Origin of the sequence: Microvirga aerilata, assembly GCF_016743775.1 — a bacterium.
Taxonomy (GTDB): Bacteria; Pseudomonadota; Alphaproteobacteria; order Rhizobiales; family Beijerinckiaceae; genus Microvirga; species Microvirga aerilata.
Map to the genome: position 1 here is coordinate 1 of NZ_JAEQMY010000018.1, position 56,423 is coordinate 56,423.

The 56,423-nt window shown below is 64.2% G+C and carries 52 protein-coding genes, 1 tRNA gene and 2 pseudogenes (1 of these 55 running past the window's edge); 24 read left to right on the top strand and 31 right to left on the bottom strand.

All coding sequences use genetic code 11. The annotated features are described in order from the left end of the window. Positions 1–303 (top strand): annotated as a pseudogene (locus JKG68_RS34705) (hypothetical protein); the annotation flags it as partial. 244 nt (positions 304–547) lie between these two features. On the opposite strand, the gene JKG68_RS14115 reads toward JKG68_RS34705, so the two are convergent. The 12 genes and pseudogenes from JKG68_RS14115 to JKG68_RS14170 all read right to left on the bottom strand — a co-directional run bounded on the left by JKG68_RS14115 (position 548) and on the right by JKG68_RS14170 (position 12,900). Next, positions 548–1,663, bottom strand: coding sequence for an MFS transporter (locus JKG68_RS14115; RefSeq protein ID WP_202060462.1), 1,116 nt, complete (start codon positions 1,661–1,663; stop codon positions 548–550). Continuing rightward, entirely contained in the window at positions 1,660–1,809 is a 150-nt protein-coding gene (ccoS, locus tag JKG68_RS14120; protein WP_202060464.1) for a cbb3-type cytochrome oxidase assembly protein CcoS, read from the bottom strand. Before ccoS ends, JKG68_RS14115 begins: the two co-directional genes overlap by 4 nt. Positions 1,810–1,812: 3 nt before the next feature. Further along, complete coding sequence (locus JKG68_RS14125) at positions 1,813–4,053, bottom strand: heavy metal translocating P-type ATPase (RefSeq protein ID WP_202060466.1); 2,241 nt, start codon at positions 4,051–4,053, stop codon at positions 1,813–1,815. An 11-nt stretch (positions 4,054–4,064) separates the two neighbouring features. Continuing rightward, positions 4,065–4,562: a FixH family protein gene (locus JKG68_RS14130; RefSeq protein ID WP_202060468.1), complete on the bottom strand. Its 498-nt coding sequence runs from the start codon at positions 4,560–4,562 to the stop codon at positions 4,065–4,067. Between the two features lie 11 nt (positions 4,563–4,573). Next, on the bottom strand, positions 4,574–6,037 hold the full coding sequence (ccoG, locus tag JKG68_RS14135) for a cytochrome c oxidase accessory protein CcoG (protein WP_202060470.1): 1,464 nt from the start codon (positions 6,035–6,037) through the stop codon (positions 4,574–4,576). Between the two features lie 131 nt (positions 6,038–6,168). Then, on the bottom strand, positions 6,169–7,065 hold the full coding sequence (gene ccoP / locus JKG68_RS14140; protein ID WP_202060483.1) for a cytochrome-c oxidase, cbb3-type subunit III: 897 nt from the start codon (positions 7,063–7,065) through the stop codon (positions 6,169–6,171). Positions 7,066–7,069: 4 nt separating this feature from the next. Further along, positions 7,070–7,225, bottom strand: coding sequence for a cbb3-type cytochrome c oxidase subunit 3 (locus JKG68_RS14145; protein ID WP_202060493.1), 156 nt, complete (start codon positions 7,223–7,225; stop codon positions 7,070–7,072). Between the two features lie 12 nt (positions 7,226–7,237). After that, entirely contained in the window at positions 7,238–7,972 is a 735-nt protein-coding gene (gene ccoO / locus JKG68_RS14150; RefSeq protein ID WP_202060504.1) for a cytochrome-c oxidase, cbb3-type subunit II, read from the bottom strand. Positions 7,973–7,983: 11 nt separating this feature from the next. Further along, positions 7,984–9,617 (bottom strand): annotated as a pseudogene (gene ccoN / locus JKG68_RS14155) (cytochrome-c oxidase, cbb3-type subunit I). A gap of 158 nt (positions 9,618–9,775) precedes the next feature. After that, a complete protein-coding gene (gene hemN, locus JKG68_RS14160) occupies positions 9,776–11,125 on the bottom strand; it encodes an oxygen-independent coproporphyrinogen III oxidase (RefSeq protein WP_202060506.1) in 1,350 nt (449 codons plus the stop codon). A gap of 189 nt (positions 11,126–11,314) precedes the next feature. Continuing rightward, positions 11,315–11,995, bottom strand: coding sequence for a GntR family transcriptional regulator (locus tag JKG68_RS14165; RefSeq protein WP_202060508.1), 681 nt, complete (start codon positions 11,993–11,995; stop codon positions 11,315–11,317). A gap of 17 nt (positions 11,996–12,012) precedes the next feature. Next, on the bottom strand, positions 12,013–12,900 hold the full coding sequence (locus tag JKG68_RS14170) for a dihydrodipicolinate synthase family protein (RefSeq protein WP_376773147.1): 888 nt from the start codon (positions 12,898–12,900) through the stop codon (positions 12,013–12,015). A 174-nt stretch (positions 12,901–13,074) separates the two neighbouring features. Between JKG68_RS14170 and JKG68_RS14175 the strand changes: the two genes are divergently transcribed. From JKG68_RS14175 to lpdA, 7 genes are all read left to right on the top strand, one after another. Then, the gene (locus tag JKG68_RS14175) at positions 13,075–14,076 is read left to right on the top strand and encodes a sialic acid TRAP transporter substrate-binding protein SiaP (protein WP_202060517.1); all 1,002 of its coding nucleotides are present in this window, start codon (positions 13,075–13,077) and stop codon (positions 14,074–14,076) included. A gap of 153 nt (positions 14,077–14,229) precedes the next feature. Continuing rightward, positions 14,230–14,733, top strand: coding sequence for a TRAP transporter small permease (locus tag JKG68_RS14180; protein WP_202060525.1), 504 nt, complete (start codon positions 14,230–14,232; stop codon positions 14,731–14,733). After that, the gene (locus JKG68_RS14185; RefSeq protein WP_202060526.1) at positions 14,730–16,025 is read left to right on the top strand and encodes a TRAP transporter large permease; all 1,296 of its coding nucleotides are present in this window, start codon (positions 14,730–14,732) and stop codon (positions 16,023–16,025) included. Before JKG68_RS14180 ends, JKG68_RS14185 begins: the two co-directional genes overlap by 4 nt. A 268-nt stretch (positions 16,026–16,293) precedes the next feature. Then, positions 16,294–17,526 (top strand): 3-methyl-2-oxobutanoate dehydrogenase (2-methylpropanoyl-transferring) subunit alpha, encoded by a 1,233-nt coding sequence (locus tag JKG68_RS14190; protein WP_202060532.1) that lies wholly within the window; start codon positions 16,294–16,296, stop codon positions 17,524–17,526. A 3-nt stretch (positions 17,527–17,529) separates the two neighbouring features. Then, entirely contained in the window at positions 17,530–18,543 is a 1,014-nt protein-coding gene (locus tag JKG68_RS14195; protein WP_202060534.1) for an alpha-ketoacid dehydrogenase subunit beta, read from the top strand. A 1-nt stretch (position 18,544) separates the two neighbouring features. Continuing rightward, the gene (locus JKG68_RS14200; RefSeq protein WP_202060536.1) at positions 18,545–19,879 is read left to right on the top strand and encodes a dihydrolipoamide acetyltransferase family protein; all 1,335 of its coding nucleotides are present in this window, start codon (positions 18,545–18,547) and stop codon (positions 19,877–19,879) included. A 4-nt stretch (positions 19,880–19,883) separates the two neighbouring features. Further along, complete coding sequence (lpdA, locus tag JKG68_RS14205; protein ID WP_202060543.1) at positions 19,884–21,281, top strand: dihydrolipoyl dehydrogenase; 1,398 nt, start codon at positions 19,884–19,886, stop codon at positions 21,279–21,281. 149 nt (positions 21,282–21,430) lie between these two features. On the opposite strand, the gene JKG68_RS14210 is transcribed toward lpdA, so the two are convergent. The 6 genes from JKG68_RS14210 to JKG68_RS14235 form a co-directional block, all read right to left on the bottom strand. Continuing rightward, positions 21,431–21,943: a hypothetical protein gene (locus JKG68_RS14210; protein ID WP_202060548.1), complete on the bottom strand. Its 513-nt coding sequence runs from the start codon at positions 21,941–21,943 to the stop codon at positions 21,431–21,433. Further along, positions 21,934–23,781 (bottom strand): glycoside hydrolase family 15 protein, encoded by a 1,848-nt coding sequence (locus JKG68_RS14215; protein WP_202060550.1) that lies wholly within the window; start codon positions 23,779–23,781, stop codon positions 21,934–21,936. Before JKG68_RS14215 ends, JKG68_RS14210 begins: the two co-directional genes overlap by 10 nt. Positions 23,782–23,786: 5 nt before the next feature. Beyond that, the gene (locus JKG68_RS14220) at positions 23,787–24,263 is read right to left on the bottom strand and encodes a DUF2231 domain-containing protein (RefSeq protein WP_202060552.1); all 477 of its coding nucleotides are present in this window, start codon (positions 24,261–24,263) and stop codon (positions 23,787–23,789) included. A gap of 15 nt (positions 24,264–24,278) precedes the next feature. Beyond that, positions 24,279–25,340: an SDR family oxidoreductase gene (locus tag JKG68_RS14225; protein ID WP_202060557.1), complete on the bottom strand. Its 1,062-nt coding sequence runs from the start codon at positions 25,338–25,340 to the stop codon at positions 24,279–24,281. Positions 25,341–25,342: 2 nt separating this feature from the next. After that, on the bottom strand, positions 25,343–26,053 hold the full coding sequence (locus JKG68_RS14230; protein ID WP_202060559.1) for an RNA polymerase sigma factor: 711 nt from the start codon (positions 26,051–26,053) through the stop codon (positions 25,343–25,345). A 426-nt stretch (positions 26,054–26,479) separates the two neighbouring features. Beyond that, positions 26,480–26,569: transfer RNA gene (locus tag JKG68_RS14235), tRNA-Ser, on the bottom strand. Positions 26,570–26,779: 210 nt separating this feature from the next. Here JKG68_RS14235 and JKG68_RS14240 point away from each other — a divergent pair. Together JKG68_RS14240 and msrA are read left to right on the top strand one after the other, a co-directional pair. Further along, entirely contained in the window at positions 26,780–27,100 is a 321-nt protein-coding gene (locus tag JKG68_RS14240; protein WP_202060561.1) for a PetM family of cytochrome b6f complex subunit 7, read from the top strand. An 82-nt stretch (positions 27,101–27,182) separates the two neighbouring features. Beyond that, positions 27,183–27,842, top strand: a complete 660-nt coding sequence (msrA, locus tag JKG68_RS14245) for a peptide-methionine (S)-S-oxide reductase MsrA (RefSeq protein ID WP_202060566.1) — start codon at positions 27,183–27,185, stop codon at positions 27,840–27,842. 36 nt (positions 27,843–27,878) lie between these two features. Here msrA and mepA read toward each other — a convergent pair whose 3' ends face one another. Further along, positions 27,879–28,790, bottom strand: a complete 912-nt coding sequence (gene mepA, locus JKG68_RS14250) for a penicillin-insensitive murein endopeptidase (protein ID WP_202060571.1) — start codon at positions 28,788–28,790, stop codon at positions 27,879–27,881. Positions 28,791–28,900: 110 nt separating this feature from the next. Continuing rightward, complete coding sequence (locus tag JKG68_RS14255; RefSeq protein WP_202060573.1) at positions 28,901–30,061, bottom strand: SDR family oxidoreductase; 1,161 nt, start codon at positions 30,059–30,061, stop codon at positions 28,901–28,903. A 203-nt stretch (positions 30,062–30,264) separates the two neighbouring features. Between JKG68_RS14255 and JKG68_RS14260 the strand changes: the two genes are divergently transcribed. The 6 genes from JKG68_RS14260 (at position 30,265) to JKG68_RS14285 (ending at position 35,819) form a co-directional block, all read left to right on the top strand. Continuing rightward, positions 30,265–30,675: a PRC-barrel domain-containing protein gene (locus JKG68_RS14260; protein ID WP_202060575.1), complete on the top strand. Its 411-nt coding sequence runs from the start codon at positions 30,265–30,267 to the stop codon at positions 30,673–30,675. Positions 30,676–30,814: 139 nt separating this feature from the next. Then, on the top strand, positions 30,815–31,843 hold the full coding sequence (locus tag JKG68_RS14265) for a hypothetical protein (protein ID WP_202060577.1): 1,029 nt from the start codon (positions 30,815–30,817) through the stop codon (positions 31,841–31,843). A 321-nt stretch (positions 31,844–32,164) separates the two neighbouring features. Continuing rightward, positions 32,165–33,130: a DMT family transporter gene (locus JKG68_RS14270; RefSeq protein WP_246515425.1), complete on the top strand. Its 966-nt coding sequence runs from the start codon at positions 32,165–32,167 to the stop codon at positions 33,128–33,130. Further along, on the top strand, positions 33,127–34,218 hold the full coding sequence (locus JKG68_RS14275) for an ATP-dependent DNA helicase (protein WP_202060579.1): 1,092 nt from the start codon (positions 33,127–33,129) through the stop codon (positions 34,216–34,218). The genes JKG68_RS14270 and JKG68_RS14275 overlap by 4 nt, the downstream gene beginning before the upstream one ends. A gap of 108 nt (positions 34,219–34,326) precedes the next feature. Continuing rightward, entirely contained in the window at positions 34,327–34,500 is a 174-nt protein-coding gene (locus tag JKG68_RS14280) for a DUF1328 domain-containing protein (RefSeq protein WP_202060581.1), read from the top strand. Positions 34,501–34,730: 230 nt separating this feature from the next. Beyond that, positions 34,731–35,819 carry a TRAP transporter substrate-binding protein gene (locus tag JKG68_RS14285; protein ID WP_202060583.1) on the top strand — a complete coding sequence of 363 codons (1,089 nt, stop codon included), beginning with the start codon at positions 34,731–34,733 and terminating at the stop codon, positions 35,817–35,819. Between the two features lie 43 nt (positions 35,820–35,862). On the opposite strand, the gene JKG68_RS14290 is transcribed toward JKG68_RS14285, so the two are convergent. After that, positions 35,863–36,696 (bottom strand): lytic murein transglycosylase, encoded by an 834-nt coding sequence (locus JKG68_RS14290; protein WP_202060585.1) that lies wholly within the window; start codon positions 36,694–36,696, stop codon positions 35,863–35,865. Positions 36,697–36,872: 176 nt separating this feature from the next. Between JKG68_RS14290 and JKG68_RS14295 the strand changes: the two genes are divergently transcribed. The 3 genes from JKG68_RS14295 (at position 36,873) to JKG68_RS14305 (ending at position 38,846) form a co-directional block, all read left to right on the top strand. Next, on the top strand, positions 36,873–37,457 hold the full coding sequence (locus tag JKG68_RS14295; protein WP_210346329.1) for a hypothetical protein: 585 nt from the start codon (positions 36,873–36,875) through the stop codon (positions 37,455–37,457). A gap of 111 nt (positions 37,458–37,568) precedes the next feature. After that, positions 37,569–37,994 (top strand): arsenate reductase (glutaredoxin), encoded by a 426-nt coding sequence (arsC, locus tag JKG68_RS14300; RefSeq protein ID WP_202060589.1) that lies wholly within the window; start codon positions 37,569–37,571, stop codon positions 37,992–37,994. Positions 37,995–38,066: 72 nt separating this feature from the next. After that, positions 38,067–38,846, top strand: coding sequence for an SDR family oxidoreductase (locus tag JKG68_RS14305; protein ID WP_202060591.1), 780 nt, complete (start codon positions 38,067–38,069; stop codon positions 38,844–38,846). A 21-nt stretch (positions 38,847–38,867) separates the two neighbouring features. On the opposite strand, the gene JKG68_RS14310 is transcribed toward JKG68_RS14305, so the two are convergent. The 4 genes from JKG68_RS14310 to JKG68_RS14325 form a co-directional block, all read right to left on the bottom strand. Then, positions 38,868–40,103, bottom strand: a complete 1,236-nt coding sequence (locus JKG68_RS14310; protein WP_202060592.1) for an MFS transporter — start codon at positions 40,101–40,103, stop codon at positions 38,868–38,870. A 270-nt stretch (positions 40,104–40,373) separates the two neighbouring features. Next, positions 40,374–42,179 carry a translation elongation factor 4 gene (gene lepA / locus JKG68_RS14315; RefSeq protein ID WP_202060595.1) on the bottom strand — a complete coding sequence of 602 codons (1,806 nt, stop codon included), beginning with the start codon at positions 42,177–42,179 and terminating at the stop codon, positions 40,374–40,376. A 113-nt stretch (positions 42,180–42,292) separates the two neighbouring features. Continuing rightward, positions 42,293–42,769, bottom strand: a complete 477-nt coding sequence (locus JKG68_RS14320) for a hypothetical protein (RefSeq protein WP_202060597.1) — start codon at positions 42,767–42,769, stop codon at positions 42,293–42,295. A 63-nt stretch (positions 42,770–42,832) separates the two neighbouring features. Then, positions 42,833–44,311, bottom strand: coding sequence for a SulP family inorganic anion transporter (locus JKG68_RS14325; RefSeq protein ID WP_202060599.1), 1,479 nt, complete (start codon positions 44,309–44,311; stop codon positions 42,833–42,835). A 530-nt stretch (positions 44,312–44,841) separates the two neighbouring features. Here JKG68_RS14325 and JKG68_RS14330 point away from each other — a divergent pair. The 3 genes from JKG68_RS14330 to JKG68_RS14340 all read left to right on the top strand — a co-directional run bounded on the left by JKG68_RS14330 (position 44,842) and on the right by JKG68_RS14340 (position 48,431). Beyond that, the gene (locus tag JKG68_RS14330) at positions 44,842–46,533 is read left to right on the top strand and encodes a sensor histidine kinase (RefSeq protein WP_202060601.1); all 1,692 of its coding nucleotides are present in this window, start codon (positions 44,842–44,844) and stop codon (positions 46,531–46,533) included. Between the two features lie 125 nt (positions 46,534–46,658). After that, positions 46,659–46,853: a hypothetical protein gene (locus tag JKG68_RS14335; RefSeq protein ID WP_202060603.1), complete on the top strand. Its 195-nt coding sequence runs from the start codon at positions 46,659–46,661 to the stop codon at positions 46,851–46,853. A gap of 237 nt (positions 46,854–47,090) precedes the next feature. Next, a complete protein-coding gene (locus JKG68_RS14340; RefSeq protein WP_312890802.1) occupies positions 47,091–48,431 on the top strand; it encodes an alpha/beta hydrolase family protein in 1,341 nt (446 codons plus the stop codon). Between the two features lie 263 nt (positions 48,432–48,694). Here JKG68_RS14340 and JKG68_RS34535 read toward each other — a convergent pair whose 3' ends face one another. Together JKG68_RS34535 and hrcA are read right to left on the bottom strand one after the other, a co-directional pair. Beyond that, positions 48,695–50,734, bottom strand: coding sequence for a sensor histidine kinase (locus JKG68_RS34535; RefSeq protein WP_202060605.1), 2,040 nt, complete (start codon positions 50,732–50,734; stop codon positions 48,695–48,697). A 225-nt stretch (positions 50,735–50,959) separates the two neighbouring features. Then, positions 50,960–52,051, bottom strand: a complete 1,092-nt coding sequence (gene hrcA, locus JKG68_RS14350; protein WP_202060607.1) for a heat-inducible transcriptional repressor HrcA — start codon at positions 52,049–52,051, stop codon at positions 50,960–50,962. A gap of 147 nt (positions 52,052–52,198) precedes the next feature. On the opposite strand from hrcA, the gene rph reads away from it, so the two are divergent. Both rph and rdgB read left to right on the top strand, forming a co-directional pair. Further along, a complete protein-coding gene (gene rph, locus JKG68_RS14355; protein ID WP_202060609.1) occupies positions 52,199–52,912 on the top strand; it encodes a ribonuclease PH in 714 nt (237 codons plus the stop codon). Then, the gene (gene rdgB / locus JKG68_RS14360) at positions 52,909–53,550 is read left to right on the top strand and encodes an RdgB/HAM1 family non-canonical purine NTP pyrophosphatase (RefSeq protein ID WP_202060615.1); all 642 of its coding nucleotides are present in this window, start codon (positions 52,909–52,911) and stop codon (positions 53,548–53,550) included. The genes rph and rdgB overlap by 4 nt, the downstream gene beginning before the upstream one ends. A gap of 152 nt (positions 53,551–53,702) precedes the next feature. On the opposite strand, the gene JKG68_RS14365 is transcribed toward rdgB, so the two are convergent. From JKG68_RS14365 to JKG68_RS14380, 4 genes are all read right to left on the bottom strand, one after another. Continuing rightward, entirely contained in the window at positions 53,703–54,179 is a 477-nt protein-coding gene (locus JKG68_RS14365; RefSeq protein ID WP_202060618.1) for a DUF2852 domain-containing protein, read from the bottom strand. A 156-nt stretch (positions 54,180–54,335) separates the two neighbouring features. Next, the gene (locus tag JKG68_RS14370) at positions 54,336–55,004 is read right to left on the bottom strand and encodes a TetR/AcrR family transcriptional regulator (RefSeq protein ID WP_202060620.1); all 669 of its coding nucleotides are present in this window, start codon (positions 55,002–55,004) and stop codon (positions 54,336–54,338) included. A gap of 345 nt (positions 55,005–55,349) precedes the next feature. Next, positions 55,350–56,066 (bottom strand): DUF1013 domain-containing protein, encoded by a 717-nt coding sequence (locus JKG68_RS14375; RefSeq protein WP_202060622.1) that lies wholly within the window; start codon positions 56,064–56,066, stop codon positions 55,350–55,352. 152 nt (positions 56,067–56,218) lie between these two features. Beyond that, positions 56,219–56,423 carry the end of an NAD(P)H-quinone oxidoreductase gene (locus tag JKG68_RS14380; RefSeq protein ID WP_376773150.1) on the bottom strand. Its footprint extends 776 nt past the window's final position, so 205 of the gene's 981 nt are visible here — the last part of the coding sequence; its start codon lies off the right edge, out of view; it ends in the stop codon at positions 56,219–56,221.

Consider the following 56,423-nt stretch of genomic DNA (forward strand, 5'->3'; position numbering starts at 1 on the left):
GAGACCCTGGTGCGGGTCGAGGGCCAGCGCTGGGCGATTGAGGATGCGTTCGAGACAGCGAAGACGGAGTTGGGGCTAACCCACAACGAGACCCGCTCGTGGCACGGTTGGCATCGGCACGTGTCGCTGGTGATGCTGGCGTTTGCCATGATGGCGGTGGTGCGCGAGCGCGCCAACTCTCACCCGTCACCCCAAAAAAGAAGCGACGAAGCCAGGCTGCAGCATTGGTACGCTGGTCTGTCCAGGAAATCCGCCGCGTGGCCACACGCCTCCAGCAACGCCGGATCGAGCCCGCCTTCGTGATCGCCTGGTCCGCCTGGAGACGAGCGCATCAGGCCATGGCGCAAGCCTCACATCGCAAACGAAGGGTGCAACTGTAGTGCTAAGGGATATTCCTGAGTTGAGCCAGGAGGGCATTACGCGGAGGGCGAGAGGGCTCCAAGGATGCCGTCGTCCAGGGTGCTGGCCTCAGGCGGCGTTTCCAGGGCATGCGGGAAGCCCCGAAGCCGGCCCATCGGCTCGTCCCTGTTCATCTCGGCAGGGGCATCTATGAGAAGGCTCCGGCCGTCAGGGCTCCAAGGAGAGCGCCGCTGAGCAGGGCGCCGTCATGAAGGCCCAGCAGCAGGCGGGAGGGTCCGCCATCCCTGTGGATCCATAAGGTGATGCCGAGGGTCACGAGCGACCAGCCGACCCCGAGCATGGCGCCCGAAAGCGAGAACCCTGCCGCCTGCCGGGAGAGAGCAAAGACCAGGCTGCCCACCGCCAGGAGGGCGCTGCCGGCCGACACAAGAGGAACGGGGCGGGCTATTCCCGGAAGGCAGGCAAGTGCCAGGGAGGGGGCATACATCGTCATGACGTGCCAGGCGATGGTTCCTGTGACGGCGGTCGCCAAACCACAGCCCGCCATGGCGATCGGCATCGCACCCATCAGGCTGGTCATGAGGAACCAGGCCGAGGCACCGATGAGGGTAGGGACGACGATCGCGCGCCATCCTTGCAGCCCTCCAGCCCGGCTTGGGATCTCGCGCGCACGGCGATGGGGAAGGGCCGCCGTAGCAGCGAGAGAAGCGACATGAGCCAGGGCCGCGGCGGCGGCTGTACCGGCAAATATCCCCGGTACAGCAACCGCTTCGGCAAGGCCCGAGATGGTGGGCGCCGCCAAGCCTGTCAGGGTCGCCGCCCCGAATACGATGAGGAGCGCAACGCCTCCCCTGCCTCCGGCCGGCACGGCCGCATGACGGTAAAACTGGCTGAAGCCCCCCGCAGTCCCAAGCCAGAACGCGCCGAGCACCAGGCCACCGAAATGCAGAGACACGAGAGCCCAAACGAGCACCAGGCCGCCTGCTGTCCCGAGACTTGCGCCCATCGAGAAGGCTGCACGGCGCCCAAAGGAATCGAGCAGGAACGAAGCGGGAAGGCTGGCGAGGGCTGCGCCGATATAGAAGGCCGCATAGGGCAGCGTTGCCAATCTCTGGCTCGGTGCGAGCGACAAGCCAGCCAGGGGCAGGATGCTGAGGATCAGAACCTGGGCGAGCACCGAGAAGGCAAAGCCGGCGGCAAGCAGCATGGTTCCACGCCCATGGACCGCCATGCTGTCCAGCGTCCCCGGCTCGCAGATGCATTCGAGCTGCCCCGCCCGGGGCATGGCCGTCGCAGAGGTCATGTTCGCACGTCGTCGTCTGACAGGACGCGCACGGCCGCGCCCTGCACGTCGTCATATTGGCCGTTCTTCAGCGACCACATGAACGCCGCCAGGCCGGACAGGCCGAGCAGAAGAGCCATGGGAACGAGATAGATCAGAACTTCCATTGATCAGGCTCCTAGTGCGGCCAGAACTGGCTGGGGTTGCGCTGCCGGCCCGGCACTTGGCGCCGGTGTGCGTCCGCGGGCCCGCAGGGCATTGAGGGTCACGATGGTCGAGGATCCCGACATGGCAAGCGCCGCAACCAAAGGCGTGACGCAGCCAAGGAAGGCGAGGGGAACTGCGATCAGGTTGTAGACGAGGGCAATGCCCAGGTTCTGCAGCATGAGGCCGTGGGCCCGACGGGCAATCTCGATGGTGTCCTGCACGGGCTTCAGCTTGTCGCCGAGAAAGACGGCGTCGGCGTGGGCCTGCGTCAGATCGGCGGCGCTGATCGGCGACAGCGACACATGGGCCGCTGCCAGGGCCGGAGCGTCGTTGAGGCCGTCGCCGACCATCAATACCTTGCGACCCTCGGCTTTGAGCGCCTCGAGCGCTTCGATCTTGTCGGCCGGCTTGCAGCCGCCACGCCACGCGGCGATGCCGAGCGTCGCCGCGATCGGCGCCACGGCCTCCGGCCTGTCGCCGGACAGAATGCGGCAGTCGAAGCCGTGTTCGCGCAGATTCTGCAGGACAAGCCGGGCATCCGGACGCAGGGCTTGGCGCACCAGCAGAACAGCCTGCTTGCCACCCCAGCAGAAGGCGATCACCGACGCAACCGGATCCGTCTGGGTTGTTATGTCCGCAATGCCTTGAGCGCCACAGAAGACGGGACTGCCGAGCCGCATCTCTTGCCCGTTCACAACGGTCCGGACGCCTTGGCCAGGCTCCTCGACCACATCGTCATAGGGCCGGCGGTCCCGCGCCATCCGGGCCACAGCCGATGCCAGCGGGTGACGGCTCGACAGGGCCAGACGGCATGCCGCTTCCAGCAGGTCGGGCTCCAGATCGCCGGCATTGATCACGCTCATGGTCGGCAGGGTCAGGGTTCCGGTCTTGTCGAACACGATGGTATCCACCTTCGCCAGCCTCTCAAAGGCATCGCCCGTGTTCAGAAACACGCCGGCGCGGAAGAGAGAGCCCGAGGCGACGACCTGGACCACAGGGACGGCGAGCGCCAGCGCGCAGGGGCAGGTGATGATGAGGACCGCAATGGCGGTGATCAGGGCATCGTGGATCGAGGCGCCGGTCGCGATCCAGGTCAGGGCTGTGATCGCGGCTGCCGTATGCACCACAGGCGCGTAGACTTTCGCCACCCGGTCGGCCAGCCGCACGTAGCGGGATTTTGCGGCGGCCGCATTTTCCAGAAGCCTTTCCACATCGTCCAGCAGAGTGCCCTTGCCGGCTGCGGTGATCCGAAGGGTCAGGGTGCCGTTGTAGTTCATGCTGCCCGCATAGACCTGGCTCTCGGCCCGGACGGCCCGATGAGCGGTCTCACCTGTCACCAGGCTTTCATCGACCTCCGAATTGCCGGCGAGGACAACCCCGTCGGCCACGATGCGCTCGCCCGGTCGAACGAGGACCCTGTCTCCGCTTTTCAGGGCCGCGGTGGGAACAAGGACGATCTCGCCGTCGTCCTCCATCCTGTGTGCGACTTCGGCCCTGAACGAGGCCAGATTGCTTGCGACCGCGCGAGTCTTGCGCCGCATGGCCTGATCGAGATAACGGCCGCAGAGGAGGAAGAAGAGCAACATGACCACCGAGTCGAAGTAGGTATGCTCGGCAGAGTTGACCGTCTCGACCACCGATACTGTCAGCGCCAGCAGGATGCCGATCACGATCGGCACGTCCATGTTGGTGCGCCCGTTGCGCAGGGCGTTCATGGCGCTCCTGAAGAAGGGCTGGCCGGCATAGGCGACGGCCGGGAGGGCGATGAGGGCCGCGAGCCAGTGGAAAAAGTCGCGGGTTTCGGGTGTGATGTCCGTCACGTTGCCCGACCACACGGACACAGCGAGCAGCATGATGTTCATGGAGGCGAAGCCCGCCACCGCAAGGCATCTCAGAAGCCATTTGGCACGGCGGTCTTCCTCTTCCTCTACCAGCCTCGCCAGAAAGGGGTGGGCTCGATAGCCGAGCCTCTGCAGTTCCTCCACCACCTGGGCCGGTGCGAGTTCCCCATCGCGCCACTCCACCGCCAAGCGGTGATTGGTGTAGTTCAGCCGCGCATCCACGACGCCGGCCAGACGGTGCAGGCCGCTCTCGATCTCATCGATGCAGGCAGCGCAATCGATCCCCTCGACGGCGAGGTCGAGATGGGCCGTGCCGTCATCCTGGCGCTTCACGTAGATGGAGAGGTCGAGGGTCTCGGCCATCGGAAAAATCCTTACAGCGAGATGCGGCTCTTGGAGCGGAAGACGGTTTCCGTCTCGCGCTTCAAGGCGATGATAAGATCCCACTGGCCCTGCGGCATGGGGGTGAGGCACTTGAAGGAGCCCGGGGTCAGCTCGACGAGTTCGAGCGCTACGTCTCGGCGCTTGTCCGTGGGATGGGCAAGACGGATCTCCGGGACGAGCCCTGTCAGTTCCTGGCCCTGAGAGTCCCGTGCCGTGACGACGAGGCTCGCGGCGTCGCCCCGTTGAAGGGCGGCATCCACCGACCAGTGGCGGGCATCCTGGGCGTGGGCTGCCGCGACGTCGTTCTTGAAGGACAGGCCGGCCTTGTAGGCGCTCTCCGTCTCGACCCCGCTGAAGCTCGAAACGGCGACGCGCACCATGTAGAAGTTCATCGCGAAGATGATGCCGAAGAAGGAGACGAAATAGACCAGGACCGTGCGACCGGTGAGGGGCTTGGAATGCGGTCTTGCGACAAGTGCGGTGGACATGGAACTTCCCTTTAAGGAGCCTTGAAGTGATCGCTCGTGACAGCCGTGTCGCCCGTGGCCAGGTCCGCCAGGACGAACCGGATGGGCGCCGACCCCTCGGCCGTCGAAGCCGTATCGGTCACAAGGACGCGCGCTTCGAGGGTTTGATCCGGCCCCACGGTGACGATGGAGCGGCCCTGCTGGTCGATCTCGCCGCCCACCACGTCGACTTTGGCCGCAGGAAGACCTTCCACGCTGACCGAATAGCGGCGTGTGTCGAGGTTCTTGTTGGCGACCCGGATGGTGAAGCCGTTCCGGATCGCACCATCCGACAGACGCACGAAAAGCGGATTGCGGTCGTGCATGACCGTCAGATACAGGGTCTGGCGCATGGCGAGCGAGGCGATCATCACCGCGCCGACCAAGGCGATGAGACCGGCATAAAACAGGGTGCGGGGACGGACGATGCGGCGTACTTCCGGGCGGCCCTCGATCCGCGCCTGGACGTTCATGTCCGTATCGTAGGCGATCAGTCCTTCCGGGCGGCCGATCTTGTTCATCACGCTGTCGCAGGCATCCATGCACAATCCGCATTGAATGCAGTCGAGCTGCAGCCCCTTGCGAATGTCGACCCCGGTCGGACATACGGCCACACATTGGTTGCAGTCGATGCAGTCGCCCGCGGGCAGGCCCTGCAGTTTCAGGACATCGTTCTTCTTCACCGAGCCGCGGGGTTCGCCACGGTCGTAGCGGTATGTGACGTTGAGGGCGTATTCGTCCGTCAGCGCGGCCTGAATGCGAGGCCAGGGGCACATATAGGTGCAGACCTGCTCGCGCATGAAGCCTGCGAGCGTGTAGGTCGTGAAGGTCAGGATGCCGATCCAGAGATAAGCGTGAAACGAGGCCTGGAAGGTTGCCAGTTCATAAACCAGGGTCGGTGCATCGGCGAAATAGAGCACCCAGGCGCCGCCCGTCCACCAGGCGATCATGAGCCAGATGAAGTGCTTGAGCAGTTTCCGGGCGACGACCGGGAGGGTGAGCTTCTCCCTGTCATGGCGCATCCGCTCGCGCCGGTCGCCCTCGACCCAGCGCTCGACCGCGTAGAACAAGTCGGTCCAGACGGTCTGCGGGCACAGATAGCCGCACCAGATCCGGCCGGCGACGGCGTTCATGAGGAACAGGATCAATGCCGCCAGGACCAGCAGGCCTGTGAGGTAGTAGACCTCCTGCGGCCAGATCTCGATGAAGAAGAAATAGAACCGGCTGTTGGCGAGATCGACCAGGATGGCCTGATCGGGCGCGCTGGGGCCGCGATCCCAGCGGATGAACGGCAGGAAGTAGTAGATGCCGAGAGTGACCGCGAGCACGATCCACTTGATCGTGCGATAGCGACCCTTCACCGCCTGCGGATAGATCTGCTTGCGGGGAGCATAGAGCGGCGCGTCGTCGGCCGAGGCCGGCGCACCGAGGGGATGGGGAAGGGGGGTGTCAGCCATCGAATCTGTCGCAATCGTCTCGATCTGAATGACGATGGGATACGATGGAGCCGGCAAAGCCGCCTTGATTCAAATCAAGGCGGCCGGAGGTCGCCCCCGGCCGCCGCTGGCATCTTGAGGTTCTGACGGGCTCAGGGGATCTGAGCGCCGCCCAGGGAATGGACATACAGGGTCAGCGCCTTGATGGTCGTGTCGTCCAAGCGTCCGTGCCAGGTCGGCATGACGCCGCCGCGCCCGTTCGTCAGTCCCTCCACGATGGTGGCCTTCTCGGATCCGAAGAGCCAGATCTTGTCCGACAGGTTCGGGGCGCCGAGTTCCTGGCTGCCCTGTCCCTTGTCGCCGTGGCAGGCCGCGCAGTTGTCGGCATAAACCTTGGCGCCGGCGGCCAGATCGGTTCCCTTGTCCGTCGGCAGGCCCGACAGGGAGCGGACGTAATCCGCGGCCTGCGAAATCTCCTCCCGCTTGAGCATCCCGTCGCGGCCGAAGGCCGGCATGGAGCCGGAATGGCCTTGATCGCTTATCGAGCGGGCACCGTGACGGATGGTCTGTTCGATCTGAGGAAGCGAACCGCCCCAGAGCCAGTCGTCGTCGTTCAGGTTCGGATAGCCCTTGGCTCCAGCGCCTCCGGCTCCATGGCAGGGCGCGCAGTTGTCGCCGAAGGCAGCTTTTCCTTGCGCCCGGGCGAAGGCGAACATCTCGGGGCTCTGCCTGATCTCTTCCAGGGAGCTGCCAGAGAGCTTCGCCGTCATGCCGGACCGGTGCTGCTTGAGGGCGTCGAGATCGGCCACCACCGCATCCCGGGATTGCCAGCCGAGCGCCCCCCTGGTGTAGGACGAGACCAGCGGCCAGGCCGGATAGGCGATGCAATAGGCGATTGCCCATACGATGCAGGCGTAGAAGGTCCACAGCCACCAGCGCGGCAACGGATTGTTGAGCTCCTGGATGTCGTCCCAGCTGTGACCGGTGGTGGCGACGCCGGAGATGGCATCCACCTGCTGGCGGTGACCTTCATGGGTTCCTTCGGTCATGGGATCAGTCCTCCTGGAGAGGCATGCGGGAGGCCGCGTCGAAACGGTCCTTTCGCGAGGGGGCGAGGGCGTAGATCAGCACCGACAGGAAGACGGCGACGAAGTACATGAGTCCCCAGGTCTGGGCGAACTCGGCAAAGAACTTGTATGCGGCTGGCATGATCGTCGCTCCTCAGCGCACGTTGGCCTTGTTGTCGTAGAGCTTGAAGTCGACCTGCGTGCCCAGCATCTGCAGATAGGCGATCAGGGCGTCGGCTTCCGTGACCTTCTGCGGATTGCCGTCGAAGGCGCGCGACTGGGCCTTCGGATAGCGCTTGGCGAGGTCGACGGCATTCGGATCGTCGGCATTGGCCTGAGTACGGATGTCGCTTTCAGCCTTCTTCAGCATCTCGTCGGTGTAAGGCACACCGAGTGTCGCCTGAACCCTCAGCTCCTGGGCGATCGAAGCGGTGTCGAGTTCCGTTTTCTCCAGCCAGGGATAGCCCGGCATGATCGATCCGGGCACCACGGCGCGGGGATCCTTCAGGTGATCCTTGTGCCAGTCGTCGGAGTACTTGTTGCCGAGCCGGGCGAGATCAGGGCCCGTGCGCTTGGAGCCCCACTGGAACGGCCGGTCGTACATGCTTTCGGCCGCAAGCGAATAGTGCCCATAGCGCTCCACCTCGTCGCGCAGGGGACGAACCATCTGGCTGTGGCAGTTGTAGCAGCCTTCGCGCACGTAGATGTTGCGGCCGGCCATCTCGAGCGGAGTGTAGGGCCTGACGCCCTCCACCTTCTCGATGGTGCTCTTCAGGTAGAAGAGGGGCACGATCTCCACCAGGCCGCCGATGGAGATGACGATCAGCACGCCGATGATGAGGATGATCGAGTTGGTCTCGAAGATTTTGTGGCGGGACCAGAATGACATGACCGTTTCCTTTATTCCGCCGCCATGAGAGCGGGCTGCATGGCCTGAGGAGCCTCCTCGGCCGCCTCTCCGACCGTGATCGTCTTCCAGACGTTCCAGGCCATGATCAGGCTGCCGGCCAGGAAGAACGCGCCGCCGAGCGCACGGATGACATAGAAGGGGTTCATGGCCTCCACGGTCTCGATGAAGGAGTATTCAAGGAAGCCGAGGCTGGTATAGGCACGCCACATGAGGCCCTGGAGGATGCCTGCGACCCACATGGACGAGATGTACAGGACGATGCCGAGGGTCGAGATCCAGAAGTGCCAGGAGACGGCCTTCATGGAGTACAGCTCCTTCTTGTTCCACAGCCACGGAACGAGGCAGTAGACGGCTCCGAAGGAGATGTAGGCGACCCAGCCGAGAGCGCCGGCGTGAACGTGGCCGATGGTCCAGTCGGTGTAGTGCGACAAGGAGTTCACGGCCTTCACGGACATGAGGGGCCCTTCGAAGGTCGCCATGCCGTAGAAGGCGACCGACACGACCATGAGACGCAGAACCGGATCCGTGCGCAGCTTGTCCCAGGCCCCCGAGAGGGTCATGAGGCCGTTGATCAGCCGCCCCAGGAGGGCATCCAGAGCATGACCGAGAACACCATGCCGAGGGTCTGGGCCCAATCGGGCAGGGCGGTGTAGTGCAGGTGGTGGGGACCTGCCCAGATATACATGAAGATCAACGACCAGAAGTGGATGATGGAGAGGCGGTAGGAATAGACCGGCCGCTCGGCCCGCTTCGGGATGAAGTAGTACATGATGGCCAGGAAGCCGGCGGTGAGGAAGAAGCCGACCGCGTTATGGCCGTACCACCACTGCACCAGCGCATCCTGTACGCCCGACCACACGATGTAGCTCTTGGGCGAGAAGATCGAGACGGGGATCGCCGCATTGTTGCCGAGGTGCAGAACCGCGATAGTCAGAATGAACGCGAGGTAGAACCAGTTCGCCACATAGATATGGGGCTCCTTGCGGCGCATGACCGTGCCGAGGAACACCAGGAAATACGTGACCCAGACGATGGTCAGGAAGAGATCCGCATACCACTCAGGCTCGGCATACTCCTTGCCCTGGGTGATGCCCAGCAGGTAGCCCGTGCCGGCGATCACGATGAAGAAGTTGTAGCCCAGCACCACGAACCAGGGAGCGATGTCGCCGACCATGCGGGCGCGGCAGGTGCGCTGCACCACGTAGAACGAGCTGGCGATCAGGACGTTGCCGCCGAAGGCGAAGATCACCGCCGAGGTGTGGAGCGGCCGCATCCGGCCGAAGGACAGCCAGGACGTGTCGAAGTTAAGCGCCGGAAAGGCGAGCTGAAGGGCGATGAGCAAGCCGATGGTGAAGCCGGCGATGCCCCAGACCACAGAGGCGACCGTGGCGAACTTGACAGGCCCCATGTTGTAGTTCGGCTTTCCGCCGACGGTCAGCGGGGGCAGCTGCGCGGGGCGGTCGTAATACCGGTTCACGATGACGAACACGGAGGCGATGCTGGCTGCTGCGAAGAGATAGGCATGGAAGGCGTATTCGGGCGTATAGGCCTTCGCCGCGATGATGATGCTGAGGAGCGCCAGGGCGGCGAGGACAAGGGCCGAGCCCATCTCGCCGAAGGTCATTCCTTTTGAGGGTGCTACCGCTTGAGCCATAGGCTTCAACCTTTTGAGAACATCGGCGAGGCCGTGAGCCTCGCCGTCAGCAAATTCGTTTAAGGGGAGTGACGGGAAGGGGCATTGATGCAGATCAAACGCCCCCGCCGGGCGGATTGTCCGGCAGCTTACAAGGCGCGGGAGTGGCGCTGGGCGCCGCTCTCGAGATAGCGGTCGAACACGGCGCAGACATTCCGCACCAGGGCGCGGCCCTCGCGGGGGATCGTCAGGGTCAGTCCATGGCGAACAACGAGCCCGTCCTCCGCCAGCGCGTCGACTGCCTCCATTTCGGGCTTGAAGTCCAAGGCCTCTCGGCGGAATTCCGAGGTAAGCTCATGCAGATCCACCGAGAAGTCGCACATCAGGCGCTCGATGATCCTCCGGCGCAGCCGGTCGTCCTCGGACAGGGCAACGCCGCGAACAACGGGGAGCCTGCCCTTCAGGACGGCCTCGCGATACCCGACCGTCGTCGGCGCGTTCTGGATATAGCCCTGCGGGAGCGAGCCGATCGCCGAGGTGCCGAAGCCGATGAGGGCCGTCGCCTCGTCGGTGGTGTAGCCCTGGAAGTTGCGGTGAAGCCGCCCGTTCCGCTGCCGATCGGCCATGGGGTCGCTGGGCTTGGCGAAATGATCGATGCCGATCTGGATATATCCCGCGCGGATGAGGGCATCGGCCGCGGCCTCACGCTGCTCGACGCGGGCAATCGCATCGGGAAGAGCCTCTTCCGGCAGAAGGGCCTGATGGCGCTTCATCCAGGGCACATGGGCATATCCGAACAGCGCGATGCGGTCCGGATCGAGCCTGAGCGCGAGATCGACGGAGCGGGTCACGCTCTCGCAGGTCTGGAACGGGAGGCCATACATCAGGTCCAGGTTCAATCCCTTCACGCCGGCCCGCCGCAGCCAGGTGGCAACCTGCGCCGTCTGCTCGAAGGACTGGATTCTTTTGATGGTTTCCTGAACCCGCGGATCGAAATCCTGCACGCCGAGGCTGGCCCGGTTGAGCCCGGATGCCGCGAGAGCCTCGACATGGGCCAAGGTGATGGTTCTCGGGTCGATCTCGACGGCGATCTCCGCGTCTGGCCTAACAGCGAAGGCCGTGCCGAGACGGCTTGAGATCCGCCCAAGATCCTCCGGTGACAGGATCGTTGGCGTGCCGCCGCCCCAGTGAATGTGGGATACGTCCAGACGCCCGGGCAGATGCTTCGTGACGAGTTCGACCTCCCGCTCCAGGCAGTCCACATAGGCGGCAACCGCTTTATAGCTGCGAGTCACGGCCGTGTTGCAGCCGCAATAAAGGCAAAGCTCCGCGCAAAACGGCACATGCAGATAGAGGGAGACGGGCGCGTCCCGCGCCAGTTCGGCAAGCCAGGACGCGTAGGTCTCGGCCGTGATGTCGGGCTTGAAGTGCGGAGCCGTTGGATAGCTGGTGTAGCGTGGGACACGCTGGTCGTACCGAGCAATGAGTTCTGGCGTCATGACCCGCAGCGTGCAGCATCAGGAGAGGGCGGGCCTTGATTCAGATCAAGAGGAGCCGGGAACGGTATGTCCCTGATGCGTGTGACCGTCTCCAGGTAAGGCGGATTGCCGAAGACGCCGGTGATCCCTTAGGGGGCTGCAGCGGCAACAGAAACGCCGGGCTGCCTATCGGCACGCTTACAGATGCCATCACCGAAGGCCGAGGGCGCGGGCTCTTGCACTGTTGATGTGAGCATCCATTGCGGCAACCGCGCGGGAGGGATCGCGGGTCTCGATTGCTTCGATGATGGTCAGGTGCTCCTTCATCACTGGCAGGACGAGGACATCGGAAAGAAGGGTTTGCTCCTGCCTGATCAAGCGTACCTTGATCGAGTTCACCCGATAGGCATCCGCAATGATTGCATTGCCGAGGGACGAGATGATGGTCCAGTGAAGGTTCCAGTCGACCGCTTGGGCCCGGTCCACGAGTTCGACCGTGACGCCTTTGTCATGAGCAGTGCTTTCGGCAAGAACGCTCTCGTGCTCCCTTCTCAGCTTGGCAAGGATCGAGTTGCTCGCTTCTGCCGTGAAGATCGCGATGGCTTCGCGCTCGATGAATAGCCGGAACTGGAATGCATCCCGTATGAGGCTCAAGTCCACATGCGCGACCTGCATGCCGCGCTGTGGCACTGTCTTGATCAGGCCTTCCGACTCGAGCCGTGGCACGAGTTCCCGGATGGCGCCAAGGGATAGGCCGGTCAGGCTGACGAGTTGACGCTGGGAGATGAACTGCCCCGGACGGATATCGCGCGCCAATAAATGGTGCGTGAAGCGGTCATAGGCTTTCTCCCGAAGGTTGTGCCCATCCCTGACTGGCTCGGTTTCCTCCATCCCATTGCCTCGTTGAGCTACTTCACCGTGAAAAGCTGGTCATAAACGGAGCCGAGCCTGCCGGCATCCTGAGCCGACAGCCTGACGAAAGGAGCCCTGACGTTCAGCCACGCCGCATCGCCGGTCCGATGTGCGACGAGCGCCTTCACGGCGGGCGTGACCGGATATTGAAGCACGGTGTCGACGAGATGGTTGATCCGCTCATTGCCCTGGCCATCCATCGCCAATGGACGAAGAACGCCCGGGCAGACATTGGCCAGACCGGATATTGCGCCTTGGCCACCGCGCCGGACGCCTTCTGCAAGATAGCGCTCGTCCCCTATCAGGATGGCAAGGTCGCTGTGGCTGGCGAGAAGACGCTGGGTGTACTCCCAGTCTCCCGACGAATCCTTCACGCCTGCGATCACTCCCGGAAACGCCTGCTTGAGGCGGCCGATGAGATCGATGGAGAGGGCGATCTGGGTCACTGAAGGGATGTTGTAGAGGATAACCCCGCGTGCAGCCGTCCCCAGCTTCTCGATACCGGCCGCAAACCAAGCGAAGAGGCCTTCGTCGCTGACCCCCTTGAAGTAGAACGGAGGCGTCAGGAGCAGGCCGCGGCAGCCGAAATCCCCGGCCATCCGTCCCTGGGACAAGGCTTCGTGGACCGATGACGCCGCAACGCAGTATACGACATTCTCACCCTTGATATCAGCGTCCGAAAGGGCGCCCAGAACCTGTTCGCGACCTGACAGGCCTATCGACGCACCTTCCCCCGTCGTTCCAAATACGGTTACGCTTGAGCAGCCGCTGGCAAGGCACCAGCGAGCATGATCCGCCATGCGCGCGAGGTCTAAAGCGCCATCCTCATGGAAGGGCGTTGTCATTGCAGCTGAAAGACCGAAACGGTTGTTGGGCAATGTCACGTCGGGGGTCCTCGTTCGAACTGCGAAAGTTCGACAATTTCTGAAGGGATGATCTTATGTCTGACAGCATACTAACATGTCAGTTGTTTACAAGTCCGAACTTGCCTGTACAGTATGGGTGATAAGGGCGGATCGAGAACGCCCTAAGGACGCTAAGAAATAGGGAGGATAACAATGTTCGGTTTGCTTTCACGGCGCTTGTTCATCGGATCGGCCGCAGGCGCCGCCATGGCGGTTTTGACGCCGGCTTTCAGCGCTGAGCCCATCAAGCTGCGCATCTCGACACCGGCCGTCGAGGCGGACTGGCATGCCAAGATGCTGCCCGTGTTCAAGCAGGAGCTGGAGAAGTCCGCTCCCGGACAGTTCGATGTGGAGATCCACCTGAACGGTACCCTGTTCAAGCAGGGAACAGAGCCCGCCGCCATGCAGCGCGGCAATCTCGAGATGGCGATGATCTCGGCGTTCGACATCTCCAAGCAGGTTCCGGAATGGTCCATCTTTACGTCCGGCTATCTGCTGCGGAGCCCCGAGCATCAGGTGAAGGTGTTCGAGAGCGATGTCGGCAAGGAGATGTATGGGCTTGTCGAGGACAAGATGGCGATCAAGGTCCTCAGCGTAGGCTATCTTGGAACCCGCCAGCTGAACCTCAGGACCGAGAAGGAGGTCAAAACGCCAGCCGATCTCGGCGGGGTGAAGCTGCGCATGCCGGGATCCGACACCTGGCTCTTCCTCGGTAAGGCACTCGGAGCCAATCCGCTGCCGGTCGCCTTCGGCGAGATCTATACGGCACTGCAAACCGGCGCCATTGATGGCCAGGATAATCCTCTGCCAACGGTTCGCGCGGCGAAGTTCTACGAGGTCTCCAAGCAAATCGTTCTGACGGACCATTTGGTCGACGCCATTTTCCTGTCGATGTCCGGCTCTGCCTGGAAGAAGCTCGACGACAAGCAGAAGACGGCCGTGATGGATGCCGCGAAGGCGGCTGTTCGCTACAACAATGAGAACCGGATCAAGGAGGAGGCGGAGCTCGCCGATTTCTTCAAAGCCCAAGGATTGAAGGTCTACAAGCCGGACGTCGAGGCATTTCGCACCCTGGTTCAGAAGACCTACCTTGAGTCCGAACTGTCCAAGGCTTGGCCGAAGGGCATGGTGGACCGGGTGAATGCGATCAAATAGCTGACCGCATTGCTTCATGAGACGGCGCTTCGGAAGGCCTAGGCCTTCCGAAGAAGCCTCCCAGGCTAATGGCACAGCCGCTTGAAAGTCCATGCGAACGTGTTCGCCGGGCGGGAAGCCGTGCTTCGACGTGCCCTCAACCGATGAGCTCCCATGCAACTCCTCCGCGCCCGCCTTCACTTCTTTGCCGAGCTGGTCACCGTGCTCCTGTTCATGGCGATGTTTGCGGCATTCCTTCTCCAGGTCTTCACCCGTTACGTGCTCAACGATCCGGTCGCCTGGACGCAAGAGTTCGTCCTGATCATGTATATCTGGATCGTGTTCTGGTGCGGAGCCTTCCTGCTGAAGGAGCGGGAGCACATAACCTTCGACATGTTCTTTCTTGCTCTGCCTCCCAGGCAACGGCGCATCCTTGCGATCGTTCTGACCGCATTGACCGGACTTGTCTTCATTGTCGCCCTGCCGGCGACCTTCGACTATGTCACGTTCATGAAGATCGAGAAGAGCCCCGTCATGGGGATCCGGTTCGACATTCTTTATTCCATCTTCATCGTGTTCGTCGTTGCCGTCGCAGTCGGCGCTCTCTGGCGCATCTGGCGCCTTCTTGGCCGCTCCTGGCAGAGCGAGCTTGTCGCCGGCGGAGATGTTGAACCATGAGCACGATATTCATTCTGACCCTCGTTGCGTTCTTCGGCCTGGCTCTCCTGGGAATGCCGGTTGCATTCGCCATGTTCGTGGCATCGATCGGCTACCTGATCGTATCGGGCCGCGACATCGGGCTGTTCGGGGAGCAGATCCTCAACGGCCTCTACGACTCCTTTGTGCTGCTGGCGGTGCCGCTGTTCATTCTGGCTGCCAACATCATGAACGCGAGCGGCGTGTCCGACCGGCTCTTCATGTTCTGCCAAGCGCTCGTCGGGCGCTTCAGGGGCGGGCTGGCCCAAGTCGACATTCTCGTGAGCATCATCTTCTCCGGTATGTCCGGATCCGCTATTGCGGACGCAGCCGGGCCCGGCAAGCTCGTCACCCAGATGATGATCAAGCAGGGGCGCATCCCGCCGGGATTCGCCGCCTCCGTCGCTGCATCGTCGTCGACCATCGGGCCTATCATCCCGCCGTCGATTCCGATGGTGATCTATGCGGTCGTGTCCGACACCTCGGTTGGATACCTGTTCCTCGGCGGTGTCATCCCGGGCCTGATCATGGGCCTGGCCCAGATGGGCCTGGTCGGCATCGTCGCACGCAAACGGAACTTCCCGAAAGGGGAAGGCGTCCCGTCGCAGGCGTTGCCGCGAACAACATTTCAGGCGCTCCCGGCGCTCCTCATGCCGGTCATCCTGCTCTACTGCATCTACGGCGGTGCAACGACGCCGACGGAAGCAGCCGCAATCGCAGCCGCCTACGCCCTTGCTCTTGCGGTGTTCTTCTATCGGGAGCTGTCGTGGAAGGAGTTCTTCAAGGTTCTGGTCGAGTCGAGCAAGTCGACCAGCGCCGTGGCCCTTCTCATCGCCGGCGCCCTGATCTTCAACTACATCGTTGCCTCGGAGCGCCTGCCGGACCAGGTTGGACGTCTCCTCGACGGACTTGATGTATCGCCGCTCGTCTTTCTGTTGCTGGTCAACCTGCTGTTTCTGCTCCTCGGCTGCCTGTTCGACGCCACGACGATGCTGCTCGTCCTCGTGCCGCTCTTCCTGCCAGCCGCAAGGGCCCTCGGCATTGATCTCGTGCATTTCGGCGTCGTGATCGTCGTAAACATCATGATCGGCCTGATCACCCCACCATACGGGGTGCTGCTCTTCGTCATGAGCGGCCTGACGGGCATCGCCCTGCGGGACATCATCCGTGAGATCTGGGGCTTTATTGCGATCCTGATCACGGCTCTTGTGCTCATGATCTTTTTCCCGGAGATCGTTCTCTGGCTGCCGAAATACTTCGGTTACAAAGGCTAGCCTGCCGGACGATCAGGAAGATGGGGCTGGCGGAGGGCTCCACGTCCCCGAGGTGCCGACCGGGCCGATGGGACGAGCCCTCCTAAGCCTTGGCGCTGCCCGGTGCTCTGGACCGGTCATGCAGCCATGCTGGGCTTTCGGGGGGCGGCTGCGTCGTTTCAGGGCCTGTATCCCGCATCCGGTCGAGCATTCATCTTTTTTGATGAGGCTTAGCCTATGGCAGGATGGTGTTTCGTTCCTAGTTCTCCTGTCAGGAGAACGACAGACCATGACTGCTTATGAACCGCTGACCCTTCATGTGCCGGAACCAGCCGTTCGCCCCGGCGGGACGCCCGATTTCTCGAACGTCAAGATCCCCAAGGCGGGGGCCGTGCCCAAACCGGATGTGGATGTCGATCCGGAGACGATCCGCGACCTCGCCTTCTCCATCATCCGCGTGCTCAACCGAAACGGGGAGGCGGTCGGGCCATGGGCCGGGCTGCTGAGCGATGAGGAATTGATCGAAGGCATGCGTCACATGATGACGCTGCGGACCTTCGATGCCAGAATGCTGATCGCCCAAAGGCAGGGCAAGACCTCCTTCTACATGCAGCATCTGGGCGAGGAGGCTATCAGTTGCGCCTTCCGCAAAGCCCTGTCGCCGGGGGACATGAATTTTCCAACCTACCGGCAGGCAGGCCTCCTGATCGCAGGCGGCTATTCCATGGTCGACATGATGTGCCAGGTTTATTCGAACGCGCGCGATCCGCTCAAGGGCCGCCAGTTGCCTGTCATGTATTCCTCCAAGGAGCACGGCTTCTTCACGATCTCGGGCAACCTTGCCACCCAATACGTGCAGGCCGTAGGCTGGGCGATGGCGTCGGCGATCTGCAACGACACCAAGATCGCGGCAGCCTGGATCGGCGACGGATCGACGGCGGAGTCGGACTTTCATGCCGCTCTCGTCTTCGCTTCCACTTACAAGGCGCCCGTGATCCTGAACATCGTGAACAACCAGTGGGCGATCTCCACCTTCCAGGGCATCGCGCGGGGCGGATCCGGAACGTTCGCGGCCCGCGGCTTGGGCTTCGGCATCCCGTCGCTGCGTGTCGACGGCAACGACTATCTCGCCGTTCATGCGGTTGCGAAATGGGCCGCCGAGCGCGCCCGCCGCAATCTTGGGCCGACGCTCGTCGAGTATGTGACCTACCGGGTCGGGGCGCACTCGACCTCGGACGATCCGGCCGCCTATCGTCCCAAGACCGAATCCGATGCCTGGCCTCTCGGTGATCCCATCATGCGCCTGAAGAACCACTTGATTGCCCGTGGCGTCTGGTCGGAGGAGCGGCACAGGCAGGCGGAGGCCGAAATTCTCGACAGCGTCATCGCGGCGCAGAAGGAGGCGGAAAGCTATGGCACGCTCCACGCAGGCGGCAAGCCTTCGGCGCGTGACATGTTCGACGGCGTTTACGCCGAGATGCCTCCGCACCTGCGGCGTCAGCGTCAGCAGGCAGGAGTCTGAGCCATGGCCCGCATGACGATGATCGAAGCGATCCGCGACGCCATGGATGTGATGATGGCTCGCGACGAGAAGGTTGTGGTGTTCGGAGAGGATGTGGGCTATTTCGGCGGCGTCTTTCGCTGCACCGCCGGCCTGCAGCAGAAATACGGCAAGACCCGCTGTTTCGATGCGCCGATCAGTGAGGCCGGCATCGTGGGAACAGCGATCGGCATGGCCTCTTACGGGCTTCGGCCGTGCATCGAAATTCAGTTCGCCGATTACATGTATCCGGCCTACGATCAGATCGTGTCCGAAGCGGCCCGACTGCGCTACCGCTCGAACGGCGAGTTTACCTGCCCGATGGTCATTCGGATGCCCACCGGCGGCGGCATCTTCGGTGGGCAAACTCACAGCCAGAGCCCCGAGGCCCTGTTCACCCACGTGGCAGGATTGAAAACGGTCGTGCCGTCCAATCCCCACGATGCCAAGGGGCTGCTGATCGCCGCCATAGAAGATCCGGATCCTGTCATCTTCCTGGAACCGAAGCGGCTCTACAATGGGCCGTTCGACGGCCATCACGACCGCCCGGTCACCCCCTGGTCGAAGCATGAGCTGAGCGAGGTGCCGAGCGGGCACTTCTCCCTGCCGCTTGGCAAGGCAGCCGTCGTCCGGGAGGGCTCGGCCGTGACCGTCCTGGCCTACGGAACCATGGTTTATGTCGCGCAATCGGCCGCAGCGGAAACCGGCATCGATGCGGAGATCATCGATTTGCGAACCCTGATCCCCCTTGATCTGGAAACCATCGCTGCGTCCGTCAGGAAAACGGGGCGCTGTGTCGTGGTCCACGAGGCCACGCTGACGTCGGGGTTCGGCGCAGAGCTTGCGGCGCTGGTTCAGGAAACCTGCTTCTTCCACCTGGAGGCGCCGGTGGCCCGCGCGACGGGGTGGGATACGCCCTATCCCCATGCGCAGGAGTGGGACTACTTCCCCGGCCCATCCCGGGTTGGGCGGGCCTTAGTCGAGACGATGGAAGCGTAAGATGGGCGAGCACCTGATCAAAATGCCCGATGTCGGCGAGGGCATCGCCGAGGCCGAGCTCGTGGAGTGGCACGTCAAGGTCGGCGATCTCGTCCGTGAGGATGCCGTACTGGCCGCCGTCATGACCGACAAGGCAACCGTCGAAATTCCGTCTCCGGTCGATGGCGAAATTCTGTGGCTCGGCGCGGAGATCGGCGATGTGGTGGCAATCGGCTCCCCGTTGATCCGCCTGAAGGTCGCAAGCGAGGGGGGCGACCCCTCCGGCGGGTCCGAGGAGAAGGAGGCAGCGCCGCCGGTTCGGGCGGAGGATATCGAAGCGCAAGCCGATGGCGCGGTCAAAGTCTCGGACGCAATCGTCGAGCAGCAAGGCGAGCAACAACGAAGGAATGCGCCGCCCCGGCCCGTCGAGGTGCCGCAAGCTCCTGCCGTGAGATTGCATCAGCCCCCAGTGGCTCGCGCGGAGGGCGAGGGGCCCGTCGCGTCGCCGGCTGTTCGGCTCAGGGCCCGCGATGCCGGCATCGACCTGCGGCAGGTTCCCGGCTCGGGACCTGCGGGCCGGATTACGCATGAGGATCTCGATGCCTTTCTGACCCATGGGCGGGAACCCGCCAGGGCGCCGGGATTGGCTCAGAACACCTCGGTCGAGCACATCAAGGTCATCGGGCTTCGCCGCAAGATTGCGGAGAAGATGGCCATCGCCAAATCGCGCATTCCGCACATCACCTATGTCGAAGAAGTCGACGTGACGGCGCTTGAGGACCTGCGGGCGGCGCTGAATGCCGACAAGCGGGCGGATCGGCCTAAACTGACCCTCCTGCCGTTTCTGATGCGAGCGATGGTGAAGGCCATAGCCGATCAGCCGCACCTGAACGCGGTTTATGACGATGAGGCGGGCGTCGTTCACCAGCATGGCGGGGTGCATATCGGCATCGCGACGCAGACCGGTTCAGGCCTGATGGTGCCCGTCGTCAAGCATGTGGAGGCGCGGGATCTCTGGGGTTGCGCAACGGAGCTGAACCGCCTTGCGGAGAGCGCGAAGGCCGGCCTTGCCGCACGCGAGGAGTTGATGGGATCGACGATCACGATCACCTCGCTCGGCGCCATAGGCGGCGTCGTCACGACCCCGGTGATCAATTATCCCGAAGTCGCGATCATCGGTGTCAACAAGATCATGGTGCGGCCGGTCTGGGATGGCACGACCTTTATTCCCCGCAAGATGATGAACCTGTCCTCCAGCTTCGATCATCGCATCATCGACGGCTGGGATGCGGCGGTCTTCGTGCAGCGCATCAAAGCGCTCCTGGAGACTCCCGCCATGATCTTCGTGGAGGCGTAAGGCGATGAAGGATATTTCGTGCAAGCTCCTCGTCATCGGAGCCGGCCCCGGCGGTTATGTCTGCGCCATCAGGGCCGGGCAGCTCGGGATCGACACGGTTATCGTCGAGGCGAGCAAGCCCGGCGGAACCTGCCTGAACATCGGCTGCATCCCGTCCAAGGCCATCATCCATGCGGCCGAGGAGTATGACAGGATCGTTCATCTCTCCTCCGGTCGAAATTCTCTCGGAATCAGCGCCGCGAAACCGGAGCTTGACTTCTCTCAGACCATCGCATGGAAGGACACCATCGTCGGCCGGCTCAACAGCGGCGTCTCGAGCCTGCTTAAGCGGGCGAAGGTCAAGATGGTTCAGGGGCAGGCGCGCTTCCGGGACGGCAAGACGGTCGAAGTGGCAACGGAAATGGGCCACCAGATCATCCGGGCCGAAAATGTGGTGATCGCGACCGGATCCGTGCCGATCGAACTTCCCAGCCTGCCATTCGGTGGATCCGTCATATCCTCGACCGAAGCCCTGGCGCTGAGCGGAATTCCGGAGCGACTCGTCGTCGTCGGGGGCGGCTATATCGGCCTGGAGCTCGGAACGGCGTTCGCGAAGATGGGCGCCAACGTCACCGTCGTCGAGGCGCAGGCGCGTATCCTGCCGCAATACGATGCCGAACTGACCAAGCCCGTGGCCAAAAGGCTGCAGGCTCTGGGCATCCAGGTCATGACCGGCGCCAAGGCGAAGGGTCTTGTCAGATCCGGTGATGCCCTCCTGGTTGAGGCAGGGGACGGATCCGAGGTGACGCTTGCCGCCGACAAGATCCTCGTCACGGTCGGCCGGAGACCGGTCACCCAGGGCTGGGGCCTGGAGGAACTCGTCCTCGACATGGACGGACCCTTCATTCGCATTGGGGAACGATGCCAGACCTCCATGCGGGGCATCTATGCCATCGGCGACGTGACGGGCGAGCCCATGCTCGCGCACCGCGCCATGGCGCAGGGCGAGATGGTGGCCGAGATCATCGCCGGTCACAGACGTGCTTGGGACAAGCGAAGCATCCCGGCTGTGTGCTTCACGGATCCCGAAATCGTCTCCGTTGGCTTGATGCCGGAGGATGCGAAAAAGGCCGGCACGGAGATCCGGCTCGGGCATTTCCCTTTTTCGGCCAACGGCCGGGCCATGACCAAGCTCGGCGAGGATGGGTTCGTCCGCGTCACGGCTCGGTCCGACAACCATCTTGTGCTCGGCATCCAAGCGGTGGGCCACGGCGTATCCGAATTGGCCGCTGCTTTCGGGCTGGCGCTCGAGATGGGTGCGCGCCTCGAGGATATCGCCGGCACCATTCATGCACATCCGACTCAGGGCGAGGCTTTCCAGGAGGCGGCGCTCAAGGCTCTGGGGCACGAACTTCACATCTGACACGCCGCAGGCCGCTCTGCTTGCCTCATTTCCGCGCATGCGTGGGGCGCAGGCTGTCCTAGAGCTGTTTCCACTGGCATGGAATCAACTCTAGGATTTGCCTTGCCGCATTTTTTCGGCGAAGCGAACCCGCTTCGCCGAAAGATGCTCTAACCTAGGGCAGCTTGGGCCTGCGGCAGCGCGCCCAGCACGGCCCCATAGACGGTCTGCCCGACCATCGTCGTCAGAGGCGTCCGATGGCCATAGTTCAATCCCATGAAACCTGGCGGCTCGAGCTGCCGGACCGCCGATGCGCCATCGTATTCCGAAGCCATCCGGGGATGGAGATAGGGCAGGAGAGGCAGGCCGCAGACGAGAAGAAACAGCCCGTGCAGAAGGCCTGCCCCTGCGCCGAGCCACCATGTGGAGAGGCCTAAGCTCGCGAACAGGACGAAGTACAGGAAGGCGAACGCCCAACCGCCGACGACATAGAAAGCAAAGCCAATGATCACGGCCCAGCGCCGGTCGCCGGTAAAGAACGTGCCGGCCAGAAACGGCAGGCTGAGGCGGGAGAGGCCTAACCCCTGCGCACCTTGAAGGATGGTGGTCATCGCGACTGTGGCCACGAGTCCCCAGATCGTCATGCTCCAGAGCGGGGGCAGATCGGCAGTGGTCATCGGCATGAGCCCTCTTGCGCTTCGACGAGCGCCATGGCCGCGTTGATCAAGCCCACATGCGTGAAGGCTTGTGGAAAGTTGCCGAGCGCCGCTCCCGTCGCAGCATCGATTTCCTCGGCATAGAGCCCCACATCGTTGGCGAAGGAGAGCATGTGCTCGAAAGCCTCGGCGGCGGCCCTGACGTCACCCCGCTTCGCCAGGTTGTCCACGGCCCAGAAACTGCAGATCCCGAAGGCGCCCTCCGGCGCCGCCATCCCGTCAGCCCCGTGTTCATAGCGGTACAGGAGACCATTGCATCCAAGGCGCTCGCGTATCCTGTCGAACGTGGCGCGCATGCGAGGATGGCCCGGGTCCTTGTAGCCCAGGCAACCCATGAGCAGCAGCGCGGCATCGAGGCGGTCGCCGTCGAGTTCAGCCGCATAGCTGCCGAGAGCCTCGTTGAAGCCGCGTGCCTCGATTGCCTGAGCGATAGCCTCGCGCTCCCGGCGCAAGCTCTCCAGGTCGACAGAGATGCATCCCTGCTCATGCAGCTTGATCAGGCTGTCGAGGGCCGCCCAGCACATGATTTTCGAGAAGGTGTAGTGCCGCTTGGCTCCGCGGATCTCCCAGATGCCCTGGTCGGGTTCGCGCCAGTGCTTGCAGACGATCTCGCCGAAGCCCGCGAGCAGCTTCTGCTCGTCGGCCTGGAGCCGCCCGCCGCTCGTGACGAAGTGGTAGGCCGCGGATACGACCTCGCCATAGACGTCCAGCTGGATTTGCGAGTGCGCACCGTTGCCGATCCGAACGGGACGCGACCCCCGGTAGCCGGACAGGTGAACGAGTTCCTTCTCCTGAAGGTTCGTCCGGCCATAAATGTCGTACATGATCTGGAGCTTGGGCCAGGTCAGGCGTGTGGCATGCAGGAGCCATTGCAGGAACGATGCCGCCTCATCCTGATAGCCCAGGCCCGTGAAGGCTCGCATGGTCAGAGCCGCATCCCGGAGCCAGCAATAGCGATAGTCCCAGTTGCGATCCGCCCCGATGGCTTCGGGCAGGGATGCGGTCGGCGCGGCCACCACCGCACCCGAGAGGGCAAAGGTCATCAGCTTCAGCGTGATGGCACTGCGCTGGACCGCCTCCTCGTACGGGCCCTGATACGCGCAGCCGCTCGTCCAGTTTCTCCACCATTCCAGGGTCGCCTGGAGCCGCGCCTGCGCGTGCTCTCCCAGAGGGGCGACGACGCCGATGTCGCCCTTCGTATAGGCGAGCGAGAAGCACAGAGTCTCGCCCGCTCTGACGCGAACATGCCCGATGACGGCAGTTCCGTTCGATGCCGCTTCAAGGCTCGCTTCCGAGGTCAGCAGGAGAAGTTCGTCGCCCCAGGCGCAGGACCATCCGAGCGCCCCGCGAGATCGGACGCGAACCTTCTCCCGGCCATAGTCCGGGCGCGGCTCGAACCGGACATCCAGGATCACGTCGCCGTCCAGGCCTTCCACTACCCGCAGGATCTCACGCGTGGGTGCAAGGCCGCCCGCAACGTCCCCGAGTGGCATCAGATCGGTCAGGCGAACCGTGCCGGAGGCAGTCCGGAACGTGGTTTCCAGAACCGGGGTCCCGGGCACATAGCGCCGTGACGGCCGGAACTCCTGTGCAGGCGCGATGGCGAACCGTCCGCCCCGCTCCTGATCGAGGAGGGCGGCGAAAACGCTCGGCCCCGAAAAATGCGGCAGGCAGAGCCAGTCGATGGAGCCGGCACGTGAGATGAGAGCGGCCGTGCGGCAATCGCCGATGATCGCGTAGTCGCCTATCTCGGGATCGCCGCTCCTGAGGGAGGCTGCTTCTTGGCTGACTGCGACATGGAGCATCGGGATCAGGTTTCCTGATCCGAGACGGCGACCCGGTGGCGGTAGACCATCTCCCACCCGCGCCAGCCGGTATAGAGCAGGAGGAGAACGACAACGAGCGAGATGACAAGTCCTGTCGGCAGAACGGCGGCGTCTCCGGCCTCATAGCGGCGGTACCAGTTCCACAGGGACAGGAGGACCACGACGACGTTGCCGAGCATGTGGTGCCAGGCCGCCGACAGGCTGCGGATCCGTCGATCGCCCATGAAGTCGGTCAGCCCGGCGAGAGCCGCAAGAGCAGCCATGACGAGAGCTGCACCCAGGAGGTAGAGAGAGGCCGTGCTCCAGGCATTGTTGCCTGTGCTCCAGAACAGCAGGTCGCACGCAAGGGTCGACACCAGGAACGCGACCGGGAAGGGGATCAGCATCGGGTGCAGCGGGTGTCCGGCGATCTGCGCGGTGCTTTGAGGGTTGCGGTCTCGGACGGTGTTCTCAGCTCGCATGGCGCTCTCCTTTCCTCATTCAACAGGATCTTCCTCAGTGGGGCTGGCCTTCTTGGACGACCTGTGCCGCACCAGCCCGATTGCGGCCGCAACCATGCTCACCGCCACGGCCCCGGCGACACCGCGCACCAATGAGTCGGAGGCCGTGATCGCGCCAGGTTTCGACACGGGTGCGAAGCGTCCATGCAGGTTCGCTTTGCCGTCGACCGGATCGAACAGGTTGTCGGTCCGGGGCTCTGCCGGATCGGGCGTCATCTGACCGTCCCAGGCGCGGCGCGCCATCAGGCGGTCGAGAAGACCGGGAGCCGCCATCGTTCCCAGGATCGCCTTGATGGTGGGGGTGCCGACCCAGAGCTCCCGCGGTGCCTCGCGGGCTGCCCGGACGATCGCCTCCGCGGCGACCCCTGGATCGTGGATCGGCGGAACCGGCTGGAGCCGGCGGGGCAGGCGGCTTCGGGCCCAGTCGAATTGCGGGGTGTTCACGGCCGGCAGGTGAACCATCGTCAGCCTGATCGGGCTGCTCTCGTGGATCAACTCGCTGCGCAGCGAGTCGGTGAAGCCGCGTGCGGCTGCCTTGGCGGCGCAGTAGGCCGACTGCAGCGGAATGGACCGGTATGCCAGGGCGGAGCCGACCTGAACGATGGTTCCGGCTCCCTGCCGCCGCATGTGCTTCAACGCGGCCAAGGTGCCGTGCACCTGACCCAGATAGGTAACTTCCGTCACGCGCTTGAACTCCGAAGGCGTGATCCTCTCGACCGGTGCGAATATGGTCGCCATGGCGTTGTTGACCCAGACGTCGATGCCGCCCCATGCAGCAACCACCCGATCGCCCGCCGCAGCAACCATGTCGGGGTCGGCGACATCGACCGGGAGGACCAGTCCCGTCCCGCCGGCCTGCTCGACCTCGCGCTTGGCGTCTTCGAGACCCTTGAGACCGCGCGCCAGCAGCGCCACGGACCAGCCGCGCCGCGCGAAAGCGACCGCTGTCGCGCGTCCGACGCCGGCGGATGCCCCGGTGATGACGACGACCCGACGGCGGCTTGCCTCTGCCGAGGTTTGTGACCTTTCATGCGGCATGGTCATTCGTCCGGCGAGGCGGGCAGATCGATCCGCTCCAGGACCGCTTGCGTGATCCGGGCGCATCGGGTGCCGGCGCACGGGAAGACGTCGCTCACGGCCGACGACAAGGTCTTGTCGAGAGACTGCCGCAGGAGGCGCCGGGCGCGGTGAAGGCGGGTCTTCACCGTCTCCGGCTTCAGGCCGAGGTGAGAGGCGGTTTCCTCGACGCTCATCTCCTCGATCTCCCGGAGCACAAAGACCATGCGAAAGGGCTCGGGCAGCTGATCGACCGCGCGTTCGAGCAGCCGCCGCACCTCGGCGCGGGCGGCGGCCGCCTCCGGGCTGCTGTCTTGGCGGGCCGACGGCAGATAGATCACGCGAGCCTCCCCCTGATCGTCGATGGCATCGATGTCCTTCAACCCGATCGTGACGCGCCTTCGCCGGAGCCGGCCCAGCGCCTCGTTCAGCGCGATGCGTGTGAGCCAGGTGGAGAGCTGCGCTTCACCCCGGAAGCCATCGAGATGGGTGAAGGCGCGAACGTAAGCCTCCTGAACCACGTCCTCGGCCTCGGCATCGTCGTTCAGGATGCTGCGGGCGACGCGGTAGAGCCGGCGGTTGTGCCTTTGCATGATGAGCCGGACCGCAGCGCCGTCCCGGGCTCTGGCCCGTTCCACCAGGGCTTCATCATCGAGCCCGTCCAATCCTGTTGCCGCGACCGTTGCCGTCTGCATGGCCAAGCTCCTGTGTCCGGTCTGTTAGATGGAGCAGCCGCGCAAAGGTTCCCGGGGTTCGACACAGACGCTTAAGGGCGCTTGACAACACCCTCGCGCAAGATCTCATCCATCGGCGGAAAGGCCAGGAGCGCGATCTCCGGAACAGGCTCGGAGCCGGCCGATCGAGTGGACGAGCGGCCCCTTCGGTCTCTGCCGGGTCGACCGATTGGTCAAAGCGCTCGCACACGCATCTGCCTGTCATGGGACAACGGACTGGGTGGTTTTCAGGCGGGAAGCAGGGGCAGATCTGGAGCCTCGAGGCCCCTTTTTTGACGGCCGGAGAACACTCGCCAGACCATGCTACCCGGAGTCTACGAAATGAAGTCCAGCACTCAGGAGAAGACGTTCCGTAGCCGAGCGTCTTTGCTTCAGGGACTCAGATAATGGCGGAGGGAGCGGGATTCGAACCCGCGATACGGTTTCCCGTATACACACTTTCCAGGCGTGCGCCTTCAACCACTCGGCCACCCCTCCAGCATGAGCCCGTCTGATGGCTCAAGGACCTTGGCTTGCGATGAGACGCGAAGCGCTCGGGTCCTCCGCAATGTCGTGCGGAGCGCCCGTGTATCGCTAAACGGGATCAAAAAGCAAGACCGAACTTAGGGCGAACTCCCCTGAATCGGCTTTGCCATTGCGGCAAAATGCACTAGATAGTTACCTCTCTGTTTGGAGAGGTATCCTCCCTTGAAGTTTCTCGCGCGTAGCCTCGGTCTCCTGCTGATCGCAGGAGGGTTTATCGGGTTGGTGATCGATGGCACCCGGTCCATCGTGAACAATGATGTATCGTTTGCCTCCCTCGGCAAGGTGGCCGGCACCTTCTTCCCCACGAGCATGGCGGGCCTCGAGGGCAACATCGCGCAACGCGGCTATCCCTGGCTGTGGGATCCGATCGCCACCTATGTCCTCCAGATGCCGGCCTCGATCACGGGCTTCTTCATCGGGGCGCTGCTGCTGTGGCTCGGCCAGAAGCCCCTGGAGCCGATCGGCTATCTGGCGGGCCGCTGAACTCACGGCAAGGTGACGGGGGCTGCCACTCCCGCAATCTCAAAACGATGACTACATAAGCGGGATCACGCGAGGGATCCCCATGTTCAGCTTCCGCAAACGAATCGAGCTGCCGACGCCTGCCGAGGCTCTTCCCGGCCGGACCAGCCCTCTTCCCACGGCAGAGCGCCACTTCATCAATGGCCGTCCCCTGCAGCCGCCCTATCCGGACGGCATGGAGAAGGCCCTGTTCGGCCTGGGCTGCTTCTGGGGCGCCGAGCGCAAGTTCTGGCAGCTGGGCGACGGGATCTGGATCACAGCCGCAGGCTATGCGGCCGGGCTCACGCCCAACCCCACCTACGAGGAGGTGTGCTCCGGCATGACCGGCCACAACGAGGTCGTGCTGGTGGTGTTCGACCCGAAGGCGATCTCCTACGAGGCTTTGCTGAAAACCTTCTGGGAAAACCACGATCCAACCCAGGGCATGCGCCAGGGCAACGATGCGGGCACCCAGTACCGTTCCGGCATCTATGTGTTCGACGAGGCTCAGAGAAGGGCCGCCGCAGCCTCGAAGGCGGCCTATGGCGAGGCGCTCGCCGCCCGGGGCTACGGGCCCGTCACCACCGAGATCCTCGAGGCCGGCCCCTTCTACTTCGCCGAGGACTACCACCAGCAGTACCTGGCCAAGAACCCGAACGGCTATTGCGGCCTGGGCGGCACCGGCGTGTCCTGCCAGATCGGCGTCGGCGTGGCAGCCGAGTAGAGCACGAGATGGGCGGGCTTGGCCCGCCCACGGCGTCTAAGGCGCCACCAGGACCTGCCGGCATTCCGCCGGCAGTTGGGCCATGGTCAGCGGCGGACGGGGCTTGCCGGGCTTCGGATGAAGCATCTGGGGCGTGAACCACGCGGCCAGCTCCGCGCCGCAGCCGTCGCCCCCCGGAGGCGGATCCTGATCCGAGCAGCCCGCCTCGCCGGCCGGGCAGGCAAGACGGATGTGGAAATGATAGTTGTGGCCGAACATCGGCCGCACCTTCGAGAGCCAGCTCCGGTCCGCCCCAGCCTCCCGGCACAGGGCCTTCTTGATCGCCGGGTTCACGAAGATCCGGGCCACGCTTCTTTCCGATGAGGCCGCCCGGATGAGGGCGGTGTGCTGCGGGGTCCAGACCTTGGGGTCGATATCGAGCCAGTCGCCGCGCACCATGTTGGTGGCCGACATCTCCTCCCGCTCGGTCCGCGTCAGGCGGCGATCCGGCATCGGGGTCAGCCAGACATCCGCATCCAGGCCGATCTGATGGGAGGCATGGCCCGTGAGCATGGGGCCGCCCCGGGGCTGGGAGATGTCGCCGACCAGAAGCCCCGGCCAGCCGGTGACGGCCGGAACCCGCGCGGCGAAGCGCTGCAGGAAGTCGATCAGCTGCGGATGGCCCCAGTTGCGGTTGCGGGACAGGCGCATCACCTGCCACGTTTGCCCATCCACCGGAATCGCCGACGCGCCGGCGACGCAGCCGCGGGCATAGCTTCCGATGGAGCGGGACCTGAGATCGGCCGGATCGCTGCGGCGTCCGAACAGTTCCTTGGCGGCAAGCCTGGGATCGCCCGGATCGGCCAGCGGGGGCAGGGGCTTGGGGTCGAGGGTGCCCTTGTCCTGAGCGGAGGCGGAGCCGCCGATGAGGAAGGCAAGGAGGACGGCAAGGGAGCGAATCGCGTTCATGCGGGCAGGCTAGCGCGCATCCTGCGGCTCTGGAACGTGCCTGGTGCGGCCATCTTGTCGCTCTGGGCGCGGGAAGGGCCGGACATGCGATCCGGCCCCTCCGGCTTGGTTCAGTGCCGCGGCTGCGGCCTGCCTTCATAAGGGCTGCGCTGGCTCATGTGGCCCGGCCCGAAGGTGCGCTTGTCGTGGCCGTTGCCGGTCCGGCGCATGGTGGGCTGATAGCGCGGGGTGGGGCGCTTCGCCCGCTTGTCCCGCCTGCCTCCTCCCATGGGAGCCATGAACAGGGCCGCAATGCCCGCAGCGACGCCGGCCAGGACGGCGGCCGTCACGAAGGGATGAAGCTGCGCTTCGAGCAGGAGGCTCGTCTTGCGCGGCTCGCCGGCAAGAGACGAGTATATGTCCCCGTCCTCGCGGGCGCCATAGAGGTTGTCGCGCATGCCTGGACGCTCGGGCTCGTCCGTGGTCTGCGAGCCGTAACCCGTCCACTCCATCGCCTTGTCCATCAGGCGCGGCGCGACCTTGCTCACGGCGCCGATCACCCAGCCGCCGAAGCCGACGGTGATCTCGCGCCGCTGGTTCTCCGCCGAGAACACGATCGCCTTGCCGACCAGATGCGGGTCATAGGCCGGCGGCGGAACGGCATTCTCCTTGTCGAGATAGTTGCGGGCATGCTCGATATAGGGCGTGTCGATGGACGAGGGCTTGATCAGGGTTACGGAGATCGGCGCGCCCTGGGCCTCGAGCTCCATGCGCAGTCCGTCGGTGAACGCTTTCACGGCATGCTTGGAGGCCGAATACTGGGTTTGCAGGATCATGGTCCGCTCGGACAGGACGCTGCCCACATTGATGATGGTGCCGCCGCGGCTGCGCAGATGCTCTGCCGCGATCAACGAGCCGTTGACGACGCCCCAGTAGTTCACGTCGAACAGGTGCCGCTGGTCCTCCAGCGGGACCTCGTTGAGCGCCCCGTACACGGCCACGGCCGCATCGTTCACCCAGGTGTCGAAGCCTCCGAAGGTCTCAATGGCGGTGCGCGCCACCCGCTCGAGATCCTCGCGCCGGCTGACATCCGCAGCAACCGCGATGGCGCGGGTGCCGCCGCGGCTGAGCTCATCGGCAATCTTGCGCAGGGCATCTTTGTTGCGGGCCACCAGGACAAGTCCTTTGGCTCCGCGGGAGGCGAACAGATGCGACGTTGCAAGGCCGATGCCGCTGGAAGCCCCGGTGATGACGATCACCTGCTCCTCGATCGGCTTCTGGCGAACCGCCATGGCATTCTCCTTCATTGTCCTCAGGGTTTCCATAATCCTCAAGATTTCATGGAACGTGGATCAACGTGACGGTGATGGCGGGGTTCCTACGGCAGCGCTTGCCGGCAGAGGCCGAAAAGCCCGTAACCCCCGGCATGCAAAGCGGAACCGGCTTTTCAACCCAGGCGTTGCCTTGGCATCTCACAGACGAAGGGAGCGAGATAATGCAGACGACGGCACAAAGTGGCGACGTGCGCGAGACCCAGAGCCTGATCGCCAGCGACAAGGTTGAAGGAACGCCGGTGCGCCGCTCGGACGGTGAGAAGATCGGAACCATCGAGCGCGTGATGATCGAGAAGCGGTCCGGCAAGGTGGCCTATGCGGTCATGAGCTTCGGCGGCTTCATGGGGCTCGGCGAGGAATACTACACGCTTCCCTGGGGCGTCCTGAAGTACAACACCGAACTCGACGCCTATGAGCTGAACCTCAATGAGGATCAGCTGCGTGGAGCCCCCCGTCGCAGCGCGGAAGGGCATGACGCTTCCTACGACCGCGAGTGGGAAGAGCACGTCCATCGCTATTACAACGCCACCCCCTATTGGGGCGGAAGCGACCCAATGAGCACGGGCCGGTAAGCCGATCCCGCATCGCGAGTGAAAAAAAATCGCCCGGCTTTCACCGGGCGATTTTTTATGCGTGTGCGCCGGACGAGGCTGACGCCCTATTCCGGAGCCCGCGGCATGATTGTCTTAGCGCTTCGACTTCGAGGGGCTCTTGCGGGCGCTCGAAGAGCCGGAGCCGGAAGACCGCTTGGCCACATTGCCGGACTTCTTCGTGGAGGAAGTGCGGCTCGATGCGGCGGCTGCGCGCTTCGTGGTCGACTTGGACGCGCCGCGCGACTTGGATGCCGAACCCTTGGAGGCCGAACCCTTGGACGCCGAGCTCTTGGCAGAAGACTTCACTGCGCCGCGGCTGGAGCTGCGGGATGCGGACGCCTTGCCGGTCGAACGGGACGAGCCGGAGCGTGCCGAAGTCGAACGCGACGAGGACTTCTTGGCGGCCGACGAGGTCGACTTGGCCGAGGTCTTCTTGGCGGGGGTCTTCGTGGCAGCGGTCTTCTTGGCAGTGGTCTTCTTGGCTGCAGTCTTGCTGCCGCCCGACTTGGCCGACGACTTGGCCGACGATTTGGCCGAGGACTTCGCAGCCGACTTGGTCGAGGTCTTCTTGGCGGCAGTCGACTTGGCGGTGGTCTTCTTGGCGCCGGACTTGGCCGAGGACTTCGAGGTCGACTTCGCAGCCGTCTTCTTGGCGGCGGTCTTCGTTCCGGACTTCTTCGCAGCGGTGCTCTTCGAGCCCGACTTCGCTGCGCTGGAACGGGACGAGGAGCCCGAGGACTTCGCGGCGGTCTTGGTGCCGGACTTCGCTGCGCCGGATTTCGTGGCGCCGGATTTCGCAGAGGACTTGGAGCCCTTCGCGGTGCTGGACGAGCTGCTGCGAGAGCTGCTCTTCTTCGCGGTCTTCTTGGTGCTGGTCGCACCGGTGTCGCCCGTGAACAACTGTGTCAGCGGGTTTGACTTGATGTCTATCGGCATTGCAGCCTCCTTCAAGAGCCTTCGCGTGCAACCGTCACGCTTGCAAGGCAACGTCGTTATACCAACGCGGTTCCGAATATCGGAAAGTGTTGACAGTAGAGCGCGCACTTTTTCTGTGGATATTTTGATTGAAGGGATGCTCTTCACTTGCAGACCTGAGACTCGATATCGGGTGCAGGATGAGAGGGTTAGAGCTTCTTCGGGCGGATGACGGATGCTTTTTCCAGCCGTCGAGCGTGGGAAATTTGATTCACGAAATCAGAAGCTTAGATGCTGCATGAAGATGACGTTCATGCTGTTTCGAGTATTCGAACGTCATCGAGAGTGTTCAACGTCGAAGCCCCGATCCTATCCACTTGAGGAGGGCTGAAGACGGTTTCGATGAAGCCTCGAAAAACATTCCGATCGGCTTCCAAAAAGTTCACCAGGTTCGCGTCGAAGCAGCGGAACATGCGCTCGGGCAAACCAAGAATCACATCGGGACGCCTGCGGCGTGGAGCGGTGGTGGTGCTTTGGTCGGGAGCAGCCGCTCATGCGCGGCTTGGTCGCTGACGTTGCCGTGACGATGAAGGCTTCACGCGATGCCGCAGGCGCGGTAAGCGAAGGAAGCATTCACTTCGAACAGACCGCCGTGCCCCATCGCAGCATCCTTGCCGTCGTCCTTTGGATGAGCGGCGCACTTCTCGCCTTCTCCGCAACGGCCATTGCGGTGCGCGCGCTCGCGCCTGCCTTCTCGATCTTCGAGATGCTGGCCGTTCGCAATGCCGCGGGCGTCCTGATCCTGCTGGCTCTCGCGCTCCTCAAGCCGGAGCTCAGGCCCGGCCTGAAGCCGCGGCGCTTCAGGCTTCATCTTACCAGAAACGTCCTGCATTTCGCAGGCACCGACGGATGGGCCTTCGGGCTGACGCTCCTGCCGCTCGCAACGGTCTTCGCGCTCGAGTTCACCACGCCGGCCTGGGTTGCTCTGCTGGCGATTCCCCTGCTCGGGGAAAAGATGACCGTGGGCCGTCTCGTGGCCGTGGTGCTCGGCTTCATCGGCATTGTCGTGATCCTGCGGCCGGGCGTGGAAACCTTGCAGCCGGCCAGTTTGCTCATGCTCGGCGTCGCCTTCAGCTTCGCGCTCGTGGCCATCATGACGAAGCGCCTCACCATGACCGAGAGCACCTTCTCGATCCTGTTCTTCATGAACCTGATCCAGCTGCCCATGAACCTTGCAGGAGTGAGCAGGGCGTTCTGGCTGCAGGTGCAGCCCTCCCACGCACTGCCCCTCGCGGGCATCTCCGTCGGCGGCCTGCTCGCTCACTACTGCCTGACCAATGCATACCGGCAGGGCGACGCCACCATGGTCGTGCCCCTCGATTTCATGCGCATCCCGCTGATCGCCTTCGTCGGCTGGCAGTTCTATGGCGAGGCGCTCGATCCGTTCGTCTTCTTGGGCAGCGGCTGCATCATCCTCGGCCTTCTCTACTCCCTGCATCGCGAGGCGAAATCCGCATGACATGGTCGCCGCAACAGGATGCCGCCCTCAAGGCTGTTGCCGATTGGCTCCGCCGCGGTGACCGTCCGGTGTTCCGCCTGTTCGGCTATGCGGGAACGGGCAAGACGACCCTTGCCAAGCACATTGCCGAAGGTGTCGACGGCGATGTGGCCTTCGGGGCCTATACCGGCAAGGCGGCGCTGGTGCTGCGCACGAAAGGCTGCACGGATGCCTCCACCATCCACTCGATGATCTACCGCTCGCGGGAGTCCGACGAGAACGGTCCGCAATTCGTCATCAACCGTCAAAGCCCGGCATCCAAGGCCGACCTCATCATCATCGACGAATGCTCCATGGTGGACGAGGAGCTCGGGCGCGATCTCCTGTCGTTCGGGCAGCCCGTGCTCGTGCTCGGCGATCCGGCGCAGTTGCCGCCCGTCAAAGGCGGTGGCTTCTTCACGGAGGGAGAGCCCGACGTGATGCTCACCGAGGTGCATCGCCAGGCCAAGGACAACCCCATCATCCACATGTCCATGCAGGTTCGGGAGGGCGGACGGCTGGAGCCGGGCGTCTACGGCGAGAGCCGCGTCATCCGTCGCCGCGAGATCGATGCGGCAGCCGTCATGGCGGCCGATCAGGTGCTGGTGGGCCTCAACAAGACGCGCCGTCTCTACAACACCCGACTGCGCGAATTGAACGGCTACCGCGACCCCATGCCGGCGGCGGGCGAGAAGCTCGTGTGCCTGCGCAACGACAAGACCAAGGGGCTGCTCAACGGCGGCACCTGGAGCATCCAGGCCCTGCGCGGGATCCGCAACGACTTCATCCGCATGGACGTGCTGCCGGACGACGATGCCCGCCGCCGGTCCGTGGAGGTGGCGGTGCACAAGGCGTTCTTCGAGGGCACGGAGGAGGAGGTGCCTTTCGTCCTGCGAAAGGAGTCCGACGAGTTCACCTATGGCTACGCGCTCACCGTGCACAAGGCCCAGGGCTCGCAATGGGACGATCTCGTGCTCTTCGACGAATCCTACGCCTTCCGCGAGCATCGCAGCCGCTGGCTCTACACGGCCCTGACGCGGGCTGCCGAGAAGGCCACCGTCGTGATCTGAGCAGGAGCCTGGCGCGGGCTCCAACTTGCGCTCAGGAACCCGGCGCAGCTTGAGGTCTTATGCTCCTAGCTGAACCGTTGGCTGAACCGTCTCCGAGAGGGCGCAGACATGTTGAAATGGGCTCTGATCTTTCTTGTGGTCTCCCTTGTGGCCGGAGCCCTGGGCTTTACGGGCATCGCATCGGGCGCCCGGAGCATCGCCAAGGTCCTGTTCGGCATCTTCCTCCTGTTCTTCATCATCCTGATCCTCCTCGCCTGGGGAGCCGGTGAACTGATCTTCTAAGATCCGTCCGGCATCACCCGTCGTTCCATGCGCCCCCAAGCGCGACCGCCCTGCGGATTGGGAGGCTTGGCGATGCATGCACTGGATGCATGAAGTCCCTGCCGTGCGAGGTCTGCCTTCTTGTCCCCGGCTCGCTATAGGGGCTGCTCAACTTTTTCATTTCCGGGCGCCGGGTTGAAACTTTCTGTCTCGCTGCTGCCTTGAAAGATAAATTTATGAAAGGGACGCCCATGAAACGTCGTGCATTCCTCCAGGCCGCCACGGTTGGCGTGGCTGCAGGGGCCGTCGCCAAGCCCGCGATCGCCCAGTCGAACCCCGAGGTGCGCTGGCGCCTGACCTCGGCTTTTCCCAAGTCGCTGGACACCTTGTTCGGCGGTGGCGAGACGTTCGCCAAGCTCGTTTCCGAGGCCACCGACGGCAAGTTCCAGATCCAGACCTTCGCGCCCGGCGAGATCGTCGGCGCGCCTCAGGCGCTCGACGCCATCGGCGGCGGAACGGTGGAGATGGGCCACACCTGCTCCTACTACTATGTGGGCAAGGATCCGACCTTCGCCATCGGCACCACGCTGCCCTTCGGCCTCAACTCGCGGCAGACCAATGCCTGGCTCTATCACGGCAACGGCAATACCCTGCTGAACGAGTTCTACGCCAAGCACAACGTCTACGCGCTGCCCGCAGGCAACACCGGCGTGCAGATGGGCGGTTGGTTCCGCAAGGAGATCAAGACCGTTCCGGACCTGCAGGGCCTCAAGATGCGCATTGCAGGCCTTGCGGGCCAGATCATGGGCAAGCTCGGCGTGATCCCGCAGCAGATCGCAGGCGGCGACCTCTACCCGTCGTTGGAGCGCGGCACCATCGACGCCGCCGAGTGGGTGGCGCCCTACGACGACGAGAAGCTCGGCCTCAACAAGGTGGCTCCGTACTACTACTATCCCGGCTTCTGGGAGGGTGGTCCCGCCATCCACTTCTTCATCAACCAGGCCAAGTGGAATGAGCTTCCCAAGAACTACCAAGCAGCCGTCCAAGCAGCGGCGGGCTACGTGAATGTGGACACGCAGGCCAAATACGATGCCCGCAATCCGGCGGCTCTTCGCAGCCTGATCGGCGCGGGCGCGCAGCTGCGCCCCTTCTCGCAGGACATCATGGAAGCAGCCTACAAGGCGTCCAATGAGGTCTATGACGAGATCTCGGCCAAGAACCCCGAGTTCAAGAAGATCTACGACAGCTACAAGGCTTTCCGCGGCGAGGAATATCTCTGGTTCCAGGTGGCGGAATACGCCTACGACACCTTCATGATCCGCGCCCGCGCCCGCGGCTGATCAACGAAAAGGCGGACTCTCAGGCCCGCCTTTTCCTGAAGCCTTACTGGCTGGCTGCGGCCGACGTGTCGCCGCCTGCAAGCTTCGAGGCGTAAAGGGCGATAGTGCGCGAATACACCTGGGACTTGTTCCAGGCCCGGATGGCCTCGAAGTTCTGGGATCCGGGCGCCCAATCGCCGCCTCTGACCCAGCCATGGCCTTTCAGGTAATTGGCCGTTGACGCGAGCACGTCGGCAGGGCTGCGCAAGAGATCGGCCCGCCCGTCACCGTCGAAATCGATGGCGTATTTCACGTAGGACGAAGGCATGAATTGGGTCTGGCCCATTTCGCCGGCCCATGCGCCACGCATCTCGGCAGGCGAGAGATCGCCCTTGTCCACAATGCGCAGCGCATCGAAGAGATGTCCCGTAAAGAACTCCGTGCGCCGGCAATCATAGGCGAGCGTCGCCACCGAGCGGATGACCGGGAGGTTGCCTCGCACGGCCCCGAAATCGGTCTCCAGGCCCCAGATGGCCACGAGCACGGGGCCCGGCACGCCGAAGCGTTGCTCGATCCGCGCGAGCGTCGCAGCATGGCGCTTCAACTGGTTCGCGCCGCCTCTGAGACGTCCGGGTGAGATCATGCGGCCCGAGAACTGTTCGAAGCTCTGCTTGAACACGCCTTGGCCGCGATCCTTCTTGATCACGCTTTGATCGAAGGTCACGCCGGACAATCCCTGTCTGACGGCCTCCGCCGAAATGCCCTGCGCCACCGCTTCCTGCCCGATGTCGTCGAGCCATTTCTCGAAGCCTGCCGGATCGCGGCAGGTTGCTGCCGAGGCCTGACCTGCCGCGAGGAGGGCGGCGGCCAGAACGGAGGCGCGCATGAAAGCCTGCATGAAGTCTCTCCAGTTCGTTCGGTTCCTGAGCGAGGTAGGGCCATTCTCCGGCAACTCAAGGCCACGTTGTTGCGAAAGCAACTTGCGCAGTCCAGGAGCGTTGCTATGGAAGCTAGGGTGCGTTCAGGTGGAGAGGCGCGGTGCGCAGCAACGAATATTGGCGAGCATGGTCGGGCATGGCTGCTTTTCTGGCCTTGCTTGCAGCCGCCCCGGTCGTGCAGGCCGCAAATGTCTCTCCCGGTCCGGACCTCGTGAGCGAAACCATTCAGACCCGGTTCGATCCTGTGACGCGGCAGACACAGGTTGCAGGCAAAGTTGCGTCGGATCTCTGCTTCCACCTGTCCCTGCCGGACGAGTGGCGCCGGAGCGAGGAGGGGCTCAAGGCCGTCGTCTCGCATGTGGAGCTTGGCGTGAGCCTTCGCTCCGCCCGTGAGCTTCGCGACATGCCGCAGCCCGACCTCGCAAGCCGCGACGCCGCCTTCCTGCAGCGAGACTACGAGGAGCTTCTCGGGCGCCCCGCGCAATCCGTCTCCGTTTCCTCAAATGCCGGGGCCATGCGCTGGTCCGCTACGTGGGTGGATGTGAACCTGCCGACGGCCTCGCATGCCATGACCGTCGAGACCTTGATCGTGCCGCTCTCGAACGAATGGGTGCTCGAGCTGTCGCTTTCGGGAGCTGAGACGCAAGGCGCCTACAATACGCTCGCCCAGCGGCTGCTGACGAACCTGAAGGTGCAGGGCAGGGGGGGCTGTCAGGCCTGAGAGCCACGGCACCAGAGGGCTGGCATCCGCAAGCCTTGAACCGCCACCGATTCGAAGCTAGCCATGATGCGGGCCTGCTGGCCGCACACAGGCGAATGCCCGGGAAAAGTCATGGATGTGATCATCTACCATAATCCGCAGTGCGGAACTTCGCGCAACACCTTAGGGCTCATCCGCAATGCCGGGATCGAGCCGCACATCGTCGATTATGTGAAGACCCCGCCGACGCGCCTCCTTCTGCGCCAGCTCATCGCCCGGATGGGTGTGAGCGTCCGCGATGTCATCCGCGAGAAGGGCACGCCGTTTCAGGAACTCGGACTCGGCGATCCTTCCGTGAGCGACGACCAGCTTCTCGATGCCATGATGGCGCATCCCATCCTGATCAATCGCCCCATCGTGGTCACGCCCATGGGCGTCAGGCTCTGCCGTCCGTCCGAGGCCGTCCTCGACATCCTGCCGCCGCAGCAGGGCGAGTTCGTCAAGGAGGATGGCGAGCCGGTGGTCGATGCCTCCGGCCGGCGCGTCGGATTAGCCTAGGGCCTGAAGGGAACAAGCCGCCTTTCCTCCTGTTCAGGGACAGGACGTCTCAGCTGAAGGAAAGGCAAGGCAATGGAGCTTCAAGGCAAGGTCGCGCTCGTGACAGGCGCAGGATCCGGCATCGGCAAGGCGGCGGCCATGCGCTTCGCGCGCGAAGGAGCCTCGGTGGGCGTGCTGAGCCATACCGAGGATGAAATCCGCAAGGTCGCCGAGGAAATCGAGAGGGCCGGCGGCAGGGCCGTTCCGCTTGTGGCCGATGTGGGCGACGACGGCCAGATGAAAAAGGCGGTAGCCGATCTGGTGCAGGCCTATGGCGGCCTCGACATCGTCTTCGCCAATGCGGGCATCAACGGCGTCTGGGCTCCCATCGACGAGCTTCAGCCGGACGAGTGGGACCGCACCATCAAGACGAATCTGCGCGGCACCTATCTGACGATCCATTATGCCGTGCCGCACCTGAAGAAGGCTGGAGGCTCCATCGTCATCACCGCTTCGATCAACGGCTCCCGCACCTTCACGTCGGCCGGTGCGACGGCCTACTCCGCCACGAAGGCCGCGCAGGTGGCGATGGCGCAGATGCTGGCGGTTGAACTCGCCAAGCACAAGATCCGCGTTAATGTCGTTTGCCCCGGCAAGATCGACACGGAGATCCAGGAGAATACCCAGAAGCGCGATACGCAAGAGGCGGAGGTTCCGGCCGAGTACCCGGAAGGTCCGATCCCGCTCACCGGCAAGGAGCCGGGAACGAGCGAAGAGGTGGCGGAGCTCGTGTTTTTCCTGGCCTCCGACCGTTCCCGCCATATCACCGGCACACCCGTCTGGATCGACGGCGGGCAATCCCTGCTGGTCTGATCGCAAGGTTCCTGGAGGCGCTTATTGCGCCTCCAGCTGCGTACCCACGGGGACCGTCGGCTCCATGACGAAGTGGTCCTTGTCGGCCGTAAGAGGCGCTGCGCGCTGAAGACTGCGATAGGCGCCCCAGATCGCCATGAGAGCCTGGGCTACGATGACGACGTACAAGAGCCTCAGGCGCCCGAATTCGGTCATGGCCACGCCGGAAATCACCGGGCCCACGGCCGCGCCGACGCCTTGCAGGATCAGCAGGCCGCCGGCGGCCGCCACGAACTCACCGGGCCGCACCATGTCGTTCACATGCGCCGTGACGATGCTGTAGGTCGGGATCACGCTGCCGCCGAAGATGGCCACATACATGAACAGCAGCCATACAGGCACATCGGGCGACACGAAATGGATCAGCGCCAGCAGGATCGAAGCCGCCATGGCGGCCGCTCCGATGATCACGTGGCGGCGGTCCATGCGATCGGACAGCCAGCCCAGCGGCCATGTGGTGAGAAAGCCGCCCAGGGTGCCGCAGGTCATGAAGATGGCGATCTCCACCGTGTCCAGTCCACGCTCCTGCGCCCAGATGGGCCCGAGGCTAAAGAACGAGCTCGTGGTGATGCCGCACAGCACCGCCGCCACCACGCCGAACGGCGACTGCCGGTAGAGCCGCATCAGGTTGATCCTGGTGTCGCTCACCGCCTGCGCAGGTGCGGTTGCCCGAGACAGGGCCGTGGGCACGAGGGCCAGCGAGATGAGAATGGTGACGAAGCAGAACAGCCTGAATCCATGGGGATCGCCCGTCGGCAGGAGCATCTGTCCGCCGATCCCGGCGATCAGCCCTGTCATTCCATAAAGGCTCAGGATCTGGCCCCGTGTCTGCGCGGTCACGGAAGCGTTGAGCCAGCTCTCGACAACGATGAAGAGCCCGGCAAAGCAGAAGCCCGTGACGGCACGCGCCGCAATCCACACGGCGGGGCTGATCACGAGGAGATGCAGAAGCGCGACGGATGCGGCCACGGCCGCGAGCGCCGCGAAGGTGCGCGTATGCCCCACCTGCAGGATCAGCCTGCCGGCCCAAAGGGACCCGATGACGATGCCGACCCAGAACGCGGCCCCAACGGCCCCAATCTCGGTAGGCGTGAATTGCTCGATGCTCCCGCGCACGCTGAGCAGGGTGCCCTGCAGAGTGTTTCCGACCTGCATGAGGGCGTAGCCGAGCAGAAGGGCGAGGAGGGTTGGCAGCGTGGCCCGCAAGGACGAAGACATGGGCTCTCCTGTAGGCGAGATCCTGTGGCTCAGGTGTGCGGCGTGCCGGGGCTCGTCCGGCCACCGTGCCCACATGGACGTGCCAAAGCCCGGCGCCGGAAGGCCCCGTTCTCAAGCGTTCGACGATGGTGGACTGCGAGCCCCGTGCCTGGGTTGAACTCTGGGGCCGGGGGCAGGTTCCGATGTTTCTTGCTGCAGCGCGAAAGGCAAAAGAAAGGCCCGGCTTGCGCGCAAGCCGGGCCTTTCTGAAAAAGCTTTGTACGTCCTGCCTCAGCTATCCATCTTCAGCGCGGCAATGAAGGCTTCCTGCGGGATGTCGACCTTGCCGAACTGGCGCATCCGCTTCTTGCCTTCCTTCTGCTTGTCGAGCAGTTTGCGCTTGCGCGAGGCGTCGCCGCCGTAGCACTTGGCGGTCACGTCCTTGCGGAGCGCCCGGATTGTCTCGCGGGCGATGATCTTGCCGCCGATGGCGGCCTGGACCGGGATCTGGAACATGTGCGGCGGGATCAGTTCCTTGAGCTTCTCGCACATGGCGCGGCCACGGCCCTCCGCCCGGTCGCGATGGACCAGCATGGAGAGCGCATCCACCGGCTCGGCATTGACCAGCACCGACATCTTCACGAGATCGCCCTCGCGGTAGTCGGAGATATGATAGTCGAAGGAGGCGTAGCCCTTCGAGATCGACTTCAGGCGGTCGTAGAAGTCGAACACCACCTCGTTGAGCGGCAGGTCGTAGACCACCATGGCGCGCTTGCCGACATAGTTCAGGTCGATCTGGATGCCGCGCCGCTCCTGGCACAGCTTGAGCACGGAGCCGAGATAATCGTCGGGCGTGAGGATGGTGGCGCGGATCCACGGCTCCTCGATGGTTTCGATCTTCATCACGTCCGGCATGTCGGCCGGATTGTGCAGCTCGATGGTCGAGCCGTCGCGCAGCTTCAGGTGATAGACCACCGACGGGGCGGTGGAGATGAGATCGAGGTTGAACTCGCGCTCCAGACGCTCCTGGATGATCTCGAGGTGCAGAAGCCCGAGGAAGCCGCAGCGGAAGCCGAAGCCGAGCGCCGCCGAGGTTTCCATCTCGTAGGAGAAGCTGGCATCGTTCAGGCGCAGCTTGCCCATAGCGGAACGCAGGTTCTCGAACTCGGCGGCATCGACCGGGAAGAGGCCGCAGAACACCACCGGCTGCACGGGCTTGAAGCCGGGCAGCGCTTCCGCCGTGGGCTTGCGATCGTCCGTGATGGTGTCGCCGACGCGGGTATCGGCCACTTCCTTGATCGACGCGGTGAAGAAGCCGACCTCGCCGGGGCCGAGCACGGCCATTTCCTGCATCTTCGGCGAAAACACGCCCACGCGGTCGAGGCTGTAGGTGGCGTTGGTCCCCATCATCTTGATGGTGGAGCCCTTCTTCATGGACCCGTCGATGATGCGCACCAGCACGACGACGCCGAGATAGGCGTCGTACCAGGAATCGACGAGGAGCGCCTTGAGCGGCGCATCCGGGTCGCCCTTGGGCGGCGGCAGCTTCTGGACGATGGCCTCCAGCACGCCTTCGATGTTCAGGCCGGTCTTGGCCGAAATCGGCACCGCGTCCGATGCGTCGATGCCGATCACCTCCTCGATCTGCTCCTTGATCCGGTCCGGATCGGCGGCGGGCAGGTCGATCTTGTTCAGAACGGGCACGATCTCGTGGTTGGCGTCGATGGCCTGGTAGACGTTGGCGAGCGTCTGCGCTTCCACGCCCTGGGAGGCGTCGACGACCAGGAGCGAGCCCTCACAGGCGGCAAGCGAGCGCGAGACCTCGTAGGCGAAGTCCACGTGGCCGGGGGTATCCATGAGGTTCAGGATGTAGGTCTTGCCGTTCTGCGCCTTGTATTCCAGGCGCACGGTCTGCGCCTTGATGGTGATGCCGCGCTCGCGCTCGATATCCATGTTGTCGAGCACCTGCTCCGTCATCTCGCGGGCGGTGAGCGCCCCCGTGGTCTGGATCAGACGGTCGGCAAGCGTGGACTTGCCATGGTCGATATGGGCCACGATGGAGAAGTTGCGGATGTTGTCGAAGGTGCGTGCGGTCATAATCTTGCAAAAATAGGAACGGTTGCGCCGCAATAGCAGGGCAGGCCCCTAAAGCCAAGGGAAGTCGGTAGAGCGGGGCAGGGGCTAATCGCCCTAGGGCTCTGGAATCCGGGCTATTCCAGCCGCACGAGAGCCTCGGCCCGGGCGAGATCCTTGGGACGCCCGAACCGCCGGCAGATTTCGATCAGCTCCGGCCGGGAGGGAGCATGGACGATTCTTCCGTCCACGAGGAAGGATTGACGGGTGGTGGGCTCCACGGGCCGCCAGACCTCCTGCGTCCGGATCTGGAACCCGCCCATGAACTCAACGGGAAGGGGCGGCTCCACCCAACGTCCGAAGACCTCGGACCGGAACAGGGCTGTGCCGCCGTCATCGACTGGGGGAATGTCCAGTTTCGACAGCACCTGCCGGGCGTCACGGGCGCTCATGACCACATCGACATCTGGAATCGCGGATTGAAACCCATGCAGCCCGGCCGCGGCGCCGCCGATCAGCCACCACGAGTCCTGCACCCCCGTCGAAGCATCCGCCAGCATTGCCAGGGTTCGCAGGACCGGTGCGGGAAGATCAGGAGGGGCTGGGGAGGGCATGATCGGCGCACGTGCTTTGCAAATATCGGGATCATACCCTCATGGGAGAATTATCGGGAGTCGTCAGTGCCCGGAGGCGAGCTTCGCCCCCTCCTTGTTGTGGGTGCCGATGCGGTCCACCAGGGTGGCGCTGGCCTCGTTCAGGCCCACGATCTCCACCGGAATGCCGTGGTGGCGGAACTTCAGCACCACCCGGTCGAGGGCGTTGATGCCGGTGATGTCCCAGAAATGGGAGGCCGTCACGTCGATCACCACTTGGCGGAGATCCTCCTCCCGGAAGTCGAAGGCGCTGTGGAAGGCCTCCCCCGTGGCGAAGAAGATCTCGCCGTTGACCTTGTAGGTGCGCACGTCGCCCTCGCGGGTGGAGGCGATGCTGAAGAACTTGGCCACTTTCCGGGCGAAGAAGATGCCGCTCAGGATCACGCCCACCAGCACGCCCTTGGCGAGATCGTGGGTGAACACCACGACAGCCACGGTCGCCAGCATGACGATGCTGGAGCTTTTCGGATACAGGCGCATGGCCAGGATCGAACCCCACTGGAAGGTGTTGATCGACACCATGATCATCACCGCAACCAGGGCCGCCATCGGGATCTGGCGCACCCACTCGTCGAGCACGAGGATCAGGAAGAGCAGGAACGCGCCCGCCCACAGAGCCGAGAGCCGCCCGCGACCGCCGGAGGAGACGTTGATCACCGACTGGCCGATCATGGCGCAGCCCGCCATGCCGCCGAAGAGCCCCGCAACGATGTTGGCGATGCCCTGTCCCGTGCATTCGCGGTTCTTCGAGCTGTCCGTATCGGTCATCTCGTCCACGATGGCGGCCGTCATGAGGGATTCGAGCAGCCCCACCATGGTGAGGGTGAGCGAATAGGGCAGGATGATCTTGAGCGTGTCGAGGTTCAGCGGGATGTCCGGAAGGGCAAAGACCGGCAGGTCGCTCGGCAATTGGCCCATGTCGCCCACGGTACGCAGGTCGAGGCCGAAATAGATTGCGGCGGCGGTCAGCAGCACGATGGTGACGAGGGCGGATGGGACCACCTTCGTGACGAGAGGCAGCAGATAGATGATCGCAAGGCCCACCGCGACCATCCCATACATCAGCGGTCCCTGACCCACGAATTCAGGAAGCTGCGCCATGAAGATCAGGATGGCGAGGGCATTCACGAAGCCCGTCACCACCGAACGGGAGACGAAGCGCATCAGGTCGCCCAGACGAAAAAAGCCCGCAACGATCTGAAACGCTCCCGTCAGAAGCGTGGCCGCGAGCAGGTACTGCAGCCCGTGGTCCTTGACGAGGGTGCCCATGACGAGCGCCATGGCGCCCGTGGCGGCCGAGATCATGCCGGGACGCCCGCCAGCGATGGCGGTGACGACCGCGATGCAGAAGGAGGCATAAAGCCCGACCTGCGGGTCGACGCCGGCAATGATCGAGAACGCAATGGCTTCGGGGATCAGGGCGAGGGCGACCACGGTGCCGGCAAGCAGATCGCGCGGCACGTTGGGAAACCACTCGGCCTTGAGACGGGAGAGATGAGACATGGCAGAAAACTCGCGAGCCCTGACGGGAGGGCATGATGACGCCGTGGGCGGGCAGGCCCGCTCGGCGGGCGTCCCTGCGGCGTGCAGGGCTGGGGATGCTTCGAGGAGCGCGCAGTTGCGCCGGGCACGCGCTACGGCGGCGTCATCCGCGGGGTCTTTGCCGGAGCCTCAACGTAAATCATGCCCCCTCTTAGCAGCATGCTCCCGCATGGCAACGGGCCTGCATGGGATCGGGGCATGTTCGGGGCACATGCATGAACCGGCCCTGTGGCCGCCGGAGGCTGTGCACTATGCTTCTCGGGCGAAGATCCCGACCGGCGTGCCGCCCGAGGCCCGATCCTGTCCATCACATTCGCTGGATCGGCGGTCAAGGTGCGGGGCCCCGGCCTTGATTCAAAGGCCATTTCGACTAAAACCTTATGGCCTCGCTTGAGCCGGCATATCGGTGATCTCCCCCTTGAGGAAGCAATGGACCAGAGGTCTGCAAAACTGGATCGCCGGGCTGGGGCAGCCTGCGCAAGGCGAGGCCCATGACCCTTCGCGCACGGCTCTACCTGCTCGTCTTCCTGGCCCTGGCCCCAGCCTTTGCGCTGCTGTTCTACAACGACTGGAGCGACCGCAAGCGTCGTGAAGCCCAGGCCGAGGCCGAGGCGCTCCGCTACGCGCGTCTGGTCTCGAGCGAGATGGACCGCTTGTTCGAGGGAATACGAGCTCAGCTCAGTGCCGTCGCCGAAGCGCCTGTGGTGCAGAACTTCAGCGATCCGGAATGCGGCCGCTATCTGGTGAGGCTCGAAACCACCAATGCGGCCACCACTTCCGTGTCGGTCTATGACACCACGGGCGCCCGCCGGTGCAGCGCCGTCGATCTGGTGAACATCATGGATCGCCCGTATTTCAAGCAGGCCCTTCAGTCCGACGAGTTCATCGTCGGCGAATACGTCGTGGGCAAGACCTCGGCCTTGCCGGTGCTACCCTTCGCCATGCGGATCAGAAAGGGCGGAGAGGTTACCGGCGTCATCGTCACCACCCTGCGGCTGGACTGGCTTCGGCAGTATCTCACCGACAGAAGCGGGGATTTCCCGTCGCGCAGCTCGATCACGGTCATCGACCGGAGTGGAACCATTCTGGTCCGCGTGCCCAACCGCGAGCGCGAGGGCACCAAGCTCTTCCGCTACCCCGAGCTTCTCACGGCGCAGCAGAGCGGAACCCTCACGTCCACTGCCGAGAACACCGCCGACGGGGTCGCTCGCCTGCTCGGCTATACCGCCATCGGAGAGCGGCCGCGCGGCATCGGAGTGTCCGTCGGCATTCCTTTGGATGTGATCTTCGCCGGACTGGAGGAGGTCCGGCTTCGCAATCTTCTGCTGCTGGGAATCACCGCTCTTCTTGCGCTCCTTGCCGCCCATCTTGCCGGGCGCGCCTTCGTCATTCAGCCGGTCTCCAAGCTTCTCGCGGCGGCGGAGCGTCTGCGCAAGGGCGACCTGACCGCCCGCGTGGACGTCGGCAATCCCGGCTCGGAACTCGGACGTCTCTCCGCAGCCTTCAATGCCATGGCGGTGGATCTAGAGAACTCGCTCCAGTACAAGGACATGCTCCTGCGCGAGCTGAGCCATCGCGTCATGAACAGCCTGCAGACCATCGCAGCGCTGTTCGTCATGCAGGCCAGAACCATGAAGGATGCGGAGGCTCGCGGCCATTTCGATCAAGCCGTATCCCGCATCAATTCGGTGGCTCTGGCCTATCGCCGCCTGCATGCGGCAAGGGGTGTCGAGGTTGTCGAGTTCGCGACCTTCATCCGCGAGCTCTGCAGCGAACTCCAGTCCTCGATGCTTCCGGACGGTAGCCCCATCACGGTCGAGGCGGACCCGACATTGCTGAGCCCGGACCAGGCCATGCCCCTCGCTCTGGTCGTGAACGAACTGGTGACGAACGCGATCAAGCATGGAGGGACGGACCCGTCCATCACGGTCAAGCTTGGGTGGTCGAGCGAGGGATGCCGTCTGGCGGTGCGCAATCGCGGCGAGCTTCCCACGAACTACGACCCTACGAATACGAAGGGCTTCGGAATGCGGATGGTCAGAACCACGGTCGACCAGCTCGGCGGTCATTTCGAGGCGGCCAGCATGGCGGGGGAGACCGAATTCGCGATCACCTTCCCGCCGTCCGTGCAGCAGATGGCGATCGCCAGGGTTGTCGAGGGCGGCCAGGAGGCCCTTCGCTGACGCAGGGCGGCGCCGGTGCAAGGGGGGATGATCCAGGTCCGGCCCTTCAGGGAAACGGGCCTGGATCGGAGGAACATTACGCGGACCCATATCTTTTCCACCAGCTATCGGACGTGGAGCACGATATGATCCGTCTTCAACTGAGCCTTGCATTCCTGCTGATCTCAGCCTTGGCCCATGCCCAGAACCAGACCGCGGCCGCGACCCCGCCCGGCGTTGCCACCGATGGGGACGGCTGGCTCTGGCTGCTCGTCATTCCCTTCATCGTGGTGGCCGTTGGCGTCTATCTCTTCATCAAGAGAGGGCGCGCGGCGCGGTAGCGACCCGTTCGGGGGCGATCGCATCGCATCTGCGATCCTGTCCCGCTCGATGCGCCTTTCCCATGACAGTTCCGATCGTCGCTGGGGCTTGCCCGGAACGGGTTTCTTGCGCCGAAACCGGGCGCGCCTCCCGGAATAAGCCGTCTTACTCCTGTCATTGGCCCTTGCCTAAGCAGGCCCCGCGCGAGAGGTTTCCTTTAGGGAAGCCGAAATCCGGCATGTGCAGGAGGAAACCAAGTGAGAAGAGCAGCTCTGGCGACGTTGATCATGTGTGCGGTCGCCTCTCCGTCGATTGCGCAGACCATGAGCCATAACAATCGCATCGACCTGATCCGCCCGGATGCGCCGGCGCTCGCCAAGCATGGGGAACATGCGATCGGCGTACGCAGCATCGAGGCGATCAACAAGAATCAGATCGATGTTCTGAAGGCCGTCGCAGGCCAGGAGCCGCCCCGCTACGACCGCAGGCTCATGCTCGAGGTCTGGTACCCGGCCGAGACGCAGGGGAGTCAGCCTGGCGCCTATCCGGGCGTGCTCCTGCGGGACGGCAAGACGCAGGTGACCCTCTACGGCAAGGCCGCCCGGGATGCCGCGCCAAAGCGGGCAGCCGCCGGCCAGGGCGCCTATCCGTTCGTGATCATCAGCCACGGTTATCCCGGCAATCGCTTCCTGCTCAGCCACCTCGCCGAGAACCTCGCCACGAAGGGCTATGTGGTGGCGGCGATCGACCACACGGACTCGACCTATGCCGATCAGGGCAAGTTCGGCTCGACGCTGATCAACCGCTCCCTCGACCAGACGTTCGTCCTCAACGAGATCGATCGGCTCTCGAAGGAAAGCGGCCATTTCCTGAACGGGCTCGTCGACACCTCGCGCACCGGCCTGATCGGCTACTCCATGGGCGGCTACGGCGCGGTGATCACCGCCGGCGCCGGGGTCAGCAAGGAGGCCGTGGCCTATGACGCAGGCGTGCCGCAGGGCATGCTGTCCGTCCATCTGGCCGGTTCGGAAACGCACAAGAAGCTCCGCGACGAGCGGATCAAAGGCGTCATCGCCATCGCGCCCTGGGGCATGCAGCGCGGCTTCTGGAACCAGGAGGGCCTTTCCGGGATCACCACGCCGATCCTCTATGTGGCCGGCAGCAAGGACGATGTCTCGGGCTACGAGAACGGGGTGCGGGTGCTCTACACGGGCACGGTCAACGCCGACCGCTACCTCCTGACGTTCGAAGACGCCAACCACAACGCCGCCGCGCCGATCCCGGCACCGGTCGAGAGCTGGCAGATGGCCGAAGGCGTGACGTCGCCGCCCTTCAACCATTATGCCGATGCGGTGTGGGATACGGTGCGCATGAACAACATCGCGCAGCACTTCGCGACCGCGTTCCTGGGCCGCTACGTGAAGGCGGATGCGGAACTTGGCAGCTACCTCGACGTGCCGGTGGAGCGGGCGAACGACGCCGTCTTTGCCGCCAACAAGGACGGCACGCTGAAGCCGGAGCATACCTACTGGAAGGGCTTTGCCAACCGCACCGCCCTTGGGCTCGTGCTGGAGCGCAAGGCGCGAGCCGCAAACTGACGGCAGGAGGCTCCGCTCGGACAAGACAGGCGCAGGATCACGGTCCTGCGCTTGCCGCTGGAATGGGCGCGGGCACAGGCGGTGGAGGAACGCTGCCTGGCAGCCGGGAGCGGACGATTGCTTGGAGCATTTTCAGGTGAAGTGGATCCGGTTCACCGTTGAACATGCGGCACAGCCAAAAAGAGAGCTGATTCCACGGCAATGGAAACAGCTCTAGAGGCCCGCAAGGCAGCCTCAGAGCGTTTCTTCGTCTCGCCTGAGGCTCAAGCCGCCTGCTGGTCGGGCAACCCGATCGGGATCTTGATCGTGCAGCAGGCTCCCTCCCGCTCGAACCGCATGTCGAGCTGTCCGGCAAGCTCCCGGGTGATCGTCTGGCGCAACAGGCGCGAGCCGAAGCCGGGGCTCGGCTCCCTCTCGACCACGGGCCCGCCCAGCTCGCACCAATCCACCGTCATGACGGTGCCGCTGTCCCATCCGTCGATGGCCCAGTCCACATTCACCTTTCCCGATGAGGTCGACAGGGCGCCGTACTTGACCGCATTGGTGGCGAGTTCATGGAAGGCCATGCCCAGCACCACGGCCTGTTTCGGGGCAAGCTGCACGTCCGGCCCGCTGATCCCGATCCGCGACGGCGCCGTCATGTAGGGCCCGAGTTCGGTCTCCAGGATGGTCCTGAGGGAGGCGCCCTCCCAATGGGTCTCGTTGAGGAGGTTGTGCGTGCGCGAAAGGGCCAGCAGGCGCTCCTGGAAGCGCTCCTGCGCCATCTGGGGCGATATCCCCGAACGGTTGGACTGCCAGGCCAGGGACTGGACCGTCGCGAGGGTGTTCTTCACCCGGTGGTTCAGCTCGTCGATGAGAAGCTTCTGGCGCCGGTCGGCCGCCCGGCGCTCGGTGATGTCCTCGACCACCCGCACCGCATGGAGAAAGCCGCCCGATGCATCCCGTAGGGCCGTGCTGCTGACGCGGGCCCAGCCGCTGCTGCCGTTCTTGCGCCTGAACTGGCTCTCGGTGGTGTAGGTGTCCAGCTCGCCCGCAACCTGCTTGGCGAAGAGCTCCAGATCGTGGTCCAGGCTGCCGGCCTCGGTCGCGTGGGCGAAGTGCCGCCCGATCAACTCCTCGCGCGTATGGCCTGTGAGCTTGCAGCGGGTTTCGTTGACGGAGATGAAGCGGCCTTCCCGGTCCACCTCGGCGATGCCCACTGCGGCGTTCTCGTGCGTGGCGCGCAGGCGCGCTTCGCTCGTCCGCAGGGCCGCCTCGCGCTCCTGAAGCTCCATCGAAGCCGCCGCGAGGGCGCTGCCGACCCGTTCGATTTCCGCAAGTCCGCTCGCCGGGACCGTGATCGGCTCGCCACGTCCCAGGCGCTGCGCCAGAATGCCCAGCCCCTCGACGGGATCCGCGATGCTGCGTCCGACCAGCCAAGCCATCATGGCTCCGAGGGTCAGAAGAAGTCCGCCGGCTCCGGCGAGGTACAGGGCGGAGTGCCATGGGGCGGCCGTGATCTCGGACCGTGGGACCGCAACGATGGTCGACCATCCAGAACCCGGGGAGCGGGACAGGGCCAGCAGTGTCGGAACGCCATCGAGGGAAATGCTTTCGAAAACGCCTTGCCGCAGTCCCGCCCGAACCCGTTCTACATTTTCCGAGGTCGCCGGCTTGCCAACGAAGCGATCGGCGTCCCGGCTTCTTGCGACCACTGTTCCGTTGCGGTCGACGATCGCACCGATCCAGTCCGGGGGCAGACCCTGGTCAGCCAGTATGCTGCTGACCGTGCTGGCCAGCATGTTGATGTTGACGTAAAGCTCGGACCCGTCCTTCGTGAGCACAACGGCATCGACGCCGACGGCCGGCTGCCTCGCCATAAAACCGGTAAACAGGTTGCTGATCCTGATCTGCCCGGCGGTCAGGCCCCTGCGGTGATCCTTGCTCTCGATCACCGGCAGCGAACTGCCGGGGGGGAGCAGGGTATTGACGACCTGCCCCCGTTCGTCCGCAACGACGATCCAGGTGTCCGGCAGGCGGATGGCGGCCCGCGCACGGGCGTCGAACTCGGCGTAGTCCTTCTCAAGGAGTTGCGGGGACGTCGACAGGGCCCAGATCAGGGCCTCCAATTGCCCGAATTGGCGATCCACCACGAGCGAAAGAGCCCGGGCGGTCTCCTGAAGATGCTTTTCGACCTCCTGCCGATCATGCCGGTATCCGGCGTAGACAATGATCCCCGCAGCTGCGAGCGCCGGGATCAGCAGGGCAAGGGCGAGAAGGATCAGGCGGGATCGCACCGACGCGAGGCGCGGGCGGGCTCCCACCCATAGTCCAGCCGGTTCCGGTAAGGATTTTCCCACTCTATGATCGCCCCCGCTCGGGACCTGCGCCCCGATGATATGGCGCAGCCTATAAGCTTTGCCATGGTGTGCATCAAGCCATGAGCCACCGCGCTGGCACCTTGCGATAGCGTGGCAACCCTGTCCAGGTGAATCGTCGAGGCGTCAGGGTCGGCCTGGATTGTTGGGGCGGGCAGAGCAGGGCAGGCCTTATCGCCCCTGCTCCAGAATCCGCGAGATCACCTTGGCGGTATAGTCCACCATCGGCACGATGCGGGCATAGTTCAGCCGGGTCGGCCCGATGACGCCCAGCACGCCGACAATCTTCTGGCTGCCGTCCCGGAAGGGAGCGGCGATCATCGAGGAGCCGGAGAGCGAGAAGAGCTTGTTTTCCGAGCCGATGAAGATGCGCACGCCTTCGCCGCCCTCGGCCCGGCTCAGGAGATCGATCACGTCGGTCTGCGTCTCAAGATCCGAGAAGAGCAGGCGGATGCGCTCCAGGTCTTCCACGGCCTTGAGGTCGTCGAGGAGGTTGGCCTGGCCACGCACGATGAGCTGGCGCGCGCCTGCCGGGCCAACCGTGGTGGCAAGCCCTGCTTCCACGAGCCGGGCCGTGAGCGTATCGAGCTCACGCTCCATGTCCCCGCGGCGGGTTTCGACCTCGCGCTTGATGTCCCCGATGGTCTTGCCCTGTATGCGGGCATTCAGGAAGTTGCCGGCCTCTACCAAAGCGCTGGCCGGCAGACCGGCAGGCAGGTCGAGGAGGCGGTTTTCCACCGAGCCGTCCTCGGACACGAGCACCACGAGGGCGCGGGTCGGGTCGAGGCGCACGAATTCGATATGCTTCAACCGCGCATTGGACTTCGAGGTCACGACCACGCCCGCGCCCCGCGACACGCCCGAGAGCAGCGCCGAGGCCTCGGCCAGAGCCGTTTCCATGGTGTGGCCGGAGGCTGCCGCCTTCATCTGCGCCTCGATCCGCGACCGCTCCTCGGAGGTCACGTCGCCGATCTCCATCATGGCGTCGACGAAGAAACGCAGGCCGGTTTCGGTGGGCAGGCGCCCGGCGCTGGTGTGGGGTGCGAAGATCAGGCCCGCCGCCTCCAGATCCGCCATCACGTTGCGGATGGAGGCGGGCGAGAGCGGCATCGGCAGGATGCGCGAGAGGTGGCGCGAGCCCACGGGGTCGCCGGTCACCAGATAGCTTTCGACGATCTGGCGGAAGATCTCGCGGGAGCGCTCGTTCAGCTCCGCAATGGCGCGGGCCTCCGGCAGATGGGAAAAAGGGCCGATTGCGTGCATCCGCTGGGTTCTACGCTCTCACAAATCCACCATGCAAGTTCGCATTATGTGCGGACGGGGCATCCTTTAGGCAAGGCTTGCGCTTGCCTAAAGCGTCCGGTGGCTCCAAACAGGCTGCAGATCACGAAACTTCAGGAGAATTCCGCCATGCGTCCGTCCAAACGCGCCCCCGACGAATTGCGTCCCGTCACCCTCGAGCGGGGCGTCGCGCGCTACGCGGAAGGCTCCTGCCTCGTGTCCTTCGGCAACACCCGGGTGCTCTGCACCGCCTCGCTCGAGGAAAAGGGTCCGCCGTGGCTGCGCGGCTCCGGCAAGGGCTGGGTGACGGCGGAGTATTCCATGCTGCCGCGCGCCACCCACGAGCGCACCCGCCGCGAGGTCAATTCCGGCAAGCCCTCGGGCCGCACCCAGGAGATCCAGCGCCTGATCGGCCGCTCGCTTCGCGCCGTGGTCAATCTGCCCGCCATGGGCGAGCGGCAGATCGTGCTCGACTGCGACGTGATCCAGGCGGACGGCGGCACCCGCACGGCCTCGATCACCGGCGCCTGGGTGGCGCTGCACGAATGCTTCACCTGGATGCAGGGCCGCTCGATCATCTCAATCAATCCGCTTCGCGAGCCTGTCGCGGCCATTTCCTGCGGCATCTACCAGGGCAAGCCGGTGCTCGACCTCGACTATGCGGAGGACTCCGCCGCCGAGACGGACGCCAATTTCGTGATCACGGGATCGGGCGGCATCGTCGAGGTGCAGGGCACGGCGGAGGGCAAGCCCTTCTCCGAGGAGGAGTTCCTGAGCCTCCTGCGCTTGGCCAAGGCCGGCGTGACGCAGCTCGTGGACCTGCAGAAGAAGGCCGTGGCATGAGCCTGCACCGTGCCCTGACCGGAAAGGTCGTCATCGCCACCCACAACGCCGGCAAGCTGCGCGAGATGCAGGAGCTGCTGGCTCCCTTCGGCATCGAGGCCGTGTCGGCGGGCGAGTTCGGGCTGCCGGTTCCGGACGAGACCGGGCATATGTTCGCCGAGAACGCCGCCATCAAGGCGCACGCCGCCGCCAAGGCCACGGGCCTGCCGGCGCTGTCCGACGATTCCGGCCTGTGCGTCGATGCGCTCGATGGCGCGCCGGGGCTGTTCACGGCCGATTGGGCCGGCCCCAACAGGAACTTTCATGCCGCCATGGAGCGGGTGATGCGCGAGCTGCAGAAGCGCGAAGCGACGGACCGCAAGGCCCATTTCGTCTCCGCCCTCGTCATCGCCTGGCCCGACGGGCACGAGGAGCTGTTCGAGGGCCGGGTCTTCGGCCAGGTCGTGTGGCCGCCGCGGGGCGACAAGGGGTTCGGCTACGATCCCATGTTCCAGCCGGACGGCTTTGCCGAGACCTTCGGCGAGCTGTCCTCCGACGAGAAGCACGGCATCGACTGGTCGAAACCGGAGCCGTCCGGCCTCTCTCACCGGGCGCGGGCCTTCGTGACGCTGGCCGCGGGTTGCCTGAGCAAGGCCTGATTCTTTCGCGCCATCACCAGCCTTGTGCCGGTGATCCCCCTTCAGGAGGCGCTGCGCTCTTCCCATCATGATGGCCGGAACAAGCCCGGCCATGACGAGGCATAGATTTGCCACAAGAAGGGAGCGCCCCGAAGGGCGCTCCGATTGCTTGATCAGACGTTCGTCGGGCCGTTGCCCCGGCGCTTCGCCATATAGGCGTCGAACTCCTCGCGGTCCTTGGCCCGCTTGAGCTCCTCGACGAAGTTGCGGAAGTCGCGAGCTTCCTCGTCGAGCTTGCGGCGCTCTTCCTCGAGGCGCTCCAGCTCGCTGCGGCGGTAGTCGTCGAAGGCTGCATTGCCCGTGCTGGCGAAGCCGCCGAAACCGGCAGGCCCACGGGAACGGAACAGGTCGTCCTTTGCGCGGCCGAAGGTGTCGTTCAGCAAGGCCTTGGCGGCGTCGTATTTCGGATATCCCATCATTTTCCACACCAGGTAGGCCAGAGCGAGCGGCCAGGCAAAGATGAAGCCCAGAATGATGCCGGCGATCTCCAGGCCGCGTCCGGGCCTGCGCCCGCAGCGGCGGTGAGCGCCGTTGTTCCAGGGGCCCGCTTGCGGGCCCGCATTCCAAGCGGTGGAGGCAGAGTCTGACATCGAGAGGGTCCCTATGTTAATGCTAACAACATTAACATGCGGATCGGTTTTGTCGCTTTCAAGGGAAGCAGTGGCATTTTTCGGCGCAGTGGTCTGGCTTGTCAGGAGGGGTGACCGGAAACGAGAACCGCTCCCGACACAAAGCCGTTTTGGCGTTTAGGCGGAAGAGCTGCCTGAGCGGCCTTTCAGGGCTCCATGTACCAGGGCAAGCACGCCGGCTCGCAGCAGCTCGTACTTGTCGGGAAGGCCAGGGCCCCTTGGCAGCTGGCCTGCGGCGTCGAGCGTTGCGATGCCATGCGAGAGCGCCCAGACCTCGATGGCGATAAAGCGCGTATCGACGCCCTGAAAACCCTCCGGAAAGGTATCGGAGAGGGCCTGAACCAGAAAATCGAAGGCATTGCCGGAGGTCTTTTGGTCGCCTTGAGCGCCGTTGGACCTGGAGGGACCGCAGGATTCGCTCTCGGCGGGTTTGGCCGAGAACATGGCGGCGTAAAAGCCGGGCTCCTGTTCGGCGAAAGCCAGATAGGCCTCCCCCATGCGGGTGAAGCGCTCGAGCGCCGTGCCTTCGCTTTGAAGCGCCCGGCCGAGCCGTTTCGCCAGCTCGTCGAAGCCGCGGAAGGCGACCTCCGCGACCAGGGCCTCGCGGCCGCGGAAATGCCGGTAGAGTGCCGCCGGCGTCACACCCACGAGCTTGGCCGCATCCGCAAGCGTGAACCCGCCGATGCCCCGTTCGGCAATGAAGCGCTGCGCCGCCTCGATCAGCGCTTCCTTCAAATTGCCGTGGTGGTAGCCCTGCCGGTCGAACGGGCCGCGCCAATGCCGCATGATGGGTCCTTCTGCTCTGCCCGCCGACCTTAGGCTGCCGTTGCCGGGGCGGCTAGAGCTGTTTCCATTGACATGGAATCAACTCTCCTCTCGGCTGTGCCGCATTTTCAACGGTGAACCGGATCCACTTCACCTGAAAATGCGCTAGATCGGAAGGCTCATCAGGGTGAACAACCGTGTGGGCGAAGAGGTTCAGAAATCTCTTCGATGAGGGATCGTCGAACGAGTAGAGCGCGGGCTTCCCTCCCCTTTGTGGGGAGGAGAGCAGGTTGTGCCGTTCGGCTCCGCAGCCCCGGGTAGCCTGGGCATTAAAAAAGGCCCGGAGCGCTCCGGGCCTTGGGGTCCTTATTCTTCGTCTTCGTCGGAGCGCTTGAGCTGCTTCAGCTTGGCGAAGACCGAGTTGACGTCGATGGCGTCTTCCTGGACCGGCTTCGGGCGGCTCATGTCGGCAAACGGATCGACCCGCTCGGGCGCCGTGGAGACTTCCGCCGGCATCAGGGTGCCGCCATGCTCCTGCGGCTCCACATGCGGACGGTCCTTGGCGGAGCGCTGCACCTCGAAATCGAGATCGATCTGCGAGCACAGGCCCAGCGTCACCGGATCCATCGGCGAGAGGCTGGCCGAATTCCAGTGGGTGCGCTCGCGAACCTGCTGAATGGTGGTCTTGGTGGTGCCCACCAGACGCATGATCTGCGCATCCTTCAGCTCGGGATGGTTGCGCACGAGCCAGAGGATCGCGTTGGGGCGGTCGTGACGGCGGGAAACCGGGGTGTAGCGCGGCCCCTTCTTGACCCGCTTCTGCTCCGGCAGCTTCACCCGCGACTCGGCGAGCCGAAGGCGATGGTTCGGATCCGCTTGCGCCTTCTCGATCTCGTCGCGGGTCAGCTGTCCCGTGGTGATGGGGTCGGAGCCCTTGATGCCCGCTGCCACTTCGCCGTCGGCAATGCCTTTCACCTCAAGGGGGTGGAGCTTGCAGAAATCGGCGATCTGGTCGAACGACAGCGACGTATTCTCGACGAGCCAAACGGCTGTCGCCTTCGGCATCAACGGTCCCTGGGACATGTACGTGAACCTCCTTCAGGCCGGGCGCCGGCACTTCGGCGCCGCACGGCAAAACTCTCTTGCGCTCCGAACCGGTGGGGACCGGAGCATCTCGTCTCACGATGTGAGGGAAACGAGATGATTATAGGGATCGTGCCGCGATGTTGCAAATTTTAAAGGCGCAAAACGATCTTCCCGATATGCTCGCCCCCGTCCATGCGGGCATGGGCCTGCGCGACATCCTCCAAGGCGAATGCTGAATCCATGACGGGCCTGCACCGGCCCTCGGCCAGCAGCGGCCAGACCCTGCTCTCCAGGGACCGGGCGATCGCGGCCTTCTCCGCGGCCGAGCGAGGGCGCAAGGTCGAGCCCGTATGG

Bases quoted from the DNA above. Each gene is read 5' to 3' on its own strand.
- JKG68_RS14115 (WP_202060462.1), bottom strand. From the start codon at position 1,663: ATGACCTCTGCGACGGCCATGCCCCGGGCGGGGCAGCTCGAATGCATC.
- ccoS (WP_202060464.1), bottom strand. From the start codon at position 1,809: ATGGAAGTTCTGATCTATCTCGTTCCCATGGCTCTTCTGCTCGGCCTG.
- JKG68_RS14125 (WP_202060466.1), bottom strand. From the start codon at position 4,053: ATGGCCGAGACCCTCGACCTCTCCATCTACGTGAAGCGCCAGGATGAC.
- JKG68_RS14130 (WP_202060468.1), bottom strand. From the start codon at position 4,562: ATGTCCACCGCACTTGTCGCAAGACCGCATTCCAAGCCCCTCACCGGT.
- ccoG (WP_202060470.1), bottom strand. From the start codon at position 6,037: ATGGCTGACACCCCCCTTCCCCATCCCCTCGGTGCGCCGGCCTCGGCC.
- ccoP (WP_202060483.1), bottom strand. From the start codon at position 7,065: ATGACCGAAGGAACCCATGAAGGTCACCGCCAGCAGGTGGATGCCATC.
- JKG68_RS14145 (WP_202060493.1), bottom strand. From the start codon at position 7,225: ATGCCAGCCGCATACAAGTTCTTTGCCGAGTTCGCCCAGACCTGGGGA.
- ccoO (WP_202060504.1), bottom strand. From the start codon at position 7,972: ATGTCATTCTGGTCCCGCCACAAAATCTTCGAGACCAACTCGATCATC.
- hemN (WP_202060506.1), bottom strand. From the start codon at position 11,125: ATGACGCCAGAACTCATTGCTCGGTACGACCAGCGTGTCCCACGCTAC.
- JKG68_RS14165 (WP_202060508.1), bottom strand. From the start codon at position 11,995: ATGGAGGAAACCGAGCCAGTCAGGGATGGGCACAACCTTCGGGAGAAA.
- JKG68_RS14175 (WP_202060517.1), top strand. From the start codon at position 13,075: ATGTTCGGTTTGCTTTCACGGCGCTTGTTCATCGGATCGGCCGCAGGC.
- JKG68_RS14180 (WP_202060525.1), top strand. From the start codon at position 14,230: ATGCAACTCCTCCGCGCCCGCCTTCACTTCTTTGCCGAGCTGGTCACC.
- JKG68_RS14185 (WP_202060526.1), top strand. From the start codon at position 14,730: ATGAGCACGATATTCATTCTGACCCTCGTTGCGTTCTTCGGCCTGGCT.
- JKG68_RS14190 (WP_202060532.1), top strand. From the start codon at position 16,294: ATGACTGCTTATGAACCGCTGACCCTTCATGTGCCGGAACCAGCCGTT.
- JKG68_RS14195 (WP_202060534.1), top strand. From the start codon at position 17,530: ATGGCCCGCATGACGATGATCGAAGCGATCCGCGACGCCATGGATGTG.
- JKG68_RS14200 (WP_202060536.1), top strand. From the start codon at position 18,545: ATGGGCGAGCACCTGATCAAAATGCCCGATGTCGGCGAGGGCATCGCC.
- lpdA (WP_202060543.1), top strand. From the start codon at position 19,884: ATGAAGGATATTTCGTGCAAGCTCCTCGTCATCGGAGCCGGCCCCGGC.
- JKG68_RS14210 (WP_202060548.1), bottom strand. From the start codon at position 21,943: ATGCCGATGACCACTGCCGATCTGCCCCCGCTCTGGAGCATGACGATC.
- JKG68_RS14215 (WP_202060550.1), bottom strand. From the start codon at position 23,781: ATGCTCCATGTCGCAGTCAGCCAAGAAGCAGCCTCCCTCAGGAGCGGC.
- JKG68_RS14220 (WP_202060552.1), bottom strand. From the start codon at position 24,263: ATGCGAGCTGAGAACACCGTCCGAGACCGCAACCCTCAAAGCACCGCG.
- JKG68_RS14225 (WP_202060557.1), bottom strand. From the start codon at position 25,340: ATGCCGCATGAAAGGTCACAAACCTCGGCAGAGGCAAGCCGCCGTCGG.
- JKG68_RS14230 (WP_202060559.1), bottom strand. From the start codon at position 26,053: ATGCAGACGGCAACGGTCGCGGCAACAGGATTGGACGGGCTCGATGAT.
- msrA (WP_202060566.1), top strand. From the start codon at position 27,183: ATGTTCAGCTTCCGCAAACGAATCGAGCTGCCGACGCCTGCCGAGGCT.
- mepA (WP_202060571.1), bottom strand. From the start codon at position 28,790: ATGAACGCGATTCGCTCCCTTGCCGTCCTCCTTGCCTTCCTCATCGGC.
- JKG68_RS14255 (WP_202060573.1), bottom strand. From the start codon at position 30,061: ATGGCGGTTCGCCAGAAGCCGATCGAGGAGCAGGTGATCGTCATCACC.
- JKG68_RS14260 (WP_202060575.1), top strand. From the start codon at position 30,265: ATGCAGACGACGGCACAAAGTGGCGACGTGCGCGAGACCCAGAGCCTG.
- JKG68_RS14270 (WP_246515425.1), top strand. From the start codon at position 32,165: ATGCGCGGCTTGGTCGCTGACGTTGCCGTGACGATGAAGGCTTCACGC.
- JKG68_RS14275 (WP_202060579.1), top strand. From the start codon at position 33,127: ATGACATGGTCGCCGCAACAGGATGCCGCCCTCAAGGCTGTTGCCGAT.
- JKG68_RS14280 (WP_202060581.1), top strand. From the start codon at position 34,327: ATGTTGAAATGGGCTCTGATCTTTCTTGTGGTCTCCCTTGTGGCCGGA.
- JKG68_RS14285 (WP_202060583.1), top strand. From the start codon at position 34,731: ATGAAACGTCGTGCATTCCTCCAGGCCGCCACGGTTGGCGTGGCTGCA.
- JKG68_RS14290 (WP_202060585.1), bottom strand. From the start codon at position 36,696: ATGCAGGCTTTCATGCGCGCCTCCGTTCTGGCCGCCGCCCTCCTCGCG.
- JKG68_RS14295 (WP_210346329.1), top strand. From the start codon at position 36,873: ATGGCTGCTTTTCTGGCCTTGCTTGCAGCCGCCCCGGTCGTGCAGGCC.
- arsC (WP_202060589.1), top strand. From the start codon at position 37,569: ATGGATGTGATCATCTACCATAATCCGCAGTGCGGAACTTCGCGCAAC.
- JKG68_RS14305 (WP_202060591.1), top strand. From the start codon at position 38,067: ATGGAGCTTCAAGGCAAGGTCGCGCTCGTGACAGGCGCAGGATCCGGC.
- JKG68_RS14310 (WP_202060592.1), bottom strand. From the start codon at position 40,103: ATGTCTTCGTCCTTGCGGGCCACGCTGCCAACCCTCCTCGCCCTTCTG.
- lepA (WP_202060595.1), bottom strand. From the start codon at position 42,179: ATGACCGCACGCACCTTCGACAACATCCGCAACTTCTCCATCGTGGCC.
- JKG68_RS14320 (WP_202060597.1), bottom strand. From the start codon at position 42,769: ATGCCCTCCCCAGCCCCTCCTGATCTTCCCGCACCGGTCCTGCGAACC.
- JKG68_RS14325 (WP_202060599.1), bottom strand. From the start codon at position 44,311: ATGTCTCATCTCTCCCGTCTCAAGGCCGAGTGGTTTCCCAACGTGCCG.
- JKG68_RS14330 (WP_202060601.1), top strand. From the start codon at position 44,842: ATGACCCTTCGCGCACGGCTCTACCTGCTCGTCTTCCTGGCCCTGGCC.
- JKG68_RS14335 (WP_202060603.1), top strand. From the start codon at position 46,659: ATGATCCGTCTTCAACTGAGCCTTGCATTCCTGCTGATCTCAGCCTTG.
- hrcA (WP_202060607.1), bottom strand. From the start codon at position 52,051: ATGCACGCAATCGGCCCTTTTTCCCATCTGCCGGAGGCCCGCGCCATT.
- rph (WP_202060609.1), top strand. From the start codon at position 52,199: ATGCGTCCGTCCAAACGCGCCCCCGACGAATTGCGTCCCGTCACCCTC.
- rdgB (WP_202060615.1), top strand. From the start codon at position 52,909: ATGAGCCTGCACCGTGCCCTGACCGGAAAGGTCGTCATCGCCACCCAC.
- JKG68_RS14365 (WP_202060618.1), bottom strand. From the start codon at position 54,179: ATGTCAGACTCTGCCTCCACCGCTTGGAATGCGGGCCCGCAAGCGGGC.
- JKG68_RS14370 (WP_202060620.1), bottom strand. From the start codon at position 55,004: ATGCGGCATTGGCGCGGCCCGTTCGACCGGCAGGGCTACCACCACGGC.
- JKG68_RS14375 (WP_202060622.1), bottom strand. From the start codon at position 56,066: ATGTCCCAGGGACCGTTGATGCCGAAGGCGACAGCCGTTTGGCTCGTC.